Genomic DNA, 55,916 nt, shown 5'->3' on the forward strand with positions numbered 1-55,916 from the left:
CATGCTCATCGGCGGTGTGCCGATGGAGAAGCTCTAGCCTGCCGGGGTCCTAGCGGACGGTGATGCCCTGCTGGGAGAACCAGCCCACCGGGTCGATGGCGGCACCGCCACCCGGGCGGATCTCGAAGTGCAGGTGCGGGCCGGTGGAGCGGCCCTCGTTGCCGATGGTGGCGATCTGCTCGCCGGCGGTCACGCGCTGGCCGACGGAGACGTTGATGGTGTGGACGTGGCCGTAGACGGAGATGGAGCCGTCGTCGTGACGCAGGCGCACCCACTTTCCGAAGCCGTTGGCGCCGCCGGCGGAGATGACCTCGCCGTCCATGACCGCGAGGACCGGGGTGCCGATGGGGTCGGCGATGTCGATGCCCTCGTGGGTGGCGCCCCAGCGGGCACCGTACCCGGAGGTGAAGCGACCGGAGGTGGGGAACACGACGGTGGCGCCGTCGGCGGTCTGGCCGCGGACCGGCGACATGCGCTGGGCGGTGCTGACGAGGTCCTTGAGGTTGACGTCCTCGGAGGAGACGACGGAGAAGGCGCTGAGCAGGGCCTCGAGGGGGTCGAGGATGACCTGCAGGTCGGAGCTGCCGAAGGCGGGGGTGTCGCTGGGCTGGGAGTTGCCGACGGTGTCGGCGAGCATGCCCAGGGCGGTCAGTGCGGTGAGGGCGTCGTCGAGGTCGAGGCCGGTGACGCCCTCCTCGGTGATCTGGAACGAGGCCTCCTGCGCCTGTGCGGAGGGGGCGGCGACTGCGCCTGCCAGGGCGGTGCTGAGGATGAGGGCCGTGGCTCCGGCGCGTCTGAACATGGGTCCTGCCTTCGTGGGTTCGGGATCGAGTCAAAAGTACCGGGGGCAGGGGGTGTCGGCAACGTAAAACGTGCTGGTCACGGGCGGCAACCGGGACGGAACGCGAGATCCCCGCAGCTCAAACCCCCTGTTACTGGTGTTACTGATGTTGCAGAAATGTAACGATGGGGTGAGGGCTGCGGGGGTGATTTTCCGGCCGTACGGCGCGTGTGGACTAGGTCTCGCGGTACTCCGGCTCCCCGACCCGGCGGTGGACCAGCCGCCCGATCACCCACGCCACGAACGGGGTGACCACGAGCAGGATGAGCAGGATCCGCCAGTCCGGCACCAGATGCCCGACGGTGCCGGTCTCCAGCACGACCCCGGACTCCAGGACCCGCGTCCGGGAGGTCAGCAGGAGGGCGGCGAGGTAGCCGAAGAACACGCCGACGGTCGAACCTGCGAGGGCGAGCACGGCGGCGAAGGCGCCGGAGACCCGGGAGGGCAGGGAGGGATGGGCGCCGACGGCGTCGAGAAGCGCGAACTGCCGACGGGACCCCTGCCAGGACAGGGCCATCACCAGCGTCACCACGACGACGACACCGGTGCCGAGGATCCCGGCGAAGGCGGCCGGCCACCAGTCGGCGAGCCACTGGGCGGGGCTGACCCGCACGGAGATGCCCACGGTCTCGTCGGCGACGCGCCTCCGCAGATCCTGCTGCTGCCCCCAGGTGAGCCGCTCCTCCGGGACGAGCACGGTGCCGACGTAGTCGACCGGCGCCCCGGTCTCCGCGAGGCCCGCCGGGGTGATCAGCGCCATCTGGGTGAGCTCCGGCAGCACGGGGACGGTGGGGAGCACGGTCTCGGAGAGGACGATGACCTCCTCACCCACGTCATCCCAGGCGACCTCCCGCACCGGCAGCTCGGTCTGCTCGGCGTCCACCGGGACGAGGATGCCGGGGGTGCTCAGGGCGGTGAGGGCGCGGGTGCGGTCGGCGTCGTCGAGACGCAGCAGGTCGAGGATCTCCGGGGAGGCCTCGAGCAGCGAGACGGGGGCCCACTCGAGGACGCCGGCGACGTGGTCCCGCCGGTCCCAGGCCCGGATGTCCGTGCCGTAGTCGATCTCGTGGTGGGTGGACTCCGGGAGGAACCGGACACCGCGCAGGTCGATGCGTTCCGCCGTCCCCGTCTCCGCCTGCACCGTGGCGACGACATCCTCCACCGCCGCCGGGTCCGGAGCCGCTCCGTCGGCGAACGCCGGGGTGAGAAGCACCGACTGTCCCTGGTAGACGCTGTCGTGGAGGGCCCGGTCGCGGGCCTGCGAGGCCGACTGGTCGGCGTAGATGCCCACCGCGATCGCGAGCACCGCCATGATCGCCGCCAGCGCCGGCACGCTGCGCATGGACTGCCGGCCCGCGTCACGCAGGGCGAGCCGCAGCGGCAGGGGTGCACCCCGCCCGAGGCGCCCCAGCCCCCACACGAGCGCCGGGGCACTGGCCGCGAGCAGCAGCACCAGGGCGAGCGCCGGCAGGGTGGACCAGAAGTAGCGCGTCGCCGGTTCGGCGAACACCCACAGCACGGCCATGATCACGGTGAGGTGGAGCAGCCCGAGAGGGCCGGCGGCCATCCACGGCCGCCAGCGCAGCAACCGGTCCGGGGAGGCCCCCTGGACACCCGCGCTTATCGACGCCCGCGAGGCCACCCACGCCGGCAGCAGCGAGGCCACCGTCGAACCGGCGACCGCGACCGCCCAGAGGGCGAGGAGCTGCAGCCACGGGACGGGGAAGTCCCATCCGGGGTAGCGGAGGAACCACGACACCGCCGCGGCGCCGACCCCGAGGACGACGCCCAGGGAGGCGCCGACGAGCCCCGCGACGAAGCCGTAGGTGAGCACCGCCAGGCGGATATGCCGCGGGGTGGCGCCCTGCGCGCTCATGAGGGCGAAGATCCGCGCCATGCGGGAGGTGGCGATGGTGAAGACCGGGGAGATCACCAGCACGGCCAGCAGCCCGATGGTGAGGACACCGGCGAGGGCGACGACGAGGGAGTCTAGGTCGGACGTGAGGTACTCGAGGCGGTTCCTCTGGATCTGCCCGTCGACGGCCTCCACGGGCGGAGGGTTGTCGATGACGTCCTGCGAGACGACCGTGAATCCCACCGCGTTGAGCGCCAGGACGTCATCCCAGGTGAACTCCCCTGGCCCCGTGATCGACCAGGAACCGCCCAGGTCGGAGTCCGGCCGGAGAGTGGCCGGGTCCACGAGACCCGGTTCCGCGACCAGCCCGGTGTAGCCCGGCATCGTGCCGGCGACGGTCAGCTCCACCGGATCACCGGAGTTCTGCGGCGTGAAGGTGATGGTGTCCCCGGTGCCCACGCGCAGCTCCTGCGCGGTGGTGGTGGTCAGCCACACCTCGCCCGGGGGCGGGACACGGCCCCCGGGGCGCTGCTGGAGGGGGAACTCGGAACGGTACTGCCCGTGGGTGGCGACACCCCACGCGTGCCCGTGGAACCCGGAGGTGAACCCCTCCGGCAGGTTCTCCTCGAGGATCGCCTGGATCGGACGGTCCTCCGCGGGGTCCGCGGGGGTGCAGTCCCCGTTGGTGCCGTCGATGCTCTGGACGCAGGTACCGCCGTGCCACGTCGCCCGGGTGCGGTCCGGGTCCCGGCCGGCGGCGTGCTCCTCGGCGTAACCGCTGGTCCCCATCCACGAGAGGACGAGGACGGGCAGGGCGATGAGCAGGATCGCGGCGAGGATCCGGAGGGGGTGGCGGGCCATGTCGCGCCGGGTCGGGCGCGAGGCGGCGAGTAGGGCGCTCATCACAGCTCACCCCCGTCGTCGACGAGGCGGCCGTCGCGGACCACGATGGTGCGGTCCGCCCAGCCGGCGAAACGGGGCTCATGGGTGACGATCATGCCGGCCGCGCCGGCGTCGACGCGGTCGCGGAGGATGCGGAGCACGGCATCGCCGGTCGTCGTGTCGAGGGCTCCCGTGGGCTCGTCGGCGAGCAGGACGGCCCGCTCACCGATGAGTGCCCGGGCGATGGCCGCGCGCTGGGCCTGACCACCGGAGATCTCCTCCGGGAAACGGTCGGCGAGGCCGTCGAGGCCCACCTCCTGGAGGGCGATGCGGGCGGCCTCCCGGCACTCCGCGGGGGCGCGCCCGTCGAGCTCCAGCGGCAGGGAGACGTTCTCCCCGACGGTGAGGGTGGGCACGAGGTTGTAGTGCTGGAACACCAGGCCGATCCGGGTGCGCCGCAGCTCGGCGGAGCGGGTGGGGGAGAGGTCGGCGGCGTCGACGCCGTCGACGAGCACGCGGCCCGAGGTCGGGGGCTGCAGGAGCCCGGCGACGTTGAGCAGCGTCGACTTGCCGGAGCCGGAGGGTCCCATGACGGCGACGAGTTCCCCCGGCTCGATGACGAGGGAGACGTCCTCGAGGGCGACGACCCGGCGGGGGCCGGACCCGAACACGCAGGTGACGTTCTGCAGCTCCAGGGGAGCGGGTGAGGTGGGGGACATGTCAGGACTCCTGGGGTCGGGGGGTGGACAGGGCCTCGACGCGGTCGAGCCAGCGGGCCTCCGACTCGAGGTCGAGGATGCGGCGTTCGACCTGCAGGCGTTCGGCCGTGCGGGTGTGGTCGAGGGTGCGGGAGAGACGGGTGAGCTCCCGGAGCTGGGCGATGGTGGCGCGCCGTTGCCGGTCGAGCAGCCCGATGAGGTCGACGCTGCGGTTCTGCGCGGCGAGGGAGACCTTGATGACCAGTTCGTCGCGGTCCGTGGGGGGACGTTGGACGGGACGGGACCACCAGTCGTCGAGAAGCTCGGTGCCGGCGGTGGTGAGGCGGTATGTGTCGGCGGGGCGGTTGTTGGCGCCGGTGATGGTGCCGGCGGTCTCGATGAGGCCGTCGCGCTCCAGACGGCCGAGCGTCTGGGTGACCTGGCCGATGTTGAGGGGCCAGACGGCCTGCGTCCGCTCGCTGAACTGCTGCTGGAGCTGGCTGGCGGAGTGTGGTCCGTCGGCCAGCATCGCGAGCAGGGAGTGCTTGATGGGCATGGCGGTTCCTTGCGGGAGGTGACGGTGCCGGGCAGGTTACCCGGTAACCTCTTGGGGGTGAGGTTACCGGGTAACCTGCGGGGCGGCAAGAGGTGCGATGGCTGTCAGGGGCCGGAAAACGCCAAAAAGCCCCGGCCAGAAACCTGGCCGGGGCGAAAATCTGGTCTAGTTAGGCGATGGTGATGCCGCGCTCAGCGAACCACGGCACCGGGTCGACGGCACCTGCGCCGTTCGGGTGGATCTCGAAGTGGAGGTGGGAACCGGTGGAGAAGCCACGGTTGCCCATGCCGGCGATCTTCTGGCCGGCGGTGACGGTCTGGCCGACGGAGACGTCCAGGGTCTCCATGTGGCCGTAGATGGAGATGGAGCCGTCCTCGTGCTGGATGCGGATCCAGTTGCCGTAGCCGGAGGCCGGGCCGGAGTCGATGACGACGCCGTCCATGACGGCGAGGATCGGGGTGCCCACGGCGTTGGCGATGTCGATGCCGGCGTGGAGGGTGCCCCAGCGCGGGCCGTAGCCGGAGGTGAAGACACCCTCGGCCGGCTTGGCGACGGACGGTGCGCGCAGAGCCTGGTCGGCCTCGGCGCGGACGGCGGAGTACTCGACGGCCTTGGCGATCTGCTCCTCGATGTACGTCGCCGGCTTGAACTCGGCGATCGCGAGGATCTGCGGGGTGGCCTCCGGGGCGGAGCTGCCGGAGAGCTCGGCGGTGTCGGCGGCGAGGGCGTACTCCGGGGTGGCGGCCTCGGAGACCTGCTCGGTGTTCTGCGCCTGGATCTGGGCGGCGGCTGCTCCGCCGATGCCGGCGGTGGAGACGGCGCCGGTGGCGACGGTGACGAGGGCGATGCGCCCCTTGGTGGTCTGCGAGGTGGTGATCTTGCGGTGCTTACCTCGGGCCGACCGCTCAGTCGTCATGCGCATGAAGCCTTCTTCCGTCCTGGCCACATCACGATTAGCTACGGGATTGTGACCTCTTTGTTACCTACGGTCGGTAACAATAGCGTCTCGATTCATGGGTGGCAACCGGTCCGGAGGAAATTGTCTACATCGTTGGTTGCTCCGGGAACGTTACATCCCGCGCGGGCACGGTCGCGTCACTCTCTCGCGGCGGGGTCCGCGTGGCACAGTGGGAAGGTGATGAGCAGAAAGACCAGTCCCCAGTCCAGGCCCGGTCGGCGCCCCCGCAACATCCGCGCCGGCTGGACTTCCGCAGGTAGTACGGCCGCCCGCGGCGCGGCCTCCACCCGCGCGTCCCGGGAGGCCCCCGCCCCCGTCGGCACGCTCGGGCGGGCCCGCCGTCATCTCGGCGTGTACCTCGTGCCCTCCCTCGTCGTCGTCCTGGCGATCATCGCCGTGGCACTCACGGGACTCCTTGTGACTCGTACCACACTGGCGGCCCTGCCGGCCACCATCGCGCAACTGTGGCTCATCATCAACCTCGTCCCGGTCTCCGCGGACGGCATCGTTCTCGGCGTGCTCCCGCTGTTGCCCGCCATCGGATTCATCGCGCTCGTGTCACGCCGCATCCATGTGTCGGTGCGCGACAGGGTGAGCATCGCCGACCTCCTCGTCATCACGGTCGGCGTCCTCCTCGTCCCCCTGGCCCTGACCCTCATCGCCGCGGCCATGATGTGGGACGCCGGACGCGTCTTCGACGTCGGCCCGCCGCCGCTCGGCCATGCGGTGGCCCGCACGCTGCTCGTGCACGGACTCGCCCTGGCGCTGGGCATGGGTGGCCGCCTGTGGCGGGCGCTGCTGCGGCGTTACGGCGCCCCCGAGTGGCTTGCCGACGCCGCCGCCACCGCCGTCCGCATCCTCCTTCTCTGGGCGGGGGCGGCGCTGGTGCTGGTCCTGGTGCTGCTCGTGGCCGGCTGGTCCCGCCAGGTCGAGGTCCTCTCCGTATATGACGGTGGCGCCGGCTACGTCGGCACGGCACTCATCTCCCTGCTCTACCTGCCCAACGCCGCCCTCGCCGCGGCGACGGTGATGCTCGGCTCGGAGTTCCACATCGGCGCCTCCTCCCTCTCCCTCTACGCCATCGACCTCACCGTCCTGCCGCCGATGCCGCTGTTCGCGCTCATCCCCGGCTGGGCCCACCAGTGGTCCATCCTCCTGCTGCTGGTCACCTCCATGGCGGTGGCCTATGTCCTCAGCGGCGTGCGCTTCACCGTGGTGCAGACCCTGGCGACCGCCGCGATCGTGACGGTGCTCGTGCTGGTGGCCTCCTACCTCACCACGGGACAGGTCGGTCACCTCGGCGTCGCCGGCCCGATGGCCTGGCTCACCGCAGGCCTGGCCTTCGCCTGGACCGGCGGTATCGGCGTGGCGGCGGCGCTCGTCGGCAAGCTGGCGGACCGCCGGGCCCGCACCGCAGCCGCCGCCCCGGTGGAGGAACCCCCGGCGGAGGAGCCGGCGGAGCCGGAGGATGAGGAGCCGGAGATCCTCGAGGGCGAGGTCGTCGAGGAGGAGCCGGAGGAGGAAGAAGAAGCCGAGGACGCTTCGGACACTGAGGAAGCTGAGGAGGCCGAGGCGGAGTCCGACGAGTCTGCAGGGGCCGAAGAGGCCGAAGAAGCCGCAGAAGCGGAGGAAACTGACATCCCGGTTACCCCAGTTTCTGCGGAAGAGGACGAGAACGCCGTAGATCCGGGGCCCAGGGACTAGGATCGGACGGGTGACTTCCACCCTCGATCCAGTTAATGTCGTCGTGCTCGTTTCCGGTAGCGGCACCCTGCTGCAGTCCATCCTGGACAATCAGGACAGCCACTACCGGGTGTCGCTCGTGATCGCCGATGTGCCGTGCGCGGCACTGGAGCGTGCGGAGGCCGCAGGTGTCGGGACGCGGGTCGTGGAACTCGGTGAGGACCGCGCCGCCTGGAATGTCACGCTCGCCGATGTCATCGAGGAGGGGAACCCGGGGATCGTCGTGTCCGCCGGGTTCATGAAGATTCTCGGTGCCGGCGTCCTCGACCGCTTCGGCGGCCGCATCATCAACACCCACCCGGCGTTGCTGCCGTCCTTCCCGGGGGCGCACGCCGTCCGGGATGCGCTCGCCCACGGGGTGAAGGTCACCGGTTCCACTGTCCATTACATCGACGCGGGCGTGGACACGGGCCCGATCATCGCCCAGCAGGCGGTCGAGGTGGAACCGGGTGACACCGAAAGCTCCCTCCACGAGCGCATCAAGAAGGTCGAACGCCAGCTCATCGTGTCGGTGCTGCGGTCGGCAACCATCGACGAGACCACCAGGAAGGTTGAGTTCATCCATGAGTGATGATCGCAAGGTAATCAAGCGCGCGCTGATCAGCGTGTACGACAAGACCGGGCTTGAGGGCCTGGCACAGTCGCTGCACGACGCCGGCGTGGAGATCGTCTCCACCGGCTCCACTGCAGCGAAGATCGCTGACCAGGGCATCCCGGTCACCCCCGTCGAGGAGCTCACGGGCTTCCCCGAATGCCTCGAGGGCCGCGTCAAGACCCTCCACCCGAAGGTCCACGCCGGCATCCTCGCCGACACCCGCAAGGACGACCACCTCGCCCAGCTCGCTGACCTCGGAGTCGAACCCTTCCAGCTCGTCGTGGTCAACCTCTACCCGTTCACCGAGACCGTCGCCTCCGGCGCCGACTTCGACGCCTGCGTCGAGCAGATCGACATCGGCGGCCCGTCCATGGTCCGCGCCTCCGCGAAGAACCACCCGTCCGTCGCCGTGGTCGTCGACCCGGCCCGTTACGACGACGTCGCCGCCGCCCTCAAGGACGGCGGCTTCACCCGTGCCGAGCGCACCCGCCTGGCTCTCGACGCCTTCCGCCACACCGCCGCCTACGACGTCGCCGTCGCCACCTGGCTCGGCGAGCAGGCCGAGGCTGCCGAGGAGGGCACGGAGTTCCCGGCCTGGATCGGCAGCTCCCACGAGCTGACCGCCACCCTGCGTTACGGCGAGAACCCGCACCAGGCGGCCGCCCTCTACGCAGACAAGGGCACCGGTGGCCTGGCCAACGCCGAGCAGCTGCACGGCAAGGAGATGAGCTACAACAACTACCAGGACGCCGACGCCGCCTGGCGCGCGGCCTGGGACCACGAGCGTGCCTGCGTCGCCATCATCAAGCACGCCAACCCGTGCGGCATCGCCGTGTCCGACACCTCTATCGCCGACGCCCACCGTCGTGCCCACGCCTGCGACCCGATGTCCGCCTTCGGTGGCGTCATCGCCGCGAACCGTGAGGTCACCGTGGCCATGGCCGAGCAGGTCGCCGACATCTTCACCGAGGTCATCATCGCACCGTCCTACGCGGACGGCGCCGTCGAGGTCCTCGCCCGCAAGAAGAACATCCGCGTCCTCCAGGCGGAGCCGCTGACCCGCTCCGGCCTCGAGGTCAAGGAGATCTCCGGTGGCGTCCTCGTCCAGGAGCGCGACGTCCTGCAGGCGGAGGGCGACACCGCCGCCAACTGGACCCTCGCCGCCGGCGAGCCGGTCTCCGACCAGGTGCTTGCCGACCTGCAGTTCGCCTGGACCGCGGTCCGCGCCGTCAAGTCCAACGCCATCCTGCTGTCCCGCGACTCCGCCACCGTCGGCGTCGGCATGGGCCAGGTCAACCGCGTCGACTCCGCCAAGCTGGCCGTCGAGCGCGCGAACACCCTCGCCGGTGACGTCGAGCGCGCCCAGGGCGCCGTCGCCGCCTCCGACGCGTTCTTCCCGTTCGCGGACGGCTTCGAGGTGCTTGCCGACGCCGGCGTGAAGGCCGTCGTCCAGCCCGGCGGATCCATCCGTGACGACGAGGTCATCGCCGCCGCCGAGAAGGCCGGTGTGTCCATGTACTTCACCGGGGCACGCCACTTCGCGCACTAGTCAGCGTCGCTGAAGAGACGAGGCGCCCCGACGGATCCTCCGTCGGGGCGCCTGCTGTCTCGGAAACCACGGCCCGCCACCACGGTCTGTGCCACGATGAGGGGGAGGGACTTCGACTCGCTGAGCAGGCGGGAAAGGCTGGCCGTGATGACGACACCGACGAACCCCGGCGACTGGGAGCCGGAGAAGCCGACGCAGTATTTTCCTCCGCAGCAGCCCCCGCAGGCGGTGGAGTACGGGCAGTACGTCCACCCGGAGGTGGCGGCGCAGAGCAGGAGGAATCCTGTCTGGATGATTCTCGCGCTGCTGCTGGTCGCGGCGTTGGCGGTCCTGGCCACGGCGGGCTACTTCCTCGGCTGGTTCAATGTCGCCGGGGGTGGCAGTGGTCCCGTGACCTCCACGTACACCAGTACCGTCCGCGCCACCACGGCGGATGACTCCCCGACGCCACCACCACCGCCTGCTCCGGAGCGGGCGGCGGTGCCGGCGGGTGCCATCCCGGCGAATGAGGCGGCACGCACCAATGCGCCTACCGGCGACTACAACAGTGTCTGGCGGGGCACGGAGGTCACCAGTGAGCCCTTCGCGCTGGCGGTGCGGGATGTGTTCGTCAACAACTACCTGGCGACGAACCGCACGGAGGACACCATCTTCGTCTACAGCACGGTCACCGGTCAGACCTACGAGATGACCTGCCGGGACAACGGTTCGTACATCACGTGCCGGGGCGGCGAGAACGCCGTCGTCTACATCGCCTGACGGATGATCAACGCGTGACGGTCGCCTGCGCCAGGTAGTCCGTGGCGCTGCGCTGTCCGGGCAGGTAGAGGAAGGACAGTGCGATGAAGCACTCCACCAGCAGCAACGGGTGATCGAAACCGGCCGCGAGGAGCAGGGCGGGCAGGATCCACAGGTTGCGAGCCGCGGCCCGCACGGGGAGCATCCCGGGGCGGTGCTCGACGCGGAGGCCGAGGAGGGCCTTGCCGGGCGTCGGCACGCGGAGGCTCTCGGAGGCGATCCTCAGCACCGCCAGGACTACCAGGCCCCACGCCCACCACGACCAGTCGAGCCAGTTGTCCAGCGCCCAGCCGGCGAGTGCGGAGAGCGTCATGTCCACCGCCCACGCCAGGGCACGGCGCGGGGAGGTGCGGTCGACGGGATCGGGGACGCGGCGGGGCGCGTTGGAGTCGATGACGTAGGCACCCGCGAGCAGGTCGGCCACTGAACGGCGGTCGGGGCCGAGGATGATGGAGACCGCCACCACCACGACCGCCGCCCACACGCTGAGGATCATGTCGCCGAGCAGGATCGACAGGGGGATCACCCACAGCCAGCTGTTGCGCAGGATCGACAGCGGCAGGCGCAACAGGCGGGGCGCGCCGGGGAACTTCACGCGGATGCCGGTCAGCCACTTGCCGGGGCTGCCACCCCACACCGTCTCGGCGAGGATGCGGATGTTGGCGGTGGTGAGCAGCGCGGCGATGGTGAACATGTCGGGGTCGAGCGGTTCCGTGACCAGTGTCTGCACACCGAGGCCGAGCAGGAGGACGAGAGTCACGTCGACGAAGGTGGCGGCACCCCGGAGGAACAGCCCTGCCGGGGCCGGGGCAAGCTGAGGCGCTGACGTCTCCATGCCACTGATGCTACATACTTGTTCCATGGAAACGATCCCCTTTGGTCCGTCCCTGCTCTTCGCTCCGGCGCACCGTGGTGACCTGATCCCCAAGGCATTCGCCCGTGCCGACACGGTGATCGTCGACCTGGAGGACGGGGCCGGCTCCGGTGGGCGCGGTGATCTGCATGACACGGTGCGGGCCGCGGAGCTGGATCCCGGCCGGACGATCCTGCGGACCATCGGCCCGGAGTCCCCGCATTTCCCGGCTGACGTCGCCCTGGTCCGGGAGGTGGGGGTGCGCACCGTCATGGTCCCGAAGGTGGGTGCCTCCCTGCCGGAGGGGCTGGAGGGCCTGGACGTCATCGCCATGATCGAGACCCCGCAGGCCCTGGTGAACATCGCCGCCATCGCCGGTCATCCGCAGGTGGTGGGCCTGTTCTGGGGTGCGGAGGACCTCATCACGCTCCTGGGAGGGACCCATTCGCGTCGCCAGGCGGATGAGCCCGGGGTGGGGGAGTACCGGGACGTCATCCGGCACGCCCGTTCCCAGGTGCTCGTGCACGCGGCGGCGGCGGGGAAGTTCGCGGTGGATGCGATCCACGCCGATTTCCGTGATGAGGAGGGGCAGTTCGCGGAGGCCCTCGACGCCGCGCGTTCCGGTTTCCTCGGCACCGCGTGCATCCACCCGGCGCAGGTGGACGTCGTGCGTAGGGCGTTCCTCCCCGAGGAGGCGCAGGTCGAGTGGGCGCGGGCCGTCATCGCCGGGGCGCAGCGGCATACGGGGGCCTTCCAGGTCGACGGGGTCATGATCGACGCCCCGCTGGTCGCCCAGGCGGAGAGGATCCTCTCCCGCCTGCCCTGACCCTCCCCGGAATCGGGTGGCTGTATCGTTATCCATCCCTGTGTGTGCATTAATGAGGGGTATGACCTGGAACGAGCAGTCCGCCGCCGGCGGGGGGAACAGCTGGGGTAACCGGAATCCCTGGGATGAGGCCCCGCCCCCGTCCGGCACCACCCCCGGGCCCCGGGAGAGGGAGTGGGCGACCGACTCCTTCCCGCCAGTGCAGCCTGCGCCGGCCGCACCGGCTGCGCAGCACCCGCAGTCCCGCCCCTCGTGGGTCCTGCCCGTGGTCGCGGTGGGTGCCCTGATCGGCCTCGGCGGACTCGGCGCCGCCGGCTGGTCCCAGGGTTGGTTCGGTAGCTCCGCCGCCCCCGAACCAATTGTGGTGACCAGCACCTATGTGGTTCCCGCGGAGCCGGCCTCCCCGGCGCCGGTCCAGATACGTGAGCCCGTCCCCGCCGGTGCGCTGCAGGTCGGTGGCACCACCTCCGGCATCGGGGAGGAGGGACGCTTCACGCGGTTCTACGCCGGCACCGAGGTCACCAGCGCCCCCTTCGCGGAGGCCGTGGCCCGGGAGTTCCGCCGCGTGTACACCCCGGACGCCAGCCCGTCGCTCACCCTCACCGCCTGGAGCCCGGTCACCGGTCAGAACTACAGCATGACCTGCTCGGACAACGGTTCCTACGTCACCTGCCGGGGCGGCAACAACGCGGTGGTCTACATCCAGTGAGCATCCGGATACGGTTCGTGGCGGGACTGTGCGTGACGGGACTCGCGGTGAGTTCCTGCACGATCGGGGAGGTGGGGGAGACCCCCGTGAGCACCCTGGTGGTCACGTCCACGGCACAGCCGACGCCCGCGACCACGGAGGCGTCGGCAAGCAGTGACGCACAGCTGCAGGAACTTGTCGACGCCGCCGTGGCCACCTTCGGCGGCGGCGCCGCGCTCGCCGTGGCGGACGGCGCGGTGATCACCGCGGGTGAGGCCGGTGGGGCGCCGGTGGCGTGGTCCACCATCAAGGTCCCCATCGCGGTGGCGGCCCTGCGGCAGGATCCGGGGCTGGCGCCGGTGGCGGGGGAGGCGATCCGGTCCTCGGACAACGCGGCGGCGGAGCAGCTGTGGGCGGCGCTCGGGGAGCCGACCCGGGCGGCGGCGACGGTGGAGTCGGTGCTGGCCGAGGCCGGTGCCCCGGTCCGCGTCTCCCACGAGCACACCCGCCCCGGGTTCAGCAGCTTCGGCCAGACCGCCTGGCCCCTCGACGCCCAGGCCCGTTTCGCGGCGCAGCTGCCGTGTCTGCCGGGCACCGGCGAGGTGCTGGCGGACATGGGGATGATCGTGCAGCGCTACGGCCTGGGGCAGTTGGAGGGCGCCCGCTTTAAGGGCGGTTGGGGGCCGGAGCCGGACGGACGCTACACCGTCCGCCAGTTCGGTCTGGTGCCCGGCGCGGCGGCCGGGACGGGTGACGTGGCGGTCAGCCTGTGGGTGATGCCCGCCTCGGGGACCTACGAGGACGCCCAGGCGATGTCGGATCTCCTGGCCGCCGGGCTGCCGGCTGTGCTGGGGAGCGTCCCGGCGCACTCCTGTGATTGACGCGTTGAGCAGCGGCGGGGCGTCCGCGGAACCGGGGTGGGCGTCGGGGCCGTCGGGGTCCATCAAGTACATTGGCATGAGGTAGGACCATTCGGGTCCGACGGAGAAACAGGAACGGGAGACCTGGTAGTGGCGACCGCACGAGAGATGGCCAAGGCGAAACGCAGGCAGGAGATCCTGTCCGCCGCCGCGACGATCATGGCTGCGAAGGGGTTCCACCAGACGCGCCTGGGGGACGTCGGCGCTGCGGTGGGAATCTCGGGTCCGGGCCTCTACAGGCACTTCGACAGCAAGGAGGCCCTGCTGGCGGACATCCTCACGGAGATCTCGATCCGTCTGGTGGACGGAGCGCGGGACGCGTTCCTGCGCAATGAGCTCACCGCGGAGTCCGATCCGGAGGCGGTGCTCAATGAACTCATCGCGATGCACGTCGAGGTCGCCGTGACCGAGGCGGACCTCATCCGTGTGCAGGGGCGTGAGATCGAGAACCTGGAGGAGAGCGTCCGGGAGAAGGTCAAGTCGCTGCAGCGTACCTATCTGGGTCTGTGGGCGGATGCCCTGCAGCGGGCGCGGCCGGATCTGGACCGTGCGACGGCCCGAATCCGGGTGCAGCTGGTGGCCGGTCTGGTGAACTCCGCACGCTATGTTCTGCACTGGGCGGACCTTGAGGAGCTCCGTAAGGACGTCACGAAGATGGCCCGGTGCGCACTTTTCGTTGAGTGATGCGGGGGGAGCCCCCCGCCCCACTGTGAGCCCCGTCACCGCAGGTGGCGGGGTTTTTGTGATTCAGGAAACACTTCCAGCGGGGGTGATGTGGGTGACGTTGGAGGCGTGACGTGTTGTGGGCCACATTTCTGCGATGTACTGTCCTGAAACAGAGTTAATCACCGTTAACTGAAATCCTCACAGACCGCTTCGATCCCACGGAGAACCCATGACCGCAACAGAGACCAACCGCGAAAGGCACGAGTCGCTCGTCGCCGATCTGCGCGGAGTGCTGGCCCGGACCGCCGAAGGAGGCAATGAGAAGGCACGCGAGCGCCACATCAGCCGCGGCAAGCTCCTCGCCCGTCAGCGCATCGTCGAACTGCTCGATCCGGGCAGCCCCTTCCTCGAGGTGGCCCCGCTGGCCGCCCACGACATGTACGGTGGCCAGGTCTCCGCCGCCGGCGTCGTCGCCGGCATCGGACTGGTCCACGGACGTCGCTGCATGGTCGTCGCCAACGACGCCACCGTCTCCGGCGGCACCTACTACCCGATGACCGTCAAGAAGCACCTCCGCGCCCAGGAGATCGCCAACGACAACCGTCTCCCCTGCATCTACCTGGTCGACTCCGGTGGAGCCATGCTGCTCAACCAGGACGAGGTCTTCCCGGACCGCGACCACTTCGGCCGTATCTTCTACAACCAGGCCAACATGTCCGCCAAGGGCATCCCGCAGATCGCCGCGGTCCTCGGCTCCTGCACCGCCGGTGGCGCCTACGTCCCGGCCATGAGTGACGAGGCCGTCATCGTCAAGGAGCAGGGCACCATCTTCCTGGCCGGCCCGCCGCTCGTGAAGGCCGCCACCGGTGAGGACGTCACCCCCGAGGACCTCGGCGGCGGTGACCTCCACTCCAAGGTCTCCGGCGTCACCGACCACCTGGCACTCGACGACGCGGACGCCCTGCACCGGGTGCGTGCGATCGTCGACACCCTCCCGCTCGACCCGGCACCGGTCTGGGAGGTCCGCGACACCGTCGAGCCGCTGCGCCCGCAGACCGACCTCTACGACATCGTCCCCGCCGACTCCAAGGTCCCCTACGACGTGCGCGAGGTCATCGAGGTGCTTGTCGACGGCAGCGAGTACACCGAGTTCAAGGAGGAGTTCGGCACCACGCTCATCACCGCCTTCGCCCGCATCCACGGCCACCCGGTCGGCATCATCGCCAACAACGGCGTCCTGTTCGCGGAGTCCGCCCAGAAGGGCGCGCACTTCATCGAGCTGTGCGACCAGCGCGGCATCCCGCTCCTCTTCCTCCAGAACACCACCGGCTTCATGGTCGGCCGTGAGTACGAGTCGGGCGGCATCGCCAAGCACGGCGCGAAGATGGTCAACGCCGTCGCCACCACCCGCGTCCCGAAGTTCACCGTCGTCATCGGCGGCGCCTTCGGAGCCGGCAACTACTCCATGTGCGGCCGCGCCTACTCCCCGCGCTTCCTGTGGATGTGGCCCAACGCCCGCATCGCCGTCATGGGTGGCCCGCAGGCCGCGATGACCCTCTCCACCGTCCGCCGCAACCAGATCGAGCGCTCCGGCGGCGAGTGGTCCGCCGAGGAGCAGGAGCAGTTCGAGGCACCGATCCGCGAGAAGTTCGAGGAGGAGTCCCACCCGTACTACTCCTCGGCCCGCCTCTGGGACGACGGCGTCATCGACCCGGCCGACACCCGCCGCATGCTCGGCCTCGCCCTCGAGACCGCCTCCGGCGCACCCCTTGACGACACCGCCTTCGGCATCTTCCGCATGTAGGAGAACGACAACAATGACTACCCACAACATTCACACGGTGCTCGTCGCCAACCGCGGGGAGATCGCCTGCCGCATCATCCGCACCCTCAAGGACCAGGGCGTCCGCTCCGTCGCCGTCTACTCCGACGCCGACGCCGACGCCCCGCACGTCCGTGACGCCGACATCGCCGTCCACATCGGCGCCTCCCCGGCCCGTGAGTCCTACCTGGTGATCGACAAGATCATCGACGCGGCCCGCCGCACCGGCGCCAACGCCATCCACCCGGGCTACGGCTTCCTCGCCGAGAACTCCACCTTCGCCCAGGCCTGCGCCGACAACGACATCATCTTCATGGGCCCGCCGGCCTCCGCCATCGAGACCATGGGTGACAAGATCTCCGCCCGCGCCGCCGTCGAGGCCCGCGACGTCCCGACCGTCCCCGGCATCTCCCGCCCGGGTCTGACCGACGAGGAGATCATCGCCGCCGCCCCCGAGATCGGCTTCCCCGTCCTCATCAAGCCCTCCGCCGGAGGCGGAGGAAAGGGCATGCACCGCATCGAGGACCCGGCCGACCTCCCGGAGGCACTGGTCACCGCGCGTCGTGAAGCAGCCGGCGCCTTCGGCGACGACACCCTGTTCCTCGAGCACTTTGTGGACACCCCGCGTCACATCGAGGTCCAGATCCTCGCCGACGCCCACGGCAACGTCGTCCACCTCGGTGAGCGCGAGTGCTCCCTGCAGCGCCGCCACCAGAAGGTCATCGAGGAGGCCCCGAGCCCGCTTCTCGACGCCACCACCCGCGAGGCCATCGGCCAGGCGGCCTGCGACGCCGCCCGCTCCGTCGGCTACGTCGGCGCCGGCACCGTCGAGTTCATCGTCCCCGCCGCCCGTCCCGACGACTTCTACTTCATGGAGATGAACACCCGTCTCCAGGTCGAGCACCCCGTCACCGAGATGGTCACCGGCCACGACCTCGTCGCCCTCCAGCTCGCGATCGCCCGCGGCGAGGAACTGCCGATCCGCCAGGAGGACATCACCCTCACCGGCCACTCCATCGAGGCCCGCATCTACGCCGAGGACCCGGCCAACGGCTTCCTGCCGACCGGTGGCCGCATCGCCAGCGTCGTCAAGCCGGAGGGCCCGGGCGTGCGCGTCGACTCCGGCATCACCGACGGCTCGGAGATCTCCTCCCTGTACGACCCGATGCTCATGAAGGTCATCGTCCACGGCGCCGACCGCGCCGAGGCCCTCAGCCGCCTCGACCGGGCACTGGCGAACACCGTCGTCGCCGGCGTCGGAGTCAACACCGACTTCTGCCGCTTCCTCATCAACGTCCCCCAGGTCGTCGCCGGTGACCTGCACACCGGACTGCTCGACGAGGTCGTCGACGACTACCGGGTCTCCGACGTCCCGGACGACGCCCTCGTCGCCTCCGCCATGGTGTGGCTCGCCCAGCGCTGGCCGGACCAGCCCGGCTCGGCCTGGGCGATCCCGGACGGCTGGCGCCCCGGCCTCCCCGCCGAGCAGCGCGTCCGCTTCGCCTGGGAGGGCGGCTCCAGCCTCATCTCTCTGCGCGGCACCCCGGCCGCCGCGGAGGTCACCGTCCACGACGCCGTCGCCGGACTCACCTCCGAGGACGAGGCGGCCCGGGCGGAGCCCCGCACCGTGTCGGCCACCGTGCACCGCGACGGCGACTCCTGGCGCGTCACCGTCGACGGGCTCACCCGCCACTGGCAGATCGACGCCATCGGCAACGGCTCCACCCCCGAGACGGTCGTCTCCTCCGACGAGGGCACCTGGGTGCTGCGTCAGGAGCACGTCGCCCGCTCCCGGGCCGACGAGGACGCCGACGGCGACGGCACCCTGGCATCCCCGATGCCGGGCACCGTCATCGCCCTGTCCGCCGAGCCGGGCACCCGGGTCTCCGCCGGAGACGCGGTCCTCGTGGTCGAGGCCATGAAGATGGAGCACGTGCTCCGGGCCGCCCACGACGGAATCGTCGCCTACCACTGCTCGGCGGGCGACCAGGTCCCCGCCGGCAAGGCCCTGGCCAGCGTCGCCGCCGACGACTGACCCACCCACAACCTCTCACCCAGCACAGAAAAATCTCCCGAAAGGAACCAGCATCATGACCGACATCAACATCACCGACCTGCCCGAGGAGTACCGCGAGCTGCAGAACGTGGTCCGCGAGTTCGCCAACGAGGTCGTCGACCCCGTCTCCGCACAGCACGACCGCGACCACACCTTCCCCTACGAGGTCGTCTCCGGCATGGCCGAGATGGGCCTGTTCGGACTGCCCTTCCCGGAGGAGTACGGCGGCATGGGCGGTGACTACCTCTCCTTCGGCATCGCCCTCGAGGAGCTGGCCCGCGTCGACCAGTCCGTGGCCATCACCCTGGAGGCCGGCGTCGGTCTCGGTGCCATGCCGATCTTCCACTTCGGCAACGAGGAGCAGAAGCAGCAGTGGCTCCCGGACCTCACCGCCGGCACGAAGCTCGCCAGCTTCGGTCTGACCGAGCCGGGCGCCGGCTCCGACGCCGGTGCCACCCGCACCACCGCGCGTGAGGACGGCAGCGACTTCATCATCAACGGCTCCAAGCAGTTCATCACCAACTCCGGCACCGACATCACCTCCCTGTGCACCGTCACCGCCGTCACCGGCGAGAAGGACGGCAAGAAGGAGATCTCCACGATCATCGTCCCGAACGACACCCCGGGCTTCACCGTGGAGCCGGCGTACGACAAGGTCGGCTGGAACGCCTCCGACACCCACCCGCTGACCTTCACCGACGTCCGCGTCCCCCAGGAGAACCTGCTCGGTGAGCGCGGCCGCGGCTTCGCCAACTTCCTGTCCATCCTCGCCGAGGGCCGCGTCGCCATCGCCGCCCTGGCCACCGGTGCCGCCCAGGGCTGCGTCGACGAGTCCGTGAAGTACGCCAAGGAGCGCACCTCCATGGGCAAGCCGATCTCCGACTTCCAGGCCATCTCCTTCAAGATCGCCCGCATGGAGGCCCGCGTCCACGCCGCCCGCCTCGCCTGGATGGCCGCCGCCGCCAAGATGGTCAAGGGCCTGGACTTCCGCAAGGAGGCCTACATCGCCAAGCTCATCTCCTCCGAGGCCGCGATGGACAACGCCCGTGACGCCACCCAGATCCACGGTGGCTACGGCTTCATGAACGAGTACCGCGTCGCCCGCCACTACCGCGACTCCAAGATCCTCGAGATCGGTGAGGGCACCTCCGAGGTGCAGCTGATGCTGATCGCCCGCGAGCTGGGTCTGTAAAGGAGAGAACTGAAATGACCGACACCGCCGTGATCACCCGCTCCGTCGAGCAGCGGGGCCTGTGGTTCGAGGAGTACGAGGAGGGTGTGCGTTACCTCCACCGCCCGGGCCGCACCGTCACCGAGGCCGACGACGTCGTCTTCACCACCCTCACCATGAACACCCAGCCGCTGCACCTCGACGCCCACTGGTCGTCCGGGCAGCCCGGGTTCGACGGCCAGCGACTGGTCAACTCCATGTGGACCCTGTCCACGGTGGTCGGCCTGTCCGTCTCCCAGCTCACCCTCGGCACCATCGTCGCCAACCTGGGCTTCACCGAGGTCGCCTTCCCGGCCCCGATGTTCCACGGCGACACCCTTTACGCCGAGACGATCTGCACCGGCAAGCGACTCTCCAAGTCGCGTCCCGGTCAGGGGATCGTCGAGCTCGAGCACATCGGCCGTAACCAGCACGGCGACGTCGTCTGTCGCGCAGTCCGCTCCACCATGGTGCGCTGCCGCCCCGAAGAAGGAGAAGAGTAGATGAGCACCTGGATCCCCGCCGGCCCGGCACTGCTGTTCGCCCCGGCCGACCGCCCCGAGTTCTTCGCCAAGGCCGCCGACCGCGCCGACCTGGTCATCATCGACCTGGAGGACGGCTGCCGCCCCGCCAACCGCGAGAGCGCCCGTGAGGGCATCCGCCTGGCCACGCTCGACCCCTCCCGCGTCATCATCCGCGTGAACCCGGCCGGCACCTCCGACCACGTCGCGGACCTCGCAGCCGTGGCCGGCAGCCCCTTCCGCCAGGTCATGCTCTCCAAGACCGAGGGCGCGGCGGACGTCGAGTCCGTCACCCGGGTGCTTCCCGACGCCGCCGTCATCGCTCTCGTGGAGACCCCGCTCGGAGTCCTCCGGGCGGAGGAGATCGCCGCCGCCGAAGGTGTCGTCGCCCTCTTCTGGGGCGCGGAGGACCTCGTCGCCGGCCTCGGCGGCACCACCTCCCGCTTCGCCGACACCACCTACCGTGACGTGCCCCGCTTCGCCCGGGCGCAGGTGCAGCTCGCCGCCGCCGCCCACGGCAAGGCCTCCCTCGACTCCGTCCACGTGGACATCGGGGACATCGACGGCCTCCGTGCGGAGGCCGAGGACGCCGCCGCCCTCGGCTACGTCGGCACCTGCTGCATCCACCCCTCCCAGGTGTCCGTCATCCGTGAGTCCTACCGGCCCAGTGACGAGGACCTCGACTTCGCCCGGCAGCTCCTCGCCGCCGCCGAGCACAACGACGGAGCCTTCAGCTTCAACGGCCGCATGGTCGACGCCCCCCTTTTCCGCCAGGCCCAGGCCATCGTCCAGCGCGCCCAGTCCTGAAACCAGAAAGAAGAAGCAGACATGATCACCAACACCCTCACCACCCGCTCCACCCCGTACGGCTCCATCGTCGTCGACGAGAACGGCAACAAGCTCTCCCACGTCATCGGCTGCACCATCGACCAGGGCGCCGCCCCGCTCCGCGAGGAGACCCTGGGTCAGATGCTCCGCTCGATCGTCGAGAAGTACCCCTCCCGTGAGGCGGTCGTCGACGTCTACGCCGACAAGACCTACACCTACGAGCAGTTCTACAACACGGTTCTCCGCCTGGCGTCCGCCTTCATCCGCCACGGCTACCGCAAGGGCGACCGCATCGGCATCTGGTCCACCAACCGCTGGGAGTGGCTCGTCGTCCAGTGGGCCTGCCACCACCTGGGCCTCATCCTGGTGAACATCAACCCGGCCTACCGTCAGAGCGAGCTCAACTACGTCCTGGCCAAGGTCGGCGTGAAGATGGTCTTCGCCGCCCCGCGCTTCAAGGACTCCGACTACCGCACCATGCTCAACGAGGCCCGCAAGCAGCGCGGCGTCCAGCTGAAGAACATCATCTACTTCGGTTCCACCGACTGGTACGACGCCATCCACGGTGAGATCGACGACCTCTCCGAGTACACCCGCGACCTGGACAACAACGATCCCGTCAACATCCAGTTCACCTCCGGCACCACCGGTTTCCCCAAGGGCGCGACCCTGACGCACCGCAACATCCTCAACAACGGCTTCTTCGTCGGTGAGAACCTCGGCTACACCGAGCAGGACCGCGTGTGCACCCCGGTGCCCTTCTTCCACACCTTCGGCATGGTCATGGGCGTCATCGCCACCTTCACCCACGGTGCCTGCATGATCATCCCGGGCCCGACCTTCAAGTCCCGTGAGACCCTCAAGGCGGTCCACTCCGCGAAGGCGACCTCGCTGTACGGCGTGCCCACCATGTTCATCACCGAGCTGGAGGAGGCCCACGACCACATCGAGTACGGCAGCCCCTACGACCTGTCGACCCTGCGCACCGGCATCATGGCCGGCACCTCCTGCCCGTCGAAGACGATGCGCGACGTCATGACCCAGTTCAACATGGAGGGCATCTCCATCTGCTACGGCATGACCGAGACCTCCCCGGTCTCCTTCCAGACGCGTGCCGACGCCCCCCTGGACAAGCGCGTCAACACCGTCGGCCAGATCATGCCGCACCTCGAGTGCAAGATCGTCGACGAGGACACCGGCGAGACCCTCCCCATCGGCGAGAAGGGCGAGATCCTCGTCCGCGGCTACTCCGTGATGAAGGGCTACTGGGACCACGAGGAGAAGACCGGCGAGGCCCTCACCCCGGACGGCTGGATGCAGACCGGCGACCTCGGCGAGATCGACGAGGAGGGCTACCTCTCCGTCACCGGCCGCCTCAAGGACATGCTCATCCGCGGCGGCGAGAACGTCTACCCGCGTGAGATCGAGGAGTTCCTCTTCACTCACCCGGACATTGTCGACGCCCAGGTCATCGGCGTCCCCGACGAGCGTTACGGTGAGGAGATCATGGCGTGGATCATCCTGCACGACGGCGTGGACGACCTCACCGCCGAGCAGATCGCCGAGTTCGCACACGGCAAGCTGGCCCGTCACAAGGTCCCGCGCTACGTCGCCGTCGTCGACGAGTACCCGATGACCGTCTCCGGCAAGGTGCGCAAGGTCGCGCTGCGCGAGATGGCTCCGAAGGTTCTGGGGTGGCTCTGATGGGAATCGACAAGCGCAGGAACGACGTCCGCGAGCTCATCGCGGAGCACGTCAAGGACGGCATGACCCTTGCCGTCGGTGGGTTCGGACTCTGCGGTGTCCCGTACGTCCTCATCGAGGCACTGCGTGACGTGGGCCGCAAGAACCTCACCATCGTCAGCAACAACATGGGCGTCGACGGCCAGGGCCTCGGCATCCTGCTCGAGAACAACCAGGTCAGCAAGGTGTGCGCCAGCTACGTCGGTGAGAACCGCGAGTTCGCCCGCCAGTACCTCGCCGGCGAGCTCGAGGTCGAGTTCAACCCGCAGGGCACCCTCGCCGAGCGGCTCCGTGCCGGCGGCGCCGGAATCCCCGCCTTCTACACCGCCACCGGTGTGGGCACCCTCGTCGCCGAGGGCAAGCCGACGAAGAACTTCGACGGCCGCACCTACGTCATGGAGCGCGGCATCGTCGCCGACGTCGGCCTGGTCCACGCCTGGCAGGGCGACATCAGCGGCAACCTCGTGTACCGCGCCACCGCCCGCAACTTCAACCCGCTGTGCGCCGAGTCCGGCCTGGTCACCATCGCCCAGTGCGAGGAGATCCTGCCCCTGGGCGGCATCGACCCGGCACACGTGACCACCCCCGGTGTCCACGTCGACCACATCGTCCCGGCGGACGACCGCGAGAAGCCGATCGAGCAGCGGACCACCCGCCCGCGCGCGACCGTCGGAAAGGAGATCTGACATGTCCACCACCACCGTGACCACCAAGGGCTGGACCCGCGACCAGATGGCCGCCGAGGCCGCCAAGGAACTCAACGACGGTGACTACGTCAACCTCGGCATCGGCATCCCGACGCTGGTGGCCAACAACCTCCCGGAGGGCGTCAACGTCGTCCTCCAGTCGGAGAACGGCATCCTCGGCATGGGCCCCTTCCCCTACGAGGGGGAGGAGGACGCCGACCTCATCAACGCCGGCAAGCAGACCGTCACCCTCATCCCCGGCGCCGCGATCTTCGACTCCGCCACCAGCTTCGGCATGATCCGTGGCGGCAAGGTGAAGATGGCCGTCCTCGGCGCCATGGAGGTCTCCCAGTCCGGCGACCTGGCCAACTGGATGATCCCCGGCAAAATGGTCAAGGGCATGGGCGGCGCGATGGACCTCGTCGCCGGCACCCCGCGCGTCCTGGTGCTCACCGAGCACGTCACCCGCGACGGCCAGCCCAAGCTGAAGAAGAAGTGCGACCTGCCGCTCACCGGTATCGGCGTCGTCGACCGGATCATCACCGACATGGGGAGCTTCGACGTCGCCGAAGACCACCTCATCCTGCGGAAGATCGCCCCCGGCGTGACCCTCCGTGACATTGAAGAGAACACCGACGCGAACTACGTCGTCGAGCTGGAAGAAATGGAGTAAGCCCCACCATGAGCAACCTCACCCCCCACGCCGATGACGTCGTCATCCTCGCCGGAGCCCGCACCCCCCAGGGCAAGCTCCTCGGTTCCCTCGCCTCCCTCAGCGCCGTGGACCTCGGCGCCCACGCCGTCCGCCACGCCGTCGAACGCGCCGGCATCCAGCCCTCCGACGTCGACCACGTGATCCTCGGCCAGGTTCTCCAGGCCGGTGCCGGACAGAACCCGGCCCGCCAGACCGCACTCAAGGCAGGCCTCGACCCGCGGGTCGTCGCCGAGACCGTCAACAAGGTCTGCCTCTCCGGCCTCGACGCCGTCATCCACGCCGCCCGCCTCATCCGCCTCGGTGACGCCGACGTCGTCGTCGCCGGTGGTCAGGAGTCCATGACCAACGCCGCCCACGTCGTCCGCGGCGCCCGCCAGGGCAAGGGCTACGGCGCCATGGAGCTCGCCGACACCGCCGAGGTAGACGGCCTCACCGACGCCGCCGAGGGCATCTCCATGGGCGTGCTCACCGAGGGCCCGCTGTCCTCCCTGAACATCTCCCGCGAGGAGCAGGACGAGATCGCCGCCGCCTCCCACCAGCGTGCGGCCGCCGCCCAGTCCGCCGGCGTCTTCGACTCCGAGATCGCCCCCATCTCCATCCCGCAGCGTAAGGGCGACCCGGTGGTCGTCTCCGCCGACGAGGGCATCCGCGCCAACACCACCACCGAGTCCCTCTCCGGCCTGCGCCCCGCCTTCACCCGTGACGGCTCCATCACCGCGGGCAACGCGTCCCCGATCTCCGACGGAGCCGCAGCCGTCGTCCTCACCCGCCGTTCCTGGGCGGAGGAGCGCGGCCTCGACTACCTGGCGGTCGTCGGCGTCGCCGGCCAGACCGGTGGCCCGGACAACTCCCTGCACTCCCAGCCCTCCGACTCCCTCAAGGCCGCGCTCGACCGCGCCGGCTGGGAGGCCGGTGACCTGGACTTCGTCGAGATCAACGAGGCTTTCGGTGCCGTCGCCGTCCAGTCCCTGCGCGACCTCGACTACCCGGCCGAGCAGTGCAACATCTACGGCGGTGCCATCGCCCTCGGACACCCGATCGGTGCCTCCGGTGCCCGCCTGGTCCTCACCGCGGCGCGGGAGCTCGACCGTCGTGGTGCCGGCAAGGCAGGCGTGAGCCTGTGCGGTGGCGGTGGCCAGGGCGACGCCCTGCTGCTGTACCGGAACTAGTAGGGGAGAGCATGAGCAGCCACCTCTTCACCCGCACCGGTGACATCACCTTCCAGCCCACCCGCCACGCGGAGGGAGCCTGGTCGACGGAGGACTACCACTTCAGTTCCCTCGCCGGCCTGATGATCCACGAGATCGAGCGCACCCGTCCCCACAAGGACCTCGTCCTCAGCCGCATCTCCTACGACATCCTCGGTCGCCTCCCGTTCGCGGAGGTCGAGGTGATCGTCGAGACGCTGCGCCCCGGACGCACCATCGAGCTCGTCCAGGCCACCGCCACCATCGGAGGCCGCAGCGTGATCAAGGCCCGCGCCTGGTACCTCGCCACCTCGGACACCACCGAGGTCGAGGCGGTCAGTGCCGAGCCGCTCACCTCCCCGGAGGACTCCGCCGAGCGTGATCTCACCGAACTGTGGGCCGGCGGCTTCATCCGCCAGCTGGAGGTCCGGCAGGCGATGGAGCGTCGACCGGGTCGCGGAGCCACCTGGATCCGCACCCCGAACGTGCTGGTCGAGGGCGAGGAGCCCATCGAGGTCGCCCAGTACTTCACCAGCATCGACGTCGCCAACGGCATCAACCCGCAGCAGGGACCCGAGGAGTGGGCGTACCCGAACGTCGACCTCACCGTCCATCTCTTCCGCCAGCCGACCGGCCCGTGGACCGGTCTGGACACCACCGTCACGTGGGGTGCCGAGGGCATCGGCCTGACCAGCTCCGTCCTCCACGACATCCACGGCCCCGTCGGCCGTGCCGAGCAGAGCCTCACGCTCCGCAAGCTCTGATCCACCTGTAGTCGGGCCCCTTCCTCCGGGAAGGGGCCCTTCTGCATGCTTATCGACGCCCGCTTTCCTCGAGGTGTCAGGGGAGTGCGCAGCTGCGCACTAAAAACATGCGTCTACCAGCTGTTTCGTTTTGTAACTCTGCGAGGAAGCTGTCGTTCAGGAGCGTGCGTTGCGCACCCGTTGTGGCGGACCACGGCCGTCGCGCAGCGTGGTCCGGGAGTGCGCAGCTGCGCACTCTGGGCGGTGTCGGAGCACGCTGTCGGCTCTTGTCAGAGGGCATGGCGGCAGTGTCCGGGGGAGCGCTGTCGACGCCTAGAGGGTGTTACGAAAGTCGTTTCAGCCAGTAGCGGATATTCGCCAACTGCACCGTGGCCTCGAAATGCACCGCTAACTTGTCGAAACGCGTGGCACACCCACGATGCTGCTTGATCCGGTTGATACCCCGCTCCACGGCATTACGCCGCTGGTAAGCCACGGCATCGAAGGCAGGGGGTCGGCCACCGGCCGACCCCCTGCGCCGACGGTTGGCGACCTGGTCCTTCGGCTGGGAGATCGTCGCCTTGATCCCCCGCGCCCGCAACCACGCCCGGTTCGCCCGTGAGGAATACGCCTTGTCCGCCAACACCCGCTCGGGTCGTTTCCGCGGCCGACCACGCGTGGCGGACGGCACCCGGATTTTCTCCAGTACCCGCACCATCTGTGGACCATCACCGGCTTGACCTGGGGTGATCGCAAAGGACAGCACCCCGCAGTCAGCGTCAATGGCCACATGGATCTTGGTCGACCACCCGCCCCGCGAGCGGCCGAACCCATGATGATCCGGCTCCCCCGGGTGGCGGAGGGGGCTGTCTTTCCGTGCACCCGCGGCGTGGATATGTCCACGGGTGGTTGTGGAATCCACGCTGACCTCCCAGGAGAGTTTTCCTTTCTCCTGGGCGTGGGTGAGCAGCCGGGTGTGCACGTTCTCCCATACTCCGTTGGCCCGCAGCCGGGCGAACAGATCGTGGACCCGCCACCAGGGGCCGTAGCGCTCATGGACATCGCGCCACGGGCAGCCGGTGCGGATGCGAAAGAAGATGCCGTTGACCAGGGACCGTAGGTCCCAGGTGCGGGGGCGTCCCCGCCGTGACGGGGCCGGTAGCAGTGGGACAAGCAGGTCCCATTCAGCGTCGGTGAGGTCATGGCGTGCTGAGGGCGGTACAGTAGGCAACGAGGGTTTCCTTGCGAGCGTTGATGATTCGACACCAACAGCGTGCGCGGGGAGACCCTCGTTGCTGTTTATGACACGCCGGTCTCACTCACCGGATTTTCGTAACACGCTCTAGTGGAGTGCGCAGTTGCGCACTAAATACCGGTGTTGACCAGCGGGTTCCCTGGGAAAGGTTCACGGGTTTCGGGGCCTGAGGGCGAGGCGGGGGAGTCCGCAGCTGCGGACTGCAGAGGAGTAGCCCGCCGTTCGTGGAGTGCGCAGCTGTGCACTGTGGGGAGTGCTGGGGTGTGTTGCGGTGCGCCCTCCGAGGGAGCGTTGTCGATGCCTGAAGGAGTGCGCAGCTGCGCACTGAATACCGGTGTTGACCAGCAGATACGTTATTGAACTCTGGAGGGCGTTGCTGCTGAGTGCCCGCAGCGACGGACTGTGACGGTTGCGCAGTGCGCTGACAGATAGTGCGCAGCTGCGCACTGAACACCTGTGTTAGCCAGTGCTTTCGTGGTTGAGCGCAACGGGGATCTGGGCCCGGAGGCCAGCGTGGGAGGCGTTGGTCAGTTGCACGGAAAGGTGCGCAACTGCGCACTCTGTTCAGTGCTGAAAACTCTGTCGCTTGCCGGCAGAGGGCGTGCCGGCAGTGTCCGCAGTGGCGGACCGGGGGGGGGAACGCTGTCGACGCCTGGCGGAGTGCGCTGTTGCGCACTAAATGCCGGTGTTGACCAGCGGATTCGTATATGAACTCTGGAGGGCGCTGCCGCCTGCCGGTCGAGGACATGAATGACAGGAGGTGTAGCAGCGGCGGAGGGCGTCGAAAAGCATGGTCGGGGAGTCCGCAGCGGCGGACGGCGCCACGTGTGCTCGGGGGAATGCAGAAGATCACGGTGCACTGACGATGGGAGTGTCGTCTGCAACGGTGCTCGCCGACGCCCCCCTCCGGAGAACTCGACAGGTACACGTCCACGTTCGAGGACAGCACGCCGAGACGCAGCGATCAGTTCCAATCCACCTTGCGGGGAAAGGGCGGGTCCTTGGGGACTGTCCCGGCCCCAGCCAGAGCGGGTGGAATGAGGATGACTCGTGTACGGGGTGCCGGTTCGCGCCGCTGCCGGCCCCGGACATGAGAAAACGCACCCCGCGCGACGTGGGGTGCGTTTTCTGCAGCACAGAAAGTTGTGGTGGGTTATCTCGTGGTGACCTCCCCGAAAAGTCCGGCGACAGGGGAAATCAGGAGGGGGCGGGCGGCGAACCACGCGCCGGCGGTCACTGCGATGGCGACCAGGAGGACGATCAGTCCGGTCCAGTCCCCGGCGTACACGTCGGGATCAACGGAGCCGCGGGCGGCGAACATGTGGTTCAGGTTCCGCAGTGCGCCGGTGAGGAACACCAGGAGCACGTGCATGAAGATGAAGACCACGAAGTACAGCATCACCGGGAAGTGGACGGCGCGGGCGATCTCAGCCGGGTAGAGGGCGTTGAGCTTCTGGTTGTTCTTGGGCCAGATGGAGCTCATGCGCAGACCGGTGATGATCGCGAGCGGCGCCGCGATGAACACGGTGACGAAGTACGCCAGTTCCTGCAGTCCGTTGTAGTGGACCCAGCCGTTCTCGGTCGGCCAGTCGAAGGAGAGGTACTGGATGCCGGCGGAGAGGGCGTTCGGGAAGACCTCCCAGCTGGTGGGGACGATGCGCATCCACTGGCCCGTCGCGAAGAGGAGCACGAAGAAGACGGCACCGTTGATGACCCAGAGCAGGTCGAGGGCCTGGTGGAACCAGATGGTGAGGCTGATCTTGCCGCCCCTGCCGCTGCGTGCGGTGAAGTAGGCGGGTGGGCGCCGCTCGCCGCGGATCTGCAGGCCGGAGCGGATGATCAGGACCATGAGGAACACGTTGAGGAAGTGCGACCAGGCCAGCCACGCCGGCACGCCGACCGGAGCGGACTCCGGCATCGGTGCCGCACCCGGGTAGCGCTCGACGAACGCCGAACCGGTGTCGCTGCCGAGGAACCAGCGTGCGATGAACATCACGATCACGCCGAGCGGCACGAGCGCGCCCGCGCCGAGCAGCCACTGGACCAGGGTGAAACGTCCGTAACGCTTCGCCTCCGGCTTGGGTGCCGCATGGGACTTCGGCTTCTCGACGCCCGCCGTCTTCTGCGGCGCCACCGGCGCCACCGGCGCTGCGGCACCCGGTGCGGCGGGTGCCGCCGCCGGGGCTGCAGCTGCGGCGACCGGCTCCACGACCGGCTCCGGCTGCTTCTCGACGGCGCGGGTCGTCGTCACCGCTGCCGTCGCGACCTCCGGCCACGGGGCGCCACCGGCCACACGCGGCAGGCCGCGGCGCAGGGTGACCTCCTCGGTGACGGTCTCGACGGCCGGGGCGGCTGCGGCAGCGGGGGTCGCCGGTGCGGCAGGTGCCGCAGCAGCCGGGGCGGCGACGGCAGCCGGTGCCTCCTCCGCCACGGCGGCGACGGGCGTGACCGGGGCAGCCGGGGCCGAGACGGTGGCCGGGGGCCAGGGTTCCCCGCCCGGGACGCGGGGGAGGCCGCGGCGCAGTTCCTGGCTGACGGCGACCTGCGCGGGGGCGGGGGCTGCCACCTCCGGGGCGGCGGCGGCGACCGGTGCCTCGGGGGCGGCCGGGGCAGCCGGGGCGGCAGCGGGCTCAGGAGCAGCGGCGGCCGCGGCGACGACGGGTGCGGCGGGCGGGACGTGGGTGGTCTCCGTCTCTGTGACGGGCGGCCACGGGGCGCCGTTGGGGATGCGGGGCAGCCCCTGGCGGATGCGGGTGGTGACGGTCGTGGACACGGCGATCACGCCTTCCGGGCGTTGATCTCGTCGACGAGCTTGGGGACGATCTCGAAGACGTCACCGACGATGCCGAAGTCGGCGATGTCGAAGATGGGGGCGTCGGCGTCCTTGTTGACGGCGACGATCGTCTTGGAGGTCTGCATGCCGGCGAGGTGCTGGATCGCGCCGGAGATGCCCAGTGCGATGTAGAGGTCCGGGGTGACGGAGACACCGGTCTGGCCGACCTGGGCGGTGTGCTCGACGTAGCCGGCGTCGACGGCGGCGCGGGAGGCACCGACGGCGGCACCGAGGCTGTCGGCGAGGTCGTTGACCAGCGCGAAGCCCTCCGGGGAGCCGAAGCCGCGGCCGCCGGAGACGACGGTCTTGGCGCCGAGGAGCGACGGGCGCTCGGTGTTGATGACGGCGGGCTCGCTGCTCACGACCGACGCGGAGCGACGCTCGGAGGGGGTGAACTCGAGGGGGCTGAGGGTGCCGGCGGCGGCGTCGGCACGCGTGTCGACGGCACCGAGCCGGACGGTGATCGCCGGGGCGCCGAAGGTGGCGGCGGAGACCAGCTGGTAGTTGCCGCCGTAGACGGAGTGGTGGCCGATGATGCCCTCGTCGTCGCGGGAGACGTTGACGACGTCGGTGATGAGCGCGCGGCGGGAGCGGACGGCGAAGCGGGCGGCGATGTCGCGGCCCTCGACGGAGTGAGCGAACAGGACGGCCTGCGGGTGGCAGGTCTCGTCGGCGCTGATGACGGCGTCGACGGAGGGGCCGCCGAGCTGGTCGGCGGGCACCTCGGCGGCGAGGACCTGGGCGGCGCCGAGCTCACCGAGGCGGGTGGCTGCGGCGGCGGTGTCGGCGCCGGAGGTGTGGAGGAACAGGGCGACCGGGGTGCCCAGGGTGGCGGCTGCGCCGAGGAGCTCCGCGGCGTAGGCGGGGATGCCGCCGTCCATCGTGGCGGACACGACGGCGAGGATGGAATCGTCTGCGAACTGCATGGTGGCTCCTAGATCAGCTTGTTCTGTGCGAGGTAGTCGGCGAGCTGGGCGGCGGCCGAGCCGTCGTCGGTCACCTTGATGCCGGCCTCACGGGGCGGGCACTCGGCGACCTGGGTCATGATGGAACGGGGGACGGAGAAGTCCTCCGCGTTGACGCCGAGATCGGCGAGGGTGAGCTGGGTCATCGGCTTCTTCTTGGCGGCCATGATGCCCTTGAAGTTGGGGAAGCGGGCGTCGGGGAAGGACTCCGTGATGGAGACGACCGCCGGGAGCTCCGCGGTGAGGTTGAGCACGCCGTCGTCGGAGGCGCGGGCGCCGGAGACGGTGCTGTCGGTGGCCTCGAGGGTGGTGAGCTGGGTGAGGTGGGGGCGGTCGAGCCACTCGGCGATCATGGCGGGCAGGACGCCGCCGTTGCCGTCGGTGGAGAGGTTGCCGGCGACGACGAGGTCGTAGTTCTCACGCTCGATGGCCTTCGCGAGGACCTCGGCGGTGAGGGAGAGGTCGGCGCCGAGGAGGGCCGGGTCGTTGATGTGGACGGCGGCCTCGGCACCCATGGCCAGGCCCTTGCGGATGCTGGCGACGGCGGACTCCGGGGCCATGGACATCACGTCCACGGTGTGGTCGCCGGTGCCGGCGAGTGCCAGGGCGGCCTCGACGGCGCGCTCGCAGATCTCGTCGAGCACCGGGTCGCTGGCGGCGCGGTCCGCGAGGCCGGTCTCCAGGGAGATCTTCCGCTCCCCGAAGGTGTCGGGGACCTCTTTCACTAGTACGACGATGCGCATGGTGTGCTCCTGTTCATTCTGTGCTTGGGGGCCCTTCCGGACCATCTCAGTTAATGCTGATTAACTAAAATAATGCACAAATGTGAGCCACGCAACTAAAGGCCAGAAAAGTGACCCCGACCTCGGGATTCGAGATCGGGGTCAGGGTGCGTCACAGGGGCAGTGAACAACCCGTGCCACGTTGGATGACGGTGCTCCCGGCGGCCCTGTCCGCCCACGAGCGGTTGTCCGTCGCGAGGAGGGCGGAGACTCCCACGGCCACGGCGAACAGCGAGTACCAGGGCACCGCCGGCGACAGCATGCCCAGCGGAATCGGCAGCAGCAGCCACAGGTGGCGGATCAGCGGGGCCCAGCGGGGGCCGGTGACGTCGATACGCACGAGCATCTTGCCGGGGCTGCGCCGCCACAGCAGCTCAGGTACCGCACGCAGCGCCCACGTGATCGCCAGGAGTGCCGGCGCCGGGTCCACCCCGGCAGGCTCTGGCGCGCCGACGGCGACGTACACGACATAGGCCAGGGCGACGTCGACGAGGAACGCGACCAGGCGACGCGCCAGGCAGCTGCTCACCCGGCGGTCTGCTCCGCGATCAGCGTGAGCGTGCGTGCCACGCGGTCCTCCGGGGCCTCGGCGTGGAGGACGTCGAGGGCGGCGTCGGCGAGCATGACCGCGATCGGCGGCAGCGAGTCCGTGGACAGCGGGGCGGCGGGGGTGCCGTCGTTCCCGCGCATCTCGATGACGGAGAGCGCGATGTGGAACGGCAGATCCGCCCGCGGGTCATCCGGGCCCACGATCGAGGACGCCAGGGAACGGAACAGGTCCCGCAGCTCCGTGCGCTGCGCGTGGTACTCCGCGAACTCCGGGGACGCCGCGACAGGCAGCTGGTAGAGGCGGCCGATGTTCCAGCGCGTCGACAGCAGCAGGCGGGCCTCTGCGGCGACGAGCGCCCACAGCCGCATGGAGGGGGAGATGTCGGAGTCGCCGAGCGCGGTGGCCAGCTCGGTCGAGGGCTCGATCGTCGACTTGAGCAGCGTCAGGAAGATCTCCGTCTTCGACGGGAAGTGGTAGTACAGCGACGCCTGCCGGATGCCCACGGCATCGGCGATCTGGTGCGTCGACGTGGAGGCGAAACCCTGCGTGGTGAACAGCTCGGCGGCGGCGTCGAGAATCTCCTCACGCGCGGTGGAGCCCTGGCGGCGCGGGCTGTTCTTGCGCGGCCGTCCGACTGCACGGGCCATGCGGGACTCCTTCCTCCGGGTTTCTGTTCGTCTAAAGATACCAGCGTCAGGCGAGGGCGACGCCGTGGCGCCCTGCCAGCGAACGCAGGACACCCGCCACCATGCGGGCCGCCGCGCCGTACGCGCTGCGGTGCAGCGCAGGCAGATCACCCAGCGTGACGTCCTGCTTGTCGACGCGGTCCGCCCACCGCCGGAACTGCAGCGCCAGGGCCGTCTCCCACGCCTGTGCCAGCGCCTCCGCCTCGTCCTCGGTGAGCGCACCGGCCTCCAGGCCCGCCGAGAGCCGGTCCAGCGTCGACCGGGCGCCGGGGGCCGCCCAGCGGGCGACGTCCGAGATCGGCTGCAGCAGCGTCGCCGGGATGTCCACCGGCATGTCCGAGTCCGGCAGGCCGTCGGCGATCTGCAGCGCCGGCGGACGGTGCGCGACGGCCAGCTCCAGCAGGGGGCGCTGCGGGGTGGGGGAGGGGACCAGGCCGGCGTCGATACGCGCGGCGTCCGTCACGGCGGTGTCGCCGCCGACCTCCAGCCCGGCGGACCGCAGGAGCCCGGCGAGGGCGGCGTCCTCGCCGAACCACTCCACCGGGGAGCAGGGCAGGGCGTCGCCGCGCGCGTGGGCCCCCGTCAGCGTCACCGTGGAGGCGACCGCCGGGCACCGCAGGGTGTCCCGCACCACGCCGGAGAACCACCCGGTCAGGGCGGTCTCCGGGGTGCGGTGGTCGAGCGCGTTGCGCAGCAGCTGCTGGGCCTCGCACAGCACCCCCCGGGCGGTGGTGGTGGACGTGGACAGCGGGGCCTGCTCGGCGAGGTCACGCAGGGACTGGTGCAGCATGTCCTCGAAGATAACAAAAACCGCCCCGCCCGAGATTATCGGGCGGGGCGGTACTTTTACCGTGTCACGCAGCCAGCGGCAAAAGTGCGCTGTTGCGTCCTGTCAACCGGTTTAGCGGCTGGTGAACGGCAGGAGAGCCATCTCGCGTGCGTTCTTCACGGCGGTGGCGACCTGACGCTGCTGCTGCGGGGTCAGGCCGGTGACGCGGCGGGAACGGATCTTGTGGCGGTCAGAGATGAAAAGACGGAGGGTCTTGACGTCCTTGTAGTCCACCTTCTCAATGCCTTCGGCCTTGAGCGGGTTCTTCTTGGGGCGGCGGGACTGCTCCATCCGCTGCTTACGGGGGTTGGTGCGCTTCATGGTGGCCACTCCTTACCAGCTGGACTTACGGACGCCGGGAAGCTCACCGCGGTGAGCCATCTCGCGCATGCGGACACGGGACAGACCGAACTTGCGGAGGAAACCGCGGGGGCGACCGTCGTGGGAGTCGCGGTTGCGGACGCGCACCGGGGAGGCGTCACGCGGCTGACGGTTCAGCTCGAACTGTGCGTCGAGACGATCCTCGTCAGAGGTGTTCGGGTGGTTGATGATGGCCTTGAGCTCAGCGCGACGCTCGGCGTAGCGGGCGACGATTTCCTTGCGCTGCTCGTTCTTGGCGATCTTGGACTTCTTGGCCATAGATTATCGCTCCTCGCGGAATTCGACGTGCTTGCGGGCGATCGGATCGAACTTCATCAGCGAGATGCGATCGGGGTTGTTGCGCTTGTTCTTACGGGTGACGTAGGTGTAACCGGTGCCAGCCGTGGACTTCAGCTTGATGATCGGACGAATGTCATTACGTGCCATTAGTTAGATCTTCTCCCCACGTGCACGGATCTTGGCGACGACGGACTCGATGCCGTCGCGGTCGATGACCTTGAGACCCTTGGTGGAAACGTTCAGGGTGATGGTACGGCCCTCGGAGGGCAGGAAGAACCGACGACGCTGCACGTTGGGGTTCCAACGGCGCGAGTGGCGTCGGTGCGAGTGCGAGACGGTCTTGCCGAACTGCGGCTTACGTCCCGTGACCTGGCAAATAGCCGACATGGGTTTTCTTTCTCCTAGCCGCCCACGTCGAAAAGCATGCAAGGACCGCGCCGCACCGATGTTCTTCCTCGTACCCTCGTGACTGAGTACAGGATCGGGGCGCAGTCTATGGCCAGCTGACGGGGCGTAGACGTTTACTTCGACAACAGCAAGGGACAACTCTACAGGCCGAACCCTCCAGAACCTAATCCCGTGTTCAGGGGGCGGCCGACGGTGACCCATAGCACGGAATTTCAGAATCCGGCATCCGGGGAGTACCATGGTCCGAGTTGTCAATCTCCAACCCAACTCAGGCACGATCCGGGCCTCTGGAACACCTCATGTAGCAGGTGTGTACGCGCGGAACCGACCTGATGTTCAATCCTGAGGGAATCGAGACTTCATGAAGAAGGATATCCACCCCGACTACCACCCGGTGGTCTTCCAGGACGCCGGCACCGGCTTCAAGTTCCTGACCCGTTCCACCGTCACCTCCGACCGCACGGTCGAGTGGGAGGACGGCAACGAGTACCCGCTGATCGTCGTTGACGTCACCAGCGAGTCCCACCCGTTCTGGACCGGTGCGCAGCGTGTCATGGACACCGCAGGCCGCGTCGAGAAGTTCGAGAAGCGTTTCGGTGGCATGGCCCGCCGCAAGAAGAAGGCTTAGGAGGTAAGAAACCATGGCAGTCCCCAAGCGCAAGATGTCCCGCGCCAACACCCGCATGCGTCGCTCCCAGTGGAAGGCCGACAACGTCGCCCTCCAGGAGGTCAAGATCGACGGTCAGACCGTCCGCATCCCGCGTCGCCTCGTCAAGGCCGCACAGCTGGGCCTCGTCGAGGTCGAGCAGTTCTAGGTCCGTCCCCGTGTCAGCCCGGACGCTGACACGCTGACGTGACCGGCACCGGTCCCCTCCGCCTGAAGTGGAGGGGGCCGGTGTTTTCGTTTTCACACTGGTACATAATGGGTGTCATGAAAATTCTCGTGGTGGACGATGAGCAGGCCGTCCGTGAGTCCCTCCGTCGTTCCCTGATCTTCAACGCGTACGACGTGGTGCTCGCGGAGGACGGGGTGGAGGCGCTGGATCTCATTCCCCGGGAGCAGCCCGACCTCGTCATCCTCGATGTGATGATGCCCCGGAAGGACGGGCTGGAGGTGTGCCGCACGCTGCGCAGCACCGGGTTCGACAAGCCCATCCTCATCCTCACCGCCCGCGACGGCGTGGCGGACCGGGTGGCGGGCCTCGACGCCGGCGCCGACGACTACCTCCCGAAACCCTTCGCCCTCGAGGAGCTCCTGGCCCGCGTGCGCTCGCTGCTGCGCCGCGCCCACGTGGACAGCACCGCCGGGACCGAGGCCGAGAAGGACCTCGCCTTCGAGGATCTGCGCATGAACACCGAGACCCGGGAGGTCACCCGGGGCGACCGGGCCATCAGCCTCACCCGCACGGAGTTCTCCCTCCTCAACCTGCTCATGAGGAACCCGCGCCGCGTGCTCCCGCGCGCCACCATCCTCGAGGAGGTCTGGGGCTACGACTTCCCGACGTCCGGCAACGCCCTGGAGGTGTACATCGGCTACCTCCGCCGCAAGACGGAGGCCGAGGGTGAACCCCGTCTCATTCACACGGTCCGCGGCGTCGGTTACGTCCTGCGGGAGAACACTCCGTGACACTGCGCCGGACGGCGCTGCACGGCCCCGCCGATCACGCGGATGAGGCGACCCCCTCCTCCGTCGCCGCGGGCCGTACCGGTTCCTGGGCGGAGGGCACCCCGCTCCGGTGGCGTCTGGCGCTGCTGACGTTCGCCGGCGTGGCCCTCGCCGTCGGCGCGATGACCCTCCTCACCTACTGGTCGGTGACGACGGCCCTGACCGTCGGCGTCGACCGTGACCTCGACTCCCAGGCGACGGTCCTGCTCAACAGGACCGTCGACCCCTTCTACCTCACCAACCTGGAGGGGGAGATCCAGCAGTTCAAGGCCTTCCACCCGGACACCCGGGTCTCCATCTCGCCGCCCGGCTGGTCCTTCTCCCGGGGCGACGTGATCCCCGTCGGCGGTGAGGTCCACGGTGCCAGTGGTTCGGAGCGGCGTTCGGTGCGCACGGTCGGCAATGAGCGGATCCTGTCCCGCTCGGACTCCGTCGGCGGCACGGTGGTCCTGGCGAAGGACATGAAGGCCACCCACGACCTCATCACGACCCTGGCCAGCGTCCTGCTCATCATCGCGGCGTCAGGCACCATGCTGGCGATCGCCGCGGGCACGCTCGTGGCCACGGCGGGCCTCAAGCCTCTGAAACGTCTGCAGCGGGCCGTCGACTACGTGGCCGAGACGGACGATCTCCGCCCCATCGCGGTGCAGGGCAACGACGAGATCGCCCAGCTGACCAGGTCCTTCAACAAGATGCTCGGTGTGCTGCAGGAGTCCCGCACGCGGCAGTCCCAGCTGGTGGCCGACGCCGGTCATGAGCTGAAGACGCCGCTGACGTCGATGCGCACGAACATCGAGTTCCTCATGATGCTCAACCGCCCGGGGATGGGCGACCGCATCTCCGAGCAGGACCGGCAGGACCTGGAGCGGGACGTCCTGGCGCAGATGACGGAGCTGTCCACGCTCATCGGCGACCTCATCGACCTCTCCCGCGAGGACGCGGGGGAGACCGCCCGGGAGCCCGTCGAGCTCGATGCCGTCATGGAGTCCTCGCTGGAGCGGGTCCGTCGTCGTCGCAGTGACATCGACTTCGACGTCGACCTCATCCCGTGGAACCTCGTCGGCGACCAGTTCTCGCTGGGGCGCGCGACCCTCAACCTCCTCGACAACGCCGCGAAGTGGTCACCGCCCGGGGGCGTCGTGCGGGTCCGCATGACACAGCTTTCCGACGACCGCGTGCAGCTCTCCTTCGCCGACTCCGGCCCCGGCATCCCGCCCGACGACCGCACACGCGTATTCGAGCGCTTCTACCGTTCCCCGGAGGCGCGTTCCCAGCCGGGTTCGGGCCTGGGGCTGGCGATCGTCAAGCAGACGGTGGTGCGGCACGGCGGCACCGTCCGCGTCGAGGAGAGCGATGACGGCGGGACGATGGTCGTCATGGAGCTGCCCGGTAAACCGCAGGTGGAGGCATCCAGGTAACGTACAGAAAGGCCGCAGGGGCGGCCCAGAGGGGAAGAGGACAATGACAGACATGAATAATGACCCGACCACCCCGACCACGGGGCGTTCCCCCGGGGACGACTATCAGCAGGTGACCTCGCCCTACCAGTGGCAGACGGCGGAGGGGCCGCAGGAGCCCGCGGGGGAGGGGAAGCCCTCCGGGAAGCGGACCGTCGGACTGGGTACCGCCCTGGCTCTCATGCTGGTCGGTTTCATCGCCTCCGGGTCCATCGTCGGCCTTGTCGCCGCGAACTCGGGCTCCGGCGCGGATGACGCCGGCGTGGTCAACTCCCTCCGTGAGCCCAGCGCCCCCGCCCCCGACACCCCGGTCGGCGGCGTCGAGCAGGTGGCCGCGGACGTGCTGCCCGCCGTGGTCTCCCTCCAGGTGGCCACGCGCATGAGCGCAGGGGAGGGGTCCGGGTCGATCATCTCCTCGGACGGCTACGTGCTGACGAACCACCACGTGGTCTCCGGCGCCGACAACCAGTTCGGGCAGATCAACGTCACGCTCAACGACGGCCGTTCCCTCCCCGCCGACTACGTGGCCTCCGACCCCGCGACCGACATCGCGGTGGTGAAGATCCGGGACGCCTCCGGTCTGCCCGTCGTCCAGTTCGGTGACTCCGAGCAGCTCCGCGTGGGGCAGGAGGTGGTGGCCATCGGCTCGCCGCTCGGGCTGAGCGCCACCGTCACCTCCGGCATCGTCTCCGCGCTCAACCGCCCGGTCCGGGCGTCCGACGCCGGCGGGGAGTCCTCGCTCATCGACGCGATCCAGACCGACGCCGCCATCAACCCCGGCAACTCCGGTGGTCCGCTGGTGGACATGAACGGGCGCATCGTGGGCATGAACTCCGTCATCGCGTCGCTGAGCTCGGGCGGGGAGGCCGGGTCGATCGGGCTCGGCTTCGCGATCCCGGCGAACTTCGCCAAGCGGGTCGCCGACCAGCTCATCACAACCGGACGGGCGACCCACCCGATGATCGGCGTCCAGGTGGCGGCCCGCCGGGACGTCGACGGTGCGTTCATCGCGTCCGTGGAGCCGGGCGGTCCGGCGGACCGGGCCGGGCTGCAGGCCGGGGACGTCGTGCGGCGGGTGAACTCGCGCGTCATCGACCACTCGGACGCACTCGTCGCGGCCATCCGTTCCCAGGAATTCGGGCAGACGGTGACCCTGGAGGTTCTGCAGCCGGATACGGGGCAGAGCCGGCAGGTAGAGGTTACGCTGACCTCAGAGTAGATTCAGACACATTAGACAGAAGTAATCTCAGACGATGGAGAACACCGTGCACACCGCCGAAGAAATGCCACGAACGTCCGCGCTACTCGACGTGGCGGACCCGGACGAGGCCTTCCTGCTGGCCACCGAACAGGAGGAGACGGTCCCGGCCCGTCGGCGCGCCCTCGTGGTGCTCGTGTCCGATCATGTGCTCGGGTCCGGGGAGGACACCGACCGCCTGGTCACCGAGCTCCTCATGGAGGCCGGTTTCGCCGTCGACGGTGTCCTGTCCGTCCGTTCGAAGAAGTCCCAGATCCGCCAGGCCATCGAGACCGCCGTCGTCGGCGGCGTCGACCTCGTGCTCACGGTCGGCGGCACGGGCGTCGGTCCGCGGGACCGCACCCCGGAGGCCACCCGCTCCGTGCTGGACCAGCTGGTGCCGGGCATCGCCCAGGCGCTGCGTGCCTCGGGCCTGGCCTGTGGCGCCATCGACGCCTGCACCTCGCGTGGCATCTCGGGCGTCTCCGGGTCCACGGTCGTGGTCAACCTCGCGGCCTCCCGGGCGGCGGTGCGCGATGGCATGGCGACGCTGACCCCGCTGGTCCACCACGTCATCGACCAGCTGCAGAAGCACACCGTTGAGTAGCCGCGAGCGGCGGCCGCGCCGCCGGGTGGTGCGTCCCTCGGATGCCCCCAGCATCGACAGGGACGCAGACCGCCCGGACTCCCTGTTCAGGGGTGCCCGGGCGGCCGATGAGGAGAGGGAGGTCATCCTCGACCCTGAGATCGAGGACTCCGTCTCCGCGGAGGAGTTCTGGCGCGAGCAGCGCCCTCCGCACTACTGACTAGCGCTTGAGCAGGTCACGGATCTCGGTGAGCAGCTCGACGTCGGTCGGCTGCGGCTCCTCCTCGTCCTGCTTGATGCCGCGCTTGGCGGCGGCGATCTCGTTGAGCTTGTTCATCGGCGCGACGATGACGAAGTAGACGACGGCGGCGATGAGCAGGAAGTTGACGGCGGCGGTGATGACGGCGCCGAAGTCCAGGAACGTGGCGTCGTTGCCGGAGACGATGTGGAAGCCGAGGCCGGACATGTCGTTGTTGCCGAGGGAGGCGATCAGCGGGTTGATGAGGTTGTCGGTGAAGGCGGTCACGATGGCGGTGAATGCGCCGCCGATGACCACGGCCACAGCCAGGTCAATGACGTTGCCGCGCATGATGAATTCCTTGAAACCCTGGAACATCTGAGATCCTTCCGTGTGGAATCTGAAATTGCTTAAGAACGAGAGCACTCTAAACCAGTTTCCCTCATTTCGGGAGAGTCGGCGTGAGAACCACCGCGAGAGGGGTGCCCAGGGACGCCGCCGCCACCCGGTGGGCGTCCTCCTCCGGCAGTCCGATGAGCAGGGTGCCTGGTGACTCCCGGGTGTCGGCCAGAATCACCCTCCCACCTGTGGCGATGACGTCCGTTCCGGCCCGGTCATGTCCGTCTGTGACCACATTGACGACATCCCCGTGGTGCAGCAACGGCAGGATCTCAGGTTCCGCGAGTCGCAACGGCACCATCGTCGTGATGTTCCCCACAAAGCTCCCCGACAGGTCCTTCCCCACGAAGCGGGACAGCGTGGCGACCTCCCCCGCCTCCGCGGCAGCGGCGAGGACGCGCCCCTCCACCTCCGCCGGATCACGCAGGGCGGAGGCGGGCAGCAGGTGCCCGGGGACGGTGACCGGGTGGACGTCGTCACGCGACACCACCTCCCCGGCGGGGACCGCCCGGGTGAACACCAGGGCCCGCGGACCGGAGGAACCGGCGTCGCGGAGAGCGAGCAGGAGGGCGGCGAGAAGGAGGACGGCGGCCAGCGCCCGGCGGAGCAGGACGGAACGGCGCCAGCCGGGCGTGCGGAGGACGGAGAACAGGCTCATGCAGTATTGGACTGCCCCCGCCCCCGGAAGGTTCCCCCGTCAGGAGAAGTGACGCACCCCGGCGGGGGTGATCGCCATGTCGACGGGCATGTCATGGTCCTCGACGGGGATGTCGTCGCGGATCTCCCCATTGTAGAGGAGCACCGCCGTACGGGGCGGATCATCCGACTCCGCGAACCGGGCCAGGGCACGGTCGTAGAAACCGCCCCCCTTGCCCAGGCGGATGCCCTCCGGGGAGACACCCAGGGCCGGGATGAGGATGAGGCGGCACGAGTCGATGGCGTCCGGGCCGAGCCGCTCGCCGGTCGGCTCCGAGATGCCGAGCGCCCCCGGGCTCAGGGCGAGACGACCCTGGTAGAGGGCCCAGTCCAGGCGGCCGCCCGGGAGGGAGACCGGCAGGAGGAGGGAGGAGGCCTCGCCGTGGAGGGCGTCGAGAAGCAGGGAACCACCCGGCTCACCCGGCAGCGGCGAGTAGGCCGCGACGGTGGTCTCGTCGGGGGTCATGGAACGCAGGAGGGCGGCCGCGTGGGCGATGATCGCGGAGTCCTCGGCGCGGACGTCCTCCGCGGACATGCCCCGGCGCGCCTGGGTCAGCGACGCCCTCAGAATCGACTTCTTCTCCCGGATGTTCATGACACCAAGCGTAACCGTGCGGGGTAGGGTGTTGCTTTATGAGCTTGTCACCCTCCGCCCATCCACACGGCGTCAAGACCGTCATCGTGCCGGCTGCCGGCCTGGGGACCCGCTTCCTCCCCGCCACCAAGACGGTGCCGAAGGAGCTCCTGCCGGTGGTCGACACCCCGGGTATCGAGCTGATCGCAGAGGAGGCCAACGCCCTCGGCGCCTCCCGTCTGGCGCTCATCGTCGCGCCGAACAAGCAGGAGGTGCTGCGGCACTTCGAGCACTTCCCCGACCTCGTCGAGACCCTCTCCGAGCGGGGCAAGACGGATCAGGTGGAGAAGGTCCAGCGCGCCGGGAAGCTGATGACCCCGGTCGCGGTCGAGCAGGAGAAGCCGCTCGGACTCGGCCACGCCGTCGGCCTGGCGGAGAGCGTCCTCGACGACGACGAGGACGTCGTCGCCGTCATGCTTCCCGACGACCTCGTGCTCCCCATGGGCGTGCTGGAGAAGATGGCCGCCGTCCGCGCCCAGCTCGGCGGTTCCGTGCTGTGCGCCGTCGACGTGCCCCGCGAGGACGTCTTCAACTACGGCGTCTTCGACATCAAGGACATCCCCGCCGACTGCGGCCTCGACAGCGAGGACGTCAAGCGCGTCGTCGGCATGGTGGAGAAGCCGGACCCGGAGGACGCCCCCTCCACCTTCGTCGCCACCGGCCGCTACCTCCTCGACCGCGGCATCTTCGACGCCCTGCGTCGCACGCAGCCGGGCAAGGGCGGCGAGATCCAGCTCACCGACGCCATCGAGACGATGATCCAGGAGGGGCACAAGGTCCACATCGTCGTGCACCGCGGCAAGCGCCACGACCTGGGCAACCCCGTCGGCTACATCCCGGCCTGCGTCGACTTCGGCCTGTCCCACCCGCAGTACGGCCCGGCTCTCAGGCGCGCGATCACCGAGATCCTCGCCGAGCACGAGGCAGCTGAGACCTCCGCGGGAGAGTAGGTCCTCCCTGACCAGACAAGGAGTGTGCAGTGCGTTCCGTTGAGCAGCAGCTCGCGCTCGTCACCGATGCCGCGGTCACCCCGGAACCCGTCCGCATCGCCATCGCTGACGCCCTCGGCCTCATGTGCGCCGAGGAGGTGCAGGCCACCCGCCCCCTGCCCGGCTTCCCGCAGGCCGCGATCGACGGTTACGCCGTGCGTGCCGTCGACGTCGGCGGCGAGAAGGGGCTGAGCCCCCGGGTGACCGACCCGGACGCCCCGGCGGAGCCGCTCGAGCGTTCCCTGCCCGTGGTCGGCGAGGTCGCGGCCGGCTCCCAGCAGCCGATCCGCCTGCAGCCGAAGCAGGCGGTGCGCGTCCACACCGGTGCACCGCTGCCGACGCTCGCCGACGCCGTCCTCCCCCTCGAATGGACCGACCGCGGTCGGAGGCGTGTCACCGCCCAGCGGGTCGTGCGTTCCGGTGACTTCGTGCGCCGCACCGGCGACGACATCCAGCCGGGTGACGTCGCCGTCACCGCGGGCGCGATCCTGGGGCCGGCGCAGATCGGTCTGCTGGCCGCCGTCGGCCGTTCCAAGGTGCTCGTCTACCCGCGTCCGCGTCTGTCGGTGATCTCCGTCGGCCGGGAGCTGGTGGACACCGACCGGGAGCCGGGGCTCGGCCAGATCTACGACGTCAACTCCTATGCGCTGGCCGCCGCCGGCAAGGAGGCGGGCGCCGACGTCCACCGCGTCGGCATCGCGGTGGGTGAGCCGCGTCGTCTGAGGGAGATCGTCGAGACGCAGATCCAGCGCAGCGAGGTCATCGTCCTCTCCGGCGCGGTCGGCGGCCAGGGGTCCAGCCTGTTCCGTTCGGTGCTGGAGGAACTCGGCGACATCGACACCTCACGCGTCGCCATGCACCCCGGCTCGGTCCAGGGCTTCGGACTGCTCGGCGCGGAACGCATCCCCGTGTTCCTGCTGCCCAGCAACCCGGTGTCCGCGCTGGTCACCTTCGAGGTGCTGGTGCGTCCGCTGATCCGTACGTCGCTGGGCAAGCGCAACACCGCCCGCCGCGTGGTGCGGGCCCGCGCCCTCAACCACATCGCCTCCCGCGAGGGACGACGCGGCTACATCCGCGCCCGTCTCATGCGTGACGCCGAGACGTCCGACTACCTCGTCGAGGGCATCGGCGCCGCCACCGGCGCGCCCGCCCACCTGCTCGCCGGCCTGGCGGAGGCCAACGCCCTCATCCGCGTGCCGGAGGAGGCGACGGAGATCCGCCCGGGGGACATCGTCGACGTGATGTTCCTGGCACAGGGCAGCTGATCGACAGGTGTTCGACCCCTTCGGCCTGGCGACCCGGTCCTTCCGGGAACCCGGGAGCGGACCACGTGGCATGCTCCACCCCGGATGGCCCGAATCGACGCCCACGGTGCGGCTCCCGGACGGCGGCCGTCTGCGCCTGCGTCCCCTGACCAGCCGCGACGGCAACGACTGGCGGGAACAGCGGCTTCTCGACGAGTCCTACCTCCGCCCCGTCGAACCCACCGCCCCCGACGGCTGGGAGGCCGCCCACTCGCCCTCGGCGTGGTGGAACTTCTTCTCCGGCCTGCGCGACGCCAGCCGCAGGGGCCAGGTCGTGCCGCTGGTCATCGAGCTCGACGGCCGGTTCTCCGGGCAGGTCACCCTGGGCACGATCCAGCACGGCAGCATCTCGGACTGCTGGATCGGCTACTGGGTGTTCTCCGCGGCGCAGGGCAGGGGAGTGGCCACCGCGGCGTGTGCGCTGGGCACCGACCATGCTTTCCGACGCGTCGGCCTCCACCGCGTCACCGCCACCTACCTGCCCGACAACCCGGCGTCCGGCCGGGTGCTGGCGCTCAACGGCTTCCGCGACGAGGGGTACCTGCGGGGGAACCTGCACATCGACGGCCGCTGGCGTGACCACCACTTCGTGGCGCAGAACGTCGAGGACCACCGGGAGTCGTGCGTCGAGAGATTGCGCCGCAGTGGCCGATTGCGGTGACACCCTTCGGCGTGGCGGGAGGCACACCCGCCGTCACGTCGATACCCTTGACTGGAATCCCTGTCCCCGTCCGAGGAAGGTGCACGACACGTGTCCAATGGCCTGATCATCATCCTGATCATCGTGGTGTGGCTGTTCGTGCTGGCCCCGCTGCTGATGCGTGGGCAGAAGTCGATCCGCCGGGCCGGTGAGGCCTTCGACGACACCCGCGTCATCCACGAGGGTGGCTCCGGCGACCTGCCGGCCCGTCGTCGTCCGCGGCTCACCGCCGCCGACGTCCGTCCCACCCCCCGCACCGAGCCCGAGGAGGAGGACCTGGAGCTCGTCGGCGTCGATGAGGTGCTCATCGACGACCCGGCCCGTCCCTCCCGCAGCTTCCGGGGCCTGTTCACCCGGCAGACGGGGGAGGAGACCGACGTGGAGGCGGAGCAGGAGGTCGAGGTCGTCGACGGCGACATCGTCCACGAGCTCGAGCCGGGTTCCCGGGTGGAGGCCGACGAGGAGGACTCCGCCGTCGTGGTCGCCGCCGTCGGGGAGCCGGAGGACGAGTGGGACGAGGAGACCACCTACGCCTACGACGACTCCTACACCTCCCCGGGTGACCTCATGTACCCCGACCCGGTGGACTCCGTCGTGGAGGACGCTGAGGAGGACGTGGAGGACGAGGACTCCACGCGTGCCGGGGACATCGGGGACGCCGAGCTGCTGGAGGACGCCGACGACCTCTCCGAGGAGGACATCGAGTTCGCCGAGCACCGCGCCGGACGCGGCGGCTGGGACCCGGTCGCTGACGCCGAGTACTCCCTCACCCGTTACCAGCGCCGCCAGCGCACCCTCATCGGACTGGGCGTGGCCGTCGTGGCCACCGCCGTCCTGGCAGTCGTGCTCGGCGGCTGGGCCTGGGCTCTCGCCGGCGTCACGGTGGCGGTCTCCGGTGCCTACCTGATGGCCCTGCGTACCCAGGTCCGCGAGGAGCAGGCTCTGCGTGCCCGCCGCATCCGTCAGCTGCGTCGCGCACGCTTAGGGGTGCTCAACGCCGCCGACGAGGAGCTGGCCATCCCGCGTCGACTCCGCCACCCGGGCGCGGTCGTCCTCGAGCGTGACGACGAGTCCCCCGACTTCGACCACCTGCCCCTCGGCGAGCTGCACCTCAACGACGAGCCGGCCCCGACCCCGACGCGGGTCTTCCGTCGCCCGGAACGTTTCTCCGACGACCGTCGCGCCGGTTGATCCCCGCGCTCTCACCAGCTGTTCCGCACGTTGCCACCGGTGGTGGTGACGTGCGAAAATGATTCCACAGTCGGATAAGGGGCTATAGCTCAGTTGGTAGAGCGTCGCGTTCGCAACGCGAAGGTCAGGGGTTCGATTCCCCTTAGCTCCACAAAGCGTTCAGGCAGTTCCTGTTCAGTCGCGGAGAAGCGGGTACAGCTCCTCGTCGGTGAGCTGCCGGCCGAGCCAGTCGCTCAGTGAAGGTGCGGTGGCCTCCATTTCCCGGAAGAAGCCCTCGTGATCGGTGGACCACACGGCCGGGTCCCCGGGGTGGGGGTCATCCGCGTTGATGAACAGGTAGTTCGGGTAGCCGTCGCTGTAGGTGAGCAGGACGGCGCGGGAGGCCCGCGGGTCACCGACCAGCTGCCGGAACTTCTCCAGCTCCTCCACCGCAGCGTCGTCAGCGGTGAGGTCGACGAGGGGGAGGTCCCGACCCCGTCCCTCGTCCCACGGGTAGGTGATGTCTCCCGCCTGCCATTCGTGGCCGCACCAGCGCACGCCGCAGGGCAGGGCGACGGGGACGTCGGGAAGCGGGGCGTCGAGGGCGATGAACGCCTCGACATCGGGCAGGCCGACTTCCGCGGGGTGGAGGTAGGGGACCTCCTCGGCGCTGACCAGGCGTTTCGGGAAGCTCAGCGCCTCCACCCGAGCCAGCGGGCTCGCGTCGGTGGGGACCTCCCGCCAGGTGCCGCCGAGGCGTGCTACCTGGCGGAGGACATCCGGGGAGAAGGGCAGCGCCATGCGCCTGACGATAGGGGCGGGACGGAGACGCGGCAACAGGTGGACCGAAATCTCGTGAAGGGTAGCCGTGGCGAACGCTCATGATGAGGCCATGAATCTCAAGAACATCCTCAACGTAATCGGCACGGTACTCATCGTCGCTGGTGCCGGCCTCGCCCCCTACTTCTACTTCCAGACCGGGTCGCTCGGCTGGGATGCGCCCTGGGTCATCCCGGCCGCCATCGGCGCGGTCCTCCTCGTCGTCGCCAGCACCCTGGGCAGCCGCGAGGACAAGGAGGCCTTCAGGGAGCTGGATGAACTCGAGGAGATAATCGACAGGGAGCTCGAGCAGAATACGGGCATCAGGACCGGGGAGGATCCGTCCGGTGTCCTCCTGGGGACAGGAACGGTCCAGAGCGTCGAGCGCACCTCCTGGACGATCAACGACATCCCCCAGTTCCGCGTCAACCTCCGGGTCCGGGGTGCTGACATGCAGGAGTTCACCGGGCACATGAAGGTGCTGCTCATGCCCCACGAGATGTCGGCCTTCAGCCCCGGCACCGTCGTGCCGGTGGCCTACCGGGCGAAGAAGCCGGGCCGCCTGTTCACCGTCCCGGAGGACCGCCGGGAGGAGGCGCAGGAGCTGATCTACCGCCAGCACGTGCAGCTGGGTCTCGTCGACCCGCGGGCGGCCGACGTGTACAGGCGTGGGGTGCCGGTCACCGGGGTCGTCATGTCGACGACGCCGACCGGGGAGATCCGCCACGGGTACACCAGGATGGAGACGACCGTGCGGTTCACCAACCCCCACGGCGTCATGGTCGAGCGGTCCAAGGGGATGTTCGTCCCGCCGTCCGCGCTCGAGCAGGTGGGCGTCGGCCGGCAGGTGAACCTGCGGGTGCTCCCGGAGGATGACACCCAGCTGGTCCTGGAGCTGGCCACCGGCGGAGCCTAGTCCCACACCCCCGAGGTGCCGCGCCGGTGCGATCCGAGAAGGTGCGTGTCCACCACGCCGACGGCCTCCATCAGCGCGAAACACATCACCGGCCCGACGAAGGTGAACCCCGCCTTCTTCAGGGCCTTCGCCAGGGCCTCCGACTCCGGTGAACGGCTGGGGATGTCCGCGAGGGTCCGCGGCCGCAGGTTCTCCGCGGGCCGGTGGGACCAGACGAGGTCCACGAGCCCGCCCTTCGCCCGCAATGCGACCGTGGCCTGCGCGTTGCGGAGCACCGCCTCGATCTTGCGGCGGTTCCGGATGATCTCCGGGTTCTCCAGGAGCTTGTCGACGTCCTCCTCGTCGAAGCCCGCCACCACGTCCGGATCGAAACCGGCGAAGGCCCGGCGGAAGCCCTCCCGCTTGCGCAGGACGAGCTCCCAGGACAGGCCGGCCTGGAAGGCCTCGAGGGAGAGCCGCTCGAACAGGCCCTGCTCGGTGCGGACGGGCATGCCCCATTCGGTGTCGTAGTAGTCACGGAGGAGGTCGGTGCCGGCGGCCCAGGCGGGGCGGGCGAGGCCGTCGGAGCCGATGATGAGGTCGTCTGTGTCAGTCATGTCCTATTGGACTGCTCCCGGGGCTCAAAGGTTCCCGCGGACCCGCTTCTCGTGGTCGAGAAGCCAGGTCTTGGCGTCGAGCCCGCCGCGGTAGCCACCGAGGGAGCCGTCGGAACGCAGGACCCGGTGGCAGGGGCGGATGACGGGGACGGGGTTGCCGGCGCAGGCGGAGCCCACGGCGCGCACCGCCCGCGGGTTGCCGCACAGCGCGGCGAGTTCGGAGTAGGAGACGGTCTCCCCGTAGGGGATGTCCGCCAGCGCGGCCTGGACCCGGGCATGGAAGCCCTCGCCGGGGAGGTCGAGGGGGACGTCGAAAAGCAGGCGACGGCCCTCGAAGTACTCGGTGAGCTGGGCGGCGGCGTGGAGAAGCAGCGGTGACTCGGGGCCGGGCTCCCCGCCGAAGTCGATGGACGTCAGACCACGGTCGGTGCCGCGCAGGGACAGGGGGCCGATGGGTGTGTCGATGAGCATGCGGGCTCCAGTCAACGGGGGGCGGGGTGTTTCGGGGTAGTCTAATCGCATGGACAAACCGGCTGTGAGGGATGCTGCGCTGCTGCTACTGCGTATCGTCCTCGGCACCGTGTTCGTCGCCCACGGGTGGGACAAGCTCATGATCACCGGCCTCACCGAGACCACCGGGCAGTTCAGTGCCTGGGGGGTGCCGCAGCCGCAGCTGTCGGCCTGGCTCGTCATGATCGTCGAGATGCTCGGCGGCGCGCTGCTCGTGGTGGGACTGCTCACCACGTTCATCGCGGGTCTGCTGGCGCTCCTCATGGTCGCGGCGGTGTGGCTCGTCCACCTGGACGCCGGATTCTTCACCGCCCACGGGGGCGTGGAGTACCCGGTGGTCATGCTGGCGGCGCTGCTCATCATCGTGGTGTTCGGATCCGGCCGGGTGAGCCTTGATGGAGTGTTGACACGTGATTGACCACGACCAGGTGCAGGCGGCACTCTCCGCCCGGATCGACGGCGAACCGTCGCCCCTCGATGACGACGTCATCGACGCGCACCTCGCCGGCTGCGCCCGCTGCCGGCAGTTCCACGACGAGGCCCTGGCACTCAGCCGCCGGCTGCGGTTCATCGACCCCGCCGACGGTGGCATGGCCCCGCCCGCGGACCTCTCCGAGGTGATCCTCGCGGGCATCGAACCCGAGTGGCGGCGCACCGCCAACGCCCGCATGGTCGGCCTCGCCGTGGCCCGCTTCCTGCTCGTCATCGCGGGCATCCTCTGGGTCGTGTGGGGCGTGCAGCTGCTCGGTCAGGCCGGCGGCCTCAACCCCGTCGGCGCGGAGGGCGTGGTCTCCCCGGACGCGGACCCGCAGACCGCCACGCTGCTGGTCAACGCCGCCGCCATGCGCTTCTCGCTGGCGCTCGGCCTGTTCACGGTGGCCTGGAAACCGCGTCTGGTGTCCTCGCTGCTCGTCTTCGTCGGCGCGCTGTGGACCTTCATGTTCGGCTTCCTGGTGCGCGACGTGGTGCTCGACACCGTCGCCGACGGCCAGGTGATGGGCCTGCTGCTGCTCTTCCTCACCCTCATCGCCATGGCGTGGACCTGGCTGAGCCACCACGGCTACGTGGTGCTGCGCGCCGGGTGGCGGGAGCTGGGCGCGAACCCGGTGTAGCGCGCCGGGCGCCGGTCAGGTCCAGCTGGGCAGCCACATGAGCGACTGGTACCAGGACTCCGGGACCATGTACCCGTAGAGGATCGGCGACCAGTACAGGAACGACGCCAGCACCAGCGACAGGTAGCCGATGACCGCCACGGTGCCCCAGCGGATCTCCCCGTCGGCCAGGCGCCGCACCCACGACCACCGCACCGGGGCCCCGGTGCCGTGCAGCTGCCCGAGCGTCAGCGCCAGCATCGCGATGATGAAGGGCGACAGCGCGGTGGCGTAGAAGAAGTACATCTGGCGGTCGTAGCCGATGAGCCAGGGGAGGAAACCCGCCACGAAGGCGACCACCGGGATGAGGAAACGCCGGTCGCGGCGGATCACCAGGCACCACACGGCCCACAGCAGGACCGGCACGGTGAGCCACCAGATCGCGGGCGTGCCGAAGAGGTAGATCATGCGGCGGCACTCGCCCCCGGCGGAGCAGTCGATGCCGGTGGAGGAGAAGTAGAGGATGGGGCGGGAGGCGACGAGCCAGGACCACGGCTTCGAGTCCCACGGGTGCGAGTGGCCCCCCGAGGTGGTCAGCGAGGCGTGGAAGTTGAGCACGGACTGGTGGTAGTGCCAGAAACCCGCCGCCCAGTCGGGGAGCACCTTCCGCAGGATCCCGGCGTCCATCTGCCCGTCGACCTTGGCGTGCCGGTAGACGGAGGTCTCGCCGGCGAACCAGGCGCGCCAGGTCCACAGGTAGAGCAGCACGGGGAGGACGACCAGGGAGGCGAAGGCGGGGACGGCGTCACGCAGCAGTGCCCCGAGGAAGGGGCGGGGGACGGCGTAGCGGCGGCGCAGGGCGGCGTCCATGAACACCGCCATGAGCCCGAAGAAGGCCATGTAGTACAGGCCGGACCACTTCACGCCGAGTGCCAGGCCGAGGGCCACGCCGGCGGTGAAACGCCACCAGCGGAAGCCCAGCCGCGGACCCAGGGGGGAGTCGCCCATACGGCCCTCGAGCCAGGCGGCGTGGAGCCGGGCGCGCACCTGCTCATGGTCGTTGACCAGGGCGAACGCCGCCGCCACGATGAAGAACACCTGGAAGATGTCGAGCATGCCGAAGCGGGAGGCGACGAGGAGGACGCCGTCGAGAACCGCGATGAACCCGGCGAACGTCGCGACCTGCCAGCTGCCCGCCAACCTCCGCACCAGCAGCATCGTCATCACCACCGTCGCCGCGCCGAAGAACGCGACCATGACGCGCCACCCCAGCGGCGTGTAGCCGAAGATGACCTCACCCACCGCCAGGAGCTGTTTGCCCAGCGGCGGGTGCACGACCAGGCCGTAACCCGGGTTGGACTCGATGCCGCCGATGAGGGGGTTGACCGCGGAGCGCACCATGTCCCACGCCTGCGGGACGTAGTGCTTCTCGTCGAAGACCGGCGTGCCGGAGGACACGGCGGTGGTCAGCCCGATGAAACGGGTGAACAGGGCGAGTGCGGCGATGATGAGCGTGCTCACGGTGTCCGCGCGGGTCCACCCCCAGGTCCGGGGGGTCACCGGACGGACGCGGCGGGCGTGGCGGGGTGCTTCGACGGCGGTACTCACCCGACTGAGTCTAGGATACGGCCCCCTGCCACGGGGTCTAGCATGGCAGTCATGGTCACTCCCGCCCCACTTCTGCCCACCCGTGGTGTGGTGCTCGCCGCGACTCCGCTCGGCAACATCGGCGACGCCTCCCCGCGTCTGCGTGCCGCGCTCGCCGAGGCCGCCGTCATCGCCGCCGAGGACACCCGCCGCGTGCGCAACCTCGCCACCGCCCTCGGGGTGGAGATCACGGGCCGGGTCGTCTCCAACTTCGACCACAACGAGGAGGGGCGGGCACAGCAGCTCATCGACGCCGCCCGTTCCGGCGTCGTCCTCGTCGTCACCGACGCCGGCATGCCGCTGGTCTCCGACCCGGGCTTCTCGCTTGTCGACGCCGCCCACACCGCCGGCATCCCCGTCACCTGCCTGCCCGGCCCCTCCGCGGTGCCCACCGCCCTGGCCCTGTCCGGTCTGCCCGTGGGGCGTTTCCTCTTCGACGGCTTCGCGCCACGCAAGTCAGGTGCGCGCCGGGAGTGGCTCGAGTCGCTGCGCACCGAGGAACGCGCCGTCTGCTTCTTCGAGTCCCCGCACCGCCTCGCCGAGACCCTGGAGGTCGCCGCGGAGGTGCTCGGCCCGACGCGCCGGGCGGCAGTGTGCCGGGAACTGACCAAGACCTACGAGGAGGTCCGCCGCGGCACCCTGCCGGAACTGGCCGACTGGGCCGCCGAGGGAGTGAAGGGGGAGATCACGGTCGTCATCGAGGGCGGTGCCCCCGACGAGGCCGACGTGGCGGCCCTGGTGCCCGTCGTCGAGTCGCTGGTGGCGGAGGGGATGCGACTCAAGGACGCCTGCCGCGACGTGGCCGCCGGGCGGGGCGTGTCCAACCGCGAGCTCTACGAGGCGGTGCTGGCGGCCCGGTAGACCGTTTGTTACAGCTTTGTGAGGCCCTGTGCAGACATTCCCCCGGTGAGCTGGGGATACCGGAGGTCACGAAAAGGACACACGCCTGTTTTCGGGGCCGGAACAGGCCCGTGACCGGGGCTTTTTGTTTGATACCCGCGGGGTATCCCGAGAAGCTGAGGGTATGACTGCATCTGACTCCTCACCGGGACACCCAGATACCGCCACCCACGAACTCGCGGCCATGATGGACGACGCGGACGCCATCGGTGACCGCCTCGAACAGGCCGCCGGGGAGACGGTCGTCCACGAATCCGCCGCGGGACAGCCGAGGTTCGACTGGTGGATCATCGGCATGGCCGCCCTGGTCGTCACCGGCACCGTCTCCTGGGGACTGCTGGGCGCGGACAGCTTCGCGGACTTCGGGTCCGCCGCGCTCTCCTTCGTCATGGACAACCTCGGCTGGGCCTTCATCATCTTCGGCACCGTCTTCGTCGGCTTCATGATCGTCGTCGCGGTGTCGCGCTTCGGCTCGATCAGGCTCGGCGGTGACGAGGAGGAGCCGGAGTTCCGCACCGTCTCCTGGATCGCCATGATGTTCGCCGCCGGCATGGGCATCGGTCTGCTCTTCTACGGCGCCACCGAGCCGCTCACCTTCTACCGTGACGGCGTGCCGGCCCACCAGCCGCACGAGGTCGGGACCGCCATGGCCTCGACCCTCTTCCACTGGACACTGCACCCGTGGTCGATCTACGCCATCGTCGGACTGGCCATCGCCTACTCGACGTTCCGCCTGGGCCGCCGGCAGCTGATCTCCTCGGCGTTCGTCCCGCTCCTCGGTGAGCGGGGTGCCCGCGGGCCGGTGGGCCGGGTCATCGACATCCTGGCCATCGTGGCGACCATCTTCGGCACCGCGACCTCCCTGGGCGTCGGTGCGCTGCAGATCCGCGCGGGGCTCTCGGCCTCGGGGCTCATGGAGGATCCCGGCGCGGGGGCCATCGTCGGCATCATCGGCGTGCTCACCCTGGCGTTCATGATCTCCGCGATCTCGGGAGTGGGCAAGGGCATCCAGTACCTGTCCAACACCAACATGATCATCGCCGCGCTCCTGGCGATCTTCGTGTTCGTCCTGGGGCCGACGGTCTCGGTGCTCAACCTCATCCCGACGTCCCTGTCCTCCTACTTCTCCCAGTTCTTCCAGATGACCGGCCGTACGGCCATGTCCGCCGACGGCACCGCCGGCGAGTGGCTCTCCGGCTGGACCATCTTCTACTGGGCGTGGTGGATCTCCTGGTCCCCGTTCGTCGGCATGTTCCTGGCCCGCATCTCCCGCGGCCGCACCATCCGCGAGTTCACCATCGGCGTCCTGGTCGTCCCGTCGCTCGTGTCCCTGGTGTGGTTCTCCATCTTCGGTGGCACCGCCATCATCCTCGAGCAGAACGGCACATCCATCTGGGGTGACGGCACCGCCGAGTCGCAGCTGTTCAACCTCCTGCACCAGCTGCCGGGCGGTACCGTGGCCGGCTTCGTCGCCATGATTCTGCTGGGCACGTTCTTCATCACCTCCGCCGACTCCGCCTCGACGGTCATGGGCACTCTCTCGCAGGGTGGCCGCAGCAACGCCACCCCGTGGGTCTCCGCGATGTGGGGCCTGATGACGGCGGCGGTCGGCATGGTCATGCTCACCTCCTCCGAGGACTCCCTGGGCAACCTGCAGGCGATCACCATCGCCGCGGCCAGCCCCTTCCTCGTCGTGATCATCCTGCTGATGGTCGCCCTGTGGAGGGACCTGAGCAACGATCCGCTCTACCTTGACCAGCGCTCCCACCGTGAGTTCGCGGTCCGTCTGGCACGTGAGCGACGGATCCACGCCGAGCACCGGCAGGCGGAGGAACGGAGGGTGCAGCGCGCCGAGCGTTTGGCCAAGCGCAACAAGCCGGAGGCCATGAAATAAGGTGTATCCCATGACCCAGTCTGTGCTTGTCTCCGTCGCCTGGCCGTACGCGAACGGCCCCCGCCACATCGGACACGTCGCCGGTTTCGGCGTCCCCTCCGACGTCTTCGCCCGCTACCAGCGGATGATCGGTAACGAGGTCCTCATGATCTCGGGCACCGACGAGCACGGCACACCCCTCCTGGTCCAGGCCGACAAGGAGAACGTCACGGTCAAGGAACTGGCCGACCGCTACAACCGCCAGATCGTCGAGGATCTCGCCGGTCTCGGCCTGTCCTACGACCTGTTCACCCGCACCACCACCCGCAACCACTACGCGGTGGTGCAGGAGCTGTTCCGTGGTCTGTACGACAACGGCTACATGATCAAGGAGACCACCATGGGTGCCGTCTCCCCGTCGACCGGCCGCACCCTGCCGGACCGCTACATCGAGGGCACCTGCCCGTTGTGCGGCGCCGACGGCGCCCGTGGTGACCAGTGCGACAACTGCGGCAACCAGCTCGACCCGGCCGACCTGATCAACCCGGTGTCCAAGGTCAACGGTGAGACCCCGGAGTTCGTCGAGACGGAGCACTTCCTCCTCGACCTGCCCTCCCTGGCCGAGGCGCTGGGGGAGTGGCTGCGCGGCCGCGAGGACTGGCGTCCCAACGTGCTCAAGTTCTCCCTCAACCTGCTCGAGGACCTGCGTCCCCGCGCCATGACCCGCGACATCGACTGGGGCGTGCCGATCCCGGTCGAGGGCTGGGCGGACAACAACGCCAAGAAGCTCTACGTCTGGTTCGACGCCGTCATCGGCTACCTCTCCTCCTCCATCGAGTGGGCCTGGCGTTCCGGCAACCCGGACGCCTGGAAGCAGTGGTGGCAGGACCCGGCCGCCGAGGGCTACTACTTCATGGGCAAGGACAACATCACCTTCCACTCCCAGATCTGGCCGGCCGAGCTGCTCGGCTACGCCGGCAAGGGCGCGAAGGGCGGGGAGGTCCACAAGTACGGTGAGATCAACCTGCCGACCGAGGTCGTCTCCTCCGAGTTCCTCACCATGTCCGGCTCGAAGTTCTCCTCCTCCAAGGGCGTGGTCATCTACGTCAAGGACTTCCTCGCGGAGTTCGGCCCGGACCCGCTGCGCTACTTCATCGCGGTCGCCGGCCCAGAGAACACCGACACCGACTTCACCTGGGACGAGTTCGTCCGCCGCGTGAACAACGAGCTGGCCAACGGCTGGGGCAACCTGGTCAACCGCACCGTCTCCATGGCGCACAAGAACTTCGGTGAGGTCCCCACCCCGGGCGAGCTCACCGACGCCGACACCGCCATCCTCGACCTGGCGGCCCGGACCTTCGACATCGTCGGCGAGAACCTGGCGCTGTCGAAGTTCAAGAACGGCATCACCGCCGCCATGCACGTCGTCGGTGAGGCCAACGCCTACATCGCCGACCAGGAGCCGTGGAAGCTGGCCAAGGACGAGTCCCAGCGTGAGCGTCTGGCCACCGTCCTGTGGACCGCCCTGCAGGTGGTCTCCGACTGCAACACCCTGCTCACCCCGTACCTGCCGCACATCGC

60 protein-coding genes and 1 tRNA gene (2 of these 61 running past the window's edge) are annotated in these 55,916 nt (G+C 69.4%); 37 read left to right on the top strand and 24 right to left on the bottom strand.

The genetic code is table 11. The features are described 5' to 3' along the window. Positions 1–37, top strand: partial view of a DNA helicase PcrA gene (gene pcrA / locus B842_RS03710; protein WP_040085259.1) — the final stretch only. It extends 2,294 nt beyond the left edge of the window; 37 of the gene's 2,331 nt are visible here — the last part of the coding sequence; the start codon falls outside the window, past its left edge; it ends in the stop codon at positions 35–37. Positions 38–49: 12 nt separating this feature from the next. Here the strand turns inward: pcrA and B842_RS03715 are convergent, their stop codons facing one another. From B842_RS03715 to B842_RS03735, 5 genes are all read right to left on the bottom strand, one after another. Further along, the gene (locus B842_RS03715; protein ID WP_052437722.1) at positions 50–802 is read right to left on the bottom strand and encodes a M23 family metallopeptidase; all 753 of its coding nucleotides are present in this window, start codon (positions 800–802) and stop codon (positions 50–52) included. A gap of 214 nt (positions 803–1,016) precedes the next feature. Continuing rightward, the gene (locus B842_RS03720; protein WP_040085261.1) at positions 1,017–3,599 is read right to left on the bottom strand and encodes an ABC transporter permease; all 2,583 of its coding nucleotides are present in this window, start codon (positions 3,597–3,599) and stop codon (positions 1,017–1,019) included. Next, positions 3,599–4,297: an ABC transporter ATP-binding protein gene (locus tag B842_RS03725; protein ID WP_040085262.1), complete on the bottom strand. Its 699-nt coding sequence runs from the start codon at positions 4,295–4,297 to the stop codon at positions 3,599–3,601. Before B842_RS03725 ends, B842_RS03720 begins: the two co-directional genes overlap by 1 nt. Position 4,298: 1 nt before the next feature. Further along, positions 4,299–4,832: a PadR family transcriptional regulator gene (locus tag B842_RS03730; RefSeq protein WP_040085264.1), complete on the bottom strand. Its 534-nt coding sequence runs from the start codon at positions 4,830–4,832 to the stop codon at positions 4,299–4,301. A 169-nt stretch (positions 4,833–5,001) separates the two neighbouring features. Beyond that, positions 5,002–5,754, bottom strand: coding sequence for a M23 family metallopeptidase (locus tag B842_RS03735; protein ID WP_040085265.1), 753 nt, complete (start codon positions 5,752–5,754; stop codon positions 5,002–5,004). A gap of 216 nt (positions 5,755–5,970) precedes the next feature. Here B842_RS03735 and B842_RS13115 point away from each other — a divergent pair, with 216 nt between their 5' ends. From B842_RS13115 to B842_RS03765, 4 genes are all read left to right on the top strand, one after another. Next, positions 5,971–7,494 (top strand): cell division protein PerM, encoded by a 1,524-nt coding sequence (locus B842_RS13115; protein ID WP_156119428.1) that lies wholly within the window; start codon positions 5,971–5,973, stop codon positions 7,492–7,494. A 10-nt stretch (positions 7,495–7,504) separates the two neighbouring features. After that, on the top strand, positions 7,505–8,104 hold the full coding sequence (gene purN, locus B842_RS03750) for a phosphoribosylglycinamide formyltransferase (RefSeq protein WP_174520282.1): 600 nt from the start codon (positions 7,505–7,507) through the stop codon (positions 8,102–8,104). Further along, on the top strand, positions 8,097–9,677 hold the full coding sequence (gene purH, locus B842_RS03755) for a bifunctional phosphoribosylaminoimidazolecarboxamide formyltransferase/IMP cyclohydrolase (RefSeq protein ID WP_040085269.1): 1,581 nt from the start codon (positions 8,097–8,099) through the stop codon (positions 9,675–9,677). Before purN ends, purH begins: the two co-directional genes overlap by 8 nt. A 147-nt stretch (positions 9,678–9,824) precedes the next feature. After that, the gene (locus B842_RS03765; protein WP_156119429.1) at positions 9,825–10,436 is read left to right on the top strand and encodes a lipocalin/fatty acid-binding family protein; all 612 of its coding nucleotides are present in this window, start codon (positions 9,825–9,827) and stop codon (positions 10,434–10,436) included. Positions 10,437–10,443: 7 nt separating this feature from the next. Here B842_RS03765 and B842_RS03770 read toward each other — a convergent pair whose 3' ends face one another. Then, complete coding sequence (locus B842_RS03770; protein ID WP_040085273.1) at positions 10,444–11,310, bottom strand: RDD family protein; 867 nt, start codon at positions 11,308–11,310, stop codon at positions 10,444–10,446. Between the two features lie 25 nt (positions 11,311–11,335). Here B842_RS03770 and B842_RS03775 point away from each other — a divergent pair, with 25 nt between their 5' ends. The 14 genes from B842_RS03775 (at position 11,336) to B842_RS03840 (ending at position 25,960) form a co-directional block, all read left to right on the top strand. Next, on the top strand, positions 11,336–12,154 hold the full coding sequence (locus B842_RS03775; protein WP_040085274.1) for an HpcH/HpaI aldolase/citrate lyase family protein: 819 nt from the start codon (positions 11,336–11,338) through the stop codon (positions 12,152–12,154). Between the two features lie 61 nt (positions 12,155–12,215). Then, entirely contained in the window at positions 12,216–12,863 is a 648-nt protein-coding gene (locus B842_RS13120) for a hypothetical protein (protein WP_052437724.1), read from the top strand. Then, positions 12,860–13,723: a hypothetical protein gene (locus tag B842_RS03785; RefSeq protein WP_040085276.1), complete on the top strand. Its 864-nt coding sequence runs from the start codon at positions 12,860–12,862 to the stop codon at positions 13,721–13,723. Before B842_RS13120 ends, B842_RS03785 begins: the two co-directional genes overlap by 4 nt. A 129-nt stretch (positions 13,724–13,852) precedes the next feature. Beyond that, a complete protein-coding gene (locus B842_RS03790) occupies positions 13,853–14,446 on the top strand; it encodes a TetR/AcrR family transcriptional regulator (protein WP_245631393.1) in 594 nt (197 codons plus the stop codon). A gap of 211 nt (positions 14,447–14,657) precedes the next feature. Further along, positions 14,658–16,232 carry a carboxyl transferase domain-containing protein gene (locus B842_RS03795; RefSeq protein WP_040085278.1) on the top strand — a complete coding sequence of 525 codons (1,575 nt, stop codon included), beginning with the start codon at positions 14,658–14,660 and terminating at the stop codon, positions 16,230–16,232. A 13-nt stretch (positions 16,233–16,245) separates the two neighbouring features. Further along, entirely contained in the window at positions 16,246–18,285 is a 2,040-nt protein-coding gene (locus B842_RS03800; protein WP_040085280.1) for an ATP-binding protein, read from the top strand. Between the two features lie 55 nt (positions 18,286–18,340). Then, positions 18,341–19,498 (top strand): acyl-CoA dehydrogenase family protein, encoded by a 1,158-nt coding sequence (locus B842_RS03805; protein ID WP_040085282.1) that lies wholly within the window; start codon positions 18,341–18,343, stop codon positions 19,496–19,498. A gap of 14 nt (positions 19,499–19,512) precedes the next feature. Continuing rightward, positions 19,513–20,019 (top strand): MaoC family dehydratase, encoded by a 507-nt coding sequence (locus B842_RS03810; RefSeq protein ID WP_174520283.1) that lies wholly within the window; start codon positions 19,513–19,515, stop codon positions 20,017–20,019. Continuing rightward, positions 20,020–20,844 carry an HpcH/HpaI aldolase/citrate lyase family protein gene (locus B842_RS03815; RefSeq protein ID WP_040085283.1) on the top strand — a complete coding sequence of 275 codons (825 nt, stop codon included), beginning with the start codon at positions 20,020–20,022 and terminating at the stop codon, positions 20,842–20,844. It begins immediately after the preceding gene. A 21-nt stretch (positions 20,845–20,865) separates the two neighbouring features. Then, positions 20,866–22,569 carry an AMP-binding protein gene (locus B842_RS03820; protein WP_052437725.1) on the top strand — a complete coding sequence of 568 codons (1,704 nt, stop codon included), beginning with the start codon at positions 20,866–20,868 and terminating at the stop codon, positions 22,567–22,569. After that, positions 22,569–23,294: a CoA transferase subunit A gene (locus B842_RS03825; RefSeq protein ID WP_040085284.1), complete on the top strand. Its 726-nt coding sequence runs from the start codon at positions 22,569–22,571 to the stop codon at positions 23,292–23,294. The genes B842_RS03820 and B842_RS03825 overlap by 1 nt, the downstream gene beginning before the upstream one ends. A 1-nt stretch (position 23,295) precedes the next feature. Next, positions 23,296–23,967 carry a CoA transferase subunit B gene (locus B842_RS03830; protein ID WP_040085286.1) on the top strand — a complete coding sequence of 224 codons (672 nt, stop codon included), beginning with the start codon at positions 23,296–23,298 and terminating at the stop codon, positions 23,965–23,967. Positions 23,968–23,975: 8 nt separating this feature from the next. Beyond that, positions 23,976–25,178, top strand: a complete 1,203-nt coding sequence (locus B842_RS03835) for an acetyl-CoA C-acetyltransferase (RefSeq protein ID WP_040085287.1) — start codon at positions 23,976–23,978, stop codon at positions 25,176–25,178. A gap of 11 nt (positions 25,179–25,189) precedes the next feature. Then, positions 25,190–25,960 (top strand): thioesterase family protein, encoded by a 771-nt coding sequence (locus B842_RS03840; protein WP_040085288.1) that lies wholly within the window; start codon positions 25,190–25,192, stop codon positions 25,958–25,960. A gap of 322 nt (positions 25,961–26,282) precedes the next feature. Here B842_RS03840 and B842_RS03845 read toward each other — a convergent pair whose 3' ends face one another. The 11 genes from B842_RS03845 to rpmB form a co-directional block, all read right to left on the bottom strand. Then, positions 26,283–27,170, bottom strand: a complete 888-nt coding sequence (locus tag B842_RS03845; protein WP_040084736.1) for an IS5 family transposase — start codon at positions 27,168–27,170, stop codon at positions 26,283–26,285. A gap of 1,177 nt (positions 27,171–28,347) precedes the next feature. Then, on the bottom strand, positions 28,348–29,967 hold the full coding sequence (locus B842_RS13930; RefSeq protein ID WP_040087301.1) for a cytochrome b/b6 domain-containing protein: 1,620 nt from the start codon (positions 29,965–29,967) through the stop codon (positions 28,348–28,350). 5 nt (positions 29,968–29,972) lie between these two features. Next, entirely contained in the window at positions 29,973–30,953 is a 981-nt protein-coding gene (locus tag B842_RS03855) for an electron transfer flavoprotein subunit alpha/FixB family protein (RefSeq protein WP_040085289.1), read from the bottom strand. 8 nt (positions 30,954–30,961) lie between these two features. Beyond that, positions 30,962–31,735 (bottom strand): electron transfer flavoprotein subunit beta/FixA family protein, encoded by a 774-nt coding sequence (locus B842_RS03860; RefSeq protein WP_040085290.1) that lies wholly within the window; start codon positions 31,733–31,735, stop codon positions 30,962–30,964. Between the two features lie 151 nt (positions 31,736–31,886). After that, positions 31,887–32,303, bottom strand: coding sequence for an RDD family protein (locus B842_RS03865; RefSeq protein WP_040085291.1), 417 nt, complete (start codon positions 32,301–32,303; stop codon positions 31,887–31,889). After that, positions 32,300–32,971, bottom strand: coding sequence for a TetR/AcrR family transcriptional regulator (locus B842_RS03870; RefSeq protein ID WP_040085293.1), 672 nt, complete (start codon positions 32,969–32,971; stop codon positions 32,300–32,302). Before B842_RS03870 ends, B842_RS03865 begins: the two co-directional genes overlap by 4 nt. 46 nt (positions 32,972–33,017) lie before the next feature. Then, a complete protein-coding gene (locus B842_RS03875; protein ID WP_040085294.1) occupies positions 33,018–33,800 on the bottom strand; it encodes a putative nucleotidyltransferase substrate binding domain-containing protein in 783 nt (260 codons plus the stop codon). 111 nt (positions 33,801–33,911) lie between these two features. Further along, entirely contained in the window at positions 33,912–34,160 is a 249-nt protein-coding gene (gene rpsR / locus B842_RS03880; protein ID WP_040085295.1) for a 30S ribosomal protein S18, read from the bottom strand. Between the two features lie 12 nt (positions 34,161–34,172). Then, positions 34,173–34,478 (bottom strand): 30S ribosomal protein S14, encoded by a 306-nt coding sequence (gene rpsN / locus B842_RS03885; RefSeq protein WP_040085296.1) that lies wholly within the window; start codon positions 34,476–34,478, stop codon positions 34,173–34,175. A 3-nt stretch (positions 34,479–34,481) separates the two neighbouring features. Next, the gene (gene rpmG, locus B842_RS03890) at positions 34,482–34,646 is read right to left on the bottom strand and encodes a 50S ribosomal protein L33 (RefSeq protein WP_040085297.1); all 165 of its coding nucleotides are present in this window, start codon (positions 34,644–34,646) and stop codon (positions 34,482–34,484) included. 3 nt (positions 34,647–34,649) lie between these two features. Continuing rightward, positions 34,650–34,886: a 50S ribosomal protein L28 gene (rpmB, locus tag B842_RS03895; protein WP_040085299.1), complete on the bottom strand. Its 237-nt coding sequence runs from the start codon at positions 34,884–34,886 to the stop codon at positions 34,650–34,652. Positions 34,887–35,268: 382 nt separating this feature from the next. Here rpmB and B842_RS03900 point away from each other — a divergent pair, with 382 nt between their 5' ends. From B842_RS03900 to B842_RS03930, 7 genes are all read left to right on the top strand, one after another. Next, positions 35,269–35,535 (top strand): type B 50S ribosomal protein L31, encoded by a 267-nt coding sequence (locus B842_RS03900; protein WP_040085300.1) that lies wholly within the window; start codon positions 35,269–35,271, stop codon positions 35,533–35,535. A gap of 13 nt (positions 35,536–35,548) precedes the next feature. Beyond that, positions 35,549–35,722: a 50S ribosomal protein L32 gene (rpmF, locus tag B842_RS03905; protein WP_040085302.1), complete on the top strand. Its 174-nt coding sequence runs from the start codon at positions 35,549–35,551 to the stop codon at positions 35,720–35,722. Positions 35,723–35,838: 116 nt separating this feature from the next. Continuing rightward, positions 35,839–36,534 carry a response regulator transcription factor gene (locus tag B842_RS03910; protein ID WP_040087302.1) on the top strand — a complete coding sequence of 232 codons (696 nt, stop codon included), beginning with the start codon at positions 35,839–35,841 and terminating at the stop codon, positions 36,532–36,534. Next, a complete protein-coding gene (locus B842_RS03915) occupies positions 36,531–37,991 on the top strand; it encodes a HAMP domain-containing sensor histidine kinase (RefSeq protein ID WP_082028358.1) in 1,461 nt (486 codons plus the stop codon). Before B842_RS03910 ends, B842_RS03915 begins: the two co-directional genes overlap by 4 nt. A gap of 52 nt (positions 37,992–38,043) precedes the next feature. Further along, positions 38,044–39,249 carry a S1C family serine protease gene (locus B842_RS03920; RefSeq protein WP_373277308.1) on the top strand — a complete coding sequence of 402 codons (1,206 nt, stop codon included), beginning with the start codon at positions 38,044–38,046 and terminating at the stop codon, positions 39,247–39,249. A 34-nt stretch (positions 39,250–39,283) separates the two neighbouring features. Then, a complete protein-coding gene (locus B842_RS03925; protein WP_040085303.1) occupies positions 39,284–39,874 on the top strand; it encodes a MogA/MoaB family molybdenum cofactor biosynthesis protein in 591 nt (196 codons plus the stop codon). Further along, positions 39,867–40,073 carry a hypothetical protein gene (locus tag B842_RS03930; RefSeq protein ID WP_040085304.1) on the top strand — a complete coding sequence of 69 codons (207 nt, stop codon included), beginning with the start codon at positions 39,867–39,869 and terminating at the stop codon, positions 40,071–40,073. The genes B842_RS03925 and B842_RS03930 overlap by 8 nt, the downstream gene beginning before the upstream one ends. Here the strand turns inward: B842_RS03930 and mscL are convergent, their stop codons facing one another. The 3 genes from mscL to B842_RS03945 all read right to left on the bottom strand — a co-directional run bounded on the left by mscL (position 40,074) and on the right by B842_RS03945 (position 41,781). Continuing rightward, positions 40,074–40,469 carry a large conductance mechanosensitive channel protein MscL gene (gene mscL, locus B842_RS03935; protein WP_040085305.1) on the bottom strand — a complete coding sequence of 132 codons (396 nt, stop codon included), beginning with the start codon at positions 40,467–40,469 and terminating at the stop codon, positions 40,074–40,076. It lies immediately after the preceding gene. A 64-nt stretch (positions 40,470–40,533) separates the two neighbouring features. Then, positions 40,534–41,148 carry an SAF domain-containing protein gene (locus B842_RS03940; protein ID WP_040085307.1) on the bottom strand — a complete coding sequence of 205 codons (615 nt, stop codon included), beginning with the start codon at positions 41,146–41,148 and terminating at the stop codon, positions 40,534–40,536. A gap of 39 nt (positions 41,149–41,187) precedes the next feature. Continuing rightward, on the bottom strand, positions 41,188–41,781 hold the full coding sequence (locus tag B842_RS03945) for a 5-formyltetrahydrofolate cyclo-ligase (protein WP_040085308.1): 594 nt from the start codon (positions 41,779–41,781) through the stop codon (positions 41,188–41,190). A 38-nt stretch (positions 41,782–41,819) separates the two neighbouring features. Between B842_RS03945 and B842_RS03950 the strand changes: the two genes are divergently transcribed. The 5 genes from B842_RS03950 to B842_RS03970 all read left to right on the top strand — a co-directional run bounded on the left by B842_RS03950 (position 41,820) and on the right by B842_RS03970 (position 46,155). Beyond that, complete coding sequence (locus B842_RS03950) at positions 41,820–42,770, top strand: UTP--glucose-1-phosphate uridylyltransferase (protein ID WP_040085310.1); 951 nt, start codon at positions 41,820–41,822, stop codon at positions 42,768–42,770. Between the two features lie 29 nt (positions 42,771–42,799). Next, positions 42,800–44,074, top strand: a complete 1,275-nt coding sequence (gene glp, locus B842_RS03955) for a molybdotransferase-like divisome protein Glp (protein WP_040085312.1) — start codon at positions 42,800–42,802, stop codon at positions 44,072–44,074. 7 nt (positions 44,075–44,081) lie between these two features. Further along, on the top strand, positions 44,082–44,774 hold the full coding sequence (locus tag B842_RS03960) for a GNAT family N-acetyltransferase (protein ID WP_040085313.1): 693 nt from the start codon (positions 44,082–44,084) through the stop codon (positions 44,772–44,774). Between the two features lie 90 nt (positions 44,775–44,864). Beyond that, positions 44,865–46,004 carry a divisome protein SepX/GlpR gene (gene sepX, locus B842_RS03965; protein ID WP_040085314.1) on the top strand — a complete coding sequence of 380 codons (1,140 nt, stop codon included), beginning with the start codon at positions 44,865–44,867 and terminating at the stop codon, positions 46,002–46,004. A 78-nt stretch (positions 46,005–46,082) separates the two neighbouring features. Next, positions 46,083–46,155, top strand: a tRNA-Ala gene (locus tag B842_RS03970). Positions 46,156–46,178: 23 nt separating this feature from the next. On the opposite strand, the gene B842_RS13125 is transcribed toward B842_RS03970, so the two are convergent. After that, positions 46,179–46,784: a hypothetical protein gene (locus tag B842_RS13125; protein ID WP_052437726.1), complete on the bottom strand. Its 606-nt coding sequence runs from the start codon at positions 46,782–46,784 to the stop codon at positions 46,179–46,181. Positions 46,785–46,875: 91 nt separating this feature from the next. On the opposite strand from B842_RS13125, the gene B842_RS03980 reads away from it, so the two are divergent. Then, the gene (locus tag B842_RS03980; RefSeq protein ID WP_040085316.1) at positions 46,876–47,718 is read left to right on the top strand and encodes a hypothetical protein; all 843 of its coding nucleotides are present in this window, start codon (positions 46,876–46,878) and stop codon (positions 47,716–47,718) included. Here the strand turns inward: B842_RS03980 and B842_RS03985 are convergent. Next, the gene (locus B842_RS03985; RefSeq protein ID WP_040085318.1) at positions 47,715–48,314 is read right to left on the bottom strand and encodes a DNA-3-methyladenine glycosylase I; all 600 of its coding nucleotides are present in this window, start codon (positions 48,312–48,314) and stop codon (positions 47,715–47,717) included. The two genes, B842_RS03980 and B842_RS03985, sit on opposite strands and share 4 nt — an antisense overlap. A 24-nt stretch (positions 48,315–48,338) precedes the next feature. Further along, on the bottom strand, positions 48,339–48,785 hold the full coding sequence (locus B842_RS03990; protein ID WP_040085319.1) for a methylated-DNA--[protein]-cysteine S-methyltransferase: 447 nt from the start codon (positions 48,783–48,785) through the stop codon (positions 48,339–48,341). 49 nt (positions 48,786–48,834) lie between these two features. On the opposite strand from B842_RS03990, the gene B842_RS03995 reads away from it, so the two are divergent. Both B842_RS03995 and B842_RS04000 read left to right on the top strand, forming a co-directional pair. After that, positions 48,835–49,242: a DoxX family protein gene (locus B842_RS03995; protein WP_040085321.1), complete on the top strand. Its 408-nt coding sequence runs from the start codon at positions 48,835–48,837 to the stop codon at positions 49,240–49,242. Further along, positions 49,235–49,936 carry a zf-HC2 domain-containing protein gene (locus B842_RS04000; RefSeq protein WP_040085322.1) on the top strand — a complete coding sequence of 234 codons (702 nt, stop codon included), beginning with the start codon at positions 49,235–49,237 and terminating at the stop codon, positions 49,934–49,936. Before B842_RS03995 ends, B842_RS04000 begins: the two co-directional genes overlap by 8 nt. 15 nt (positions 49,937–49,951) lie before the next feature. Here B842_RS04000 and B842_RS04005 read toward each other — a convergent pair whose 3' ends face one another. Beyond that, the gene (locus B842_RS04005) at positions 49,952–51,523 is read right to left on the bottom strand and encodes a dolichyl-phosphate-mannose--protein mannosyltransferase (RefSeq protein ID WP_040085323.1); all 1,572 of its coding nucleotides are present in this window, start codon (positions 51,521–51,523) and stop codon (positions 49,952–49,954) included. Positions 51,524–51,574: 51 nt separating this feature from the next. Here B842_RS04005 and rsmI point away from each other — a divergent pair, with 51 nt between their 5' ends. The 3 genes from rsmI to metG all read left to right on the top strand — a co-directional run. Continuing rightward, complete coding sequence (gene rsmI, locus B842_RS04010) at positions 51,575–52,423, top strand: 16S rRNA (cytidine(1402)-2'-O)-methyltransferase (protein WP_040087305.1); 849 nt, start codon at positions 51,575–51,577, stop codon at positions 52,421–52,423. 163 nt (positions 52,424–52,586) lie between these two features. Then, entirely contained in the window at positions 52,587–54,356 is a 1,770-nt protein-coding gene (locus tag B842_RS04015; RefSeq protein ID WP_052437727.1) for a BCCT family transporter, read from the top strand. 10 nt (positions 54,357–54,366) lie between these two features. Beyond that, on the top strand, positions 54,367–55,916 hold the 5' portion of the coding sequence (gene metG / locus B842_RS04020) for a methionine--tRNA ligase (RefSeq protein WP_040085324.1). 280 nt of this gene lie beyond the right edge of the window; only the first 1,550 of its 1,830 coding nucleotides appear in the window; it begins with the start codon at positions 54,367–54,369; the stop codon falls past the right edge of the window.

It is taken from the genome of Corynebacterium humireducens NBRC 106098 = DSM 45392, from assembly GCF_000819445.1.
Classification (GTDB): Bacteria; Actinomycetota; Actinomycetes; order Mycobacteriales; family Mycobacteriaceae; genus Corynebacterium; species Corynebacterium humireducens.

Coding starts and splice junctions, on each gene's coding strand:
- B842_RS03715 (WP_052437722.1), bottom strand. CDS start 802: ATGTTCAGACGCGCCGGAGCCACGGCCCTCATCCTCAGCACCGCCCTG.
- B842_RS03720 (WP_040085261.1), bottom strand. CDS start 3,599: ATGAGCGCCCTACTCGCCGCCTCGCGCCCGACCCGGCGCGACATGGCC.
- B842_RS03725 (WP_040085262.1), bottom strand. CDS start 4,297: ATGTCCCCCACCTCACCCGCTCCCCTGGAGCTGCAGAACGTCACCTGC.
- B842_RS03730 (WP_040085264.1), bottom strand. CDS start 4,832: ATGCCCATCAAGCACTCCCTGCTCGCGATGCTGGCCGACGGACCACAC.
- B842_RS03735 (WP_040085265.1), bottom strand. CDS start 5,754: ATGCGCATGACGACTGAGCGGTCGGCCCGAGGTAAGCACCGCAAGATC.
- B842_RS13115 (WP_156119428.1), top strand. CDS start 5,971: ATGAGCAGAAAGACCAGTCCCCAGTCCAGGCCCGGTCGGCGCCCCCGC.
- purH (WP_040085269.1), top strand. CDS start 8,097: ATGAGTGATGATCGCAAGGTAATCAAGCGCGCGCTGATCAGCGTGTAC.
- B842_RS03765 (WP_156119429.1), top strand. CDS start 9,825: ATGACGACACCGACGAACCCCGGCGACTGGGAGCCGGAGAAGCCGACG.
- B842_RS03770 (WP_040085273.1), bottom strand. CDS start 11,310: ATGGAGACGTCAGCGCCTCAGCTTGCCCCGGCCCCGGCAGGGCTGTTC.
- B842_RS03775 (WP_040085274.1), top strand. CDS start 11,336: ATGGAAACGATCCCCTTTGGTCCGTCCCTGCTCTTCGCTCCGGCGCAC.
- B842_RS13120 (WP_052437724.1), top strand. CDS start 12,216: ATGACCTGGAACGAGCAGTCCGCCGCCGGCGGGGGGAACAGCTGGGGT.
- B842_RS03795 (WP_040085278.1), top strand. CDS start 14,658: ATGACCGCAACAGAGACCAACCGCGAAAGGCACGAGTCGCTCGTCGCC.
- B842_RS03800 (WP_040085280.1), top strand. CDS start 16,246: ATGACTACCCACAACATTCACACGGTGCTCGTCGCCAACCGCGGGGAG.
- B842_RS03805 (WP_040085282.1), top strand. CDS start 18,341: ATGACCGACATCAACATCACCGACCTGCCCGAGGAGTACCGCGAGCTG.
- B842_RS03810 (WP_174520283.1), top strand. CDS start 19,513: ATGACCGACACCGCCGTGATCACCCGCTCCGTCGAGCAGCGGGGCCTG.
- B842_RS03815 (WP_040085283.1), top strand. CDS start 20,020: ATGAGCACCTGGATCCCCGCCGGCCCGGCACTGCTGTTCGCCCCGGCC.
- B842_RS03820 (WP_052437725.1), top strand. CDS start 20,866: ATGATCACCAACACCCTCACCACCCGCTCCACCCCGTACGGCTCCATC.
- B842_RS03825 (WP_040085284.1), top strand. CDS start 22,569: ATGGGAATCGACAAGCGCAGGAACGACGTCCGCGAGCTCATCGCGGAG.
- B842_RS03830 (WP_040085286.1), top strand. CDS start 23,296: ATGTCCACCACCACCGTGACCACCAAGGGCTGGACCCGCGACCAGATG.
- B842_RS03835 (WP_040085287.1), top strand. CDS start 23,976: ATGAGCAACCTCACCCCCCACGCCGATGACGTCGTCATCCTCGCCGGA.
- B842_RS03840 (WP_040085288.1), top strand. CDS start 25,190: ATGAGCAGCCACCTCTTCACCCGCACCGGTGACATCACCTTCCAGCCC.
- B842_RS03855 (WP_040085289.1), bottom strand. CDS start 30,953: ATGCAGTTCGCAGACGATTCCATCCTCGCCGTCGTGTCCGCCACGATG.
- B842_RS03860 (WP_040085290.1), bottom strand. CDS start 31,735: ATGCGCATCGTCGTACTAGTGAAAGAGGTCCCCGACACCTTCGGGGAG.
- B842_RS03870 (WP_040085293.1), bottom strand. CDS start 32,971: ATGGCCCGTGCAGTCGGACGGCCGCGCAAGAACAGCCCGCGCCGCCAG.
- B842_RS03875 (WP_040085294.1), bottom strand. CDS start 33,800: ATGCTGCACCAGTCCCTGCGTGACCTCGCCGAGCAGGCCCCGCTGTCC.
- rpsR (WP_040085295.1), bottom strand. CDS start 34,160: ATGAAGCGCACCAACCCCCGTAAGCAGCGGATGGAGCAGTCCCGCCGC.
- rpsN (WP_040085296.1), bottom strand. CDS start 34,478: ATGGCCAAGAAGTCCAAGATCGCCAAGAACGAGCAGCGCAAGGAAATC.
- rpmG (WP_040085297.1), bottom strand. CDS start 34,646: ATGGCACGTAATGACATTCGTCCGATCATCAAGCTGAAGTCCACGGCT.
- rpmB (WP_040085299.1), bottom strand. CDS start 34,886: ATGTCGGCTATTTGCCAGGTCACGGGACGTAAGCCGCAGTTCGGCAAG.
- B842_RS03900 (WP_040085300.1), top strand. CDS start 35,269: ATGAAGAAGGATATCCACCCCGACTACCACCCGGTGGTCTTCCAGGAC.
- rpmF (WP_040085302.1), top strand. CDS start 35,549: ATGGCAGTCCCCAAGCGCAAGATGTCCCGCGCCAACACCCGCATGCGT.
- B842_RS03910 (WP_040087302.1), top strand. CDS start 35,839: ATGAAAATTCTCGTGGTGGACGATGAGCAGGCCGTCCGTGAGTCCCTC.
- B842_RS03920 (WP_373277308.1), top strand. CDS start 38,044: ATGAATAATGACCCGACCACCCCGACCACGGGGCGTTCCCCCGGGGAC.
- B842_RS03925 (WP_040085303.1), top strand. CDS start 39,284: ATGGAGAACACCGTGCACACCGCCGAAGAAATGCCACGAACGTCCGCG.
- mscL (WP_040085305.1), bottom strand. CDS start 40,469: ATGTTCCAGGGTTTCAAGGAATTCATCATGCGCGGCAACGTCATTGAC.
- B842_RS03940 (WP_040085307.1), bottom strand. CDS start 41,148: ATGAGCCTGTTCTCCGTCCTCCGCACGCCCGGCTGGCGCCGTTCCGTC.
- B842_RS03945 (WP_040085308.1), bottom strand. CDS start 41,781: ATGAACATCCGGGAGAAGAAGTCGATTCTGAGGGCGTCGCTGACCCAG.
- B842_RS03950 (WP_040085310.1), top strand. CDS start 41,820: ATGAGCTTGTCACCCTCCGCCCATCCACACGGCGTCAAGACCGTCATC.
- B842_RS13125 (WP_052437726.1), bottom strand. CDS start 46,784: ATGGCGCTGCCCTTCTCCCCGGATGTCCTCCGCCAGGTAGCACGCCTC.
- B842_RS03980 (WP_040085316.1), top strand. CDS start 46,876: ATGAATCTCAAGAACATCCTCAACGTAATCGGCACGGTACTCATCGTC.
- B842_RS03985 (WP_040085318.1), bottom strand. CDS start 48,314: ATGACTGACACAGACGACCTCATCATCGGCTCCGACGGCCTCGCCCGC.
- B842_RS03990 (WP_040085319.1), bottom strand. CDS start 48,785: ATGCTCATCGACACACCCATCGGCCCCCTGTCCCTGCGCGGCACCGAC.
- B842_RS03995 (WP_040085321.1), top strand. CDS start 48,835: ATGGACAAACCGGCTGTGAGGGATGCTGCGCTGCTGCTACTGCGTATC.
- rsmI (WP_040087305.1), top strand. CDS start 51,575: ATGGTCACTCCCGCCCCACTTCTGCCCACCCGTGGTGTGGTGCTCGCC.
- B842_RS04015 (WP_052437727.1), top strand. CDS start 52,587: ATGACTGCATCTGACTCCTCACCGGGACACCCAGATACCGCCACCCAC.